At 67.4% G+C, this 57,671-nt stretch carries 51 protein-coding genes (2 of these 51 cut by a window edge); 23 read left to right on the forward strand and 28 right to left on the reverse strand.

Annotated elements, in window-relative coordinates:
- Positions 1-594: the beginning of an MFS transporter gene (locus tag QQ25_RS18640; protein ID WP_039380370.1), read on the reverse strand. 813 nt of this gene lie to the left of the window's left edge; the window shows 594 of its 1,407 coding nt (coding positions 1-594); it begins with the start codon at positions 592-594; its stop codon lies beyond the left edge, outside the window.
- 45 nt (positions 595-639) lie between these two features.
- Entirely contained in the window at positions 640-2,811 is a 2,172-nt protein-coding gene (gene uvrB, locus QQ25_RS18645; RefSeq protein WP_039380372.1) for an excinuclease ABC subunit UvrB, read from the reverse strand.
- Positions 2,812-2,892: 81 nt separating this feature from the next.
- Here uvrB and QQ25_RS18650 point away from each other — a divergent pair, with 81 nt between their 5' ends.
- Positions 2,893-3,399, forward strand: coding sequence for a ribonuclease FAU-1 family protein (locus QQ25_RS18650; protein WP_198530827.1), 507 nt, complete (start codon positions 2,893-2,895; stop codon positions 3,397-3,399).
- A gap of 11 nt (positions 3,400-3,410) precedes the next feature.
- Entirely contained in the window at positions 3,411-3,998 is a 588-nt protein-coding gene (locus tag QQ25_RS18655; RefSeq protein WP_052235914.1) for a hypothetical protein, read from the forward strand.
- A gap of 3 nt (positions 3,999-4,001) precedes the next feature.
- Here QQ25_RS18655 and QQ25_RS18660 read toward each other — a convergent pair whose 3' ends face one another.
- The 3 genes from QQ25_RS18660 to rpsA all read right to left on the reverse strand — a co-directional run bounded on the left by QQ25_RS18660 (position 4,002) and on the right by rpsA (position 7,523).
- Positions 4,002-4,736: a FadR/GntR family transcriptional regulator gene (locus QQ25_RS18660; protein WP_039321340.1), complete on the reverse strand. Its 735-nt coding sequence runs from the start codon at positions 4,734-4,736 to the stop codon at positions 4,002-4,004.
- A 105-nt stretch (positions 4,737-4,841) separates the two neighbouring features.
- Positions 4,842-6,005 (reverse strand): dephospho-CoA kinase, encoded by a 1,164-nt coding sequence (gene coaE / locus QQ25_RS18665; protein ID WP_039380374.1) that lies wholly within the window; start codon positions 6,003-6,005, stop codon positions 4,842-4,844.
- A 78-nt stretch (positions 6,006-6,083) separates the two neighbouring features.
- Positions 6,084-7,523 (reverse strand): 30S ribosomal protein S1, encoded by a 1,440-nt coding sequence (rpsA, locus tag QQ25_RS18670; RefSeq protein WP_029108909.1) that lies wholly within the window; start codon positions 7,521-7,523, stop codon positions 6,084-6,086.
- A gap of 227 nt (positions 7,524-7,750) precedes the next feature.
- Here rpsA and QQ25_RS18675 point away from each other — a divergent pair, with 227 nt between their 5' ends.
- On the forward strand, positions 7,751-8,953 hold the full coding sequence (locus QQ25_RS18675; protein ID WP_039381063.1) for a PrsW family intramembrane metalloprotease: 1,203 nt from the start codon (positions 7,751-7,753) through the stop codon (positions 8,951-8,953).
- Between the two features lie 7 nt (positions 8,954-8,960).
- On the opposite strand, the gene polA is transcribed toward QQ25_RS18675, so the two are convergent.
- The gene (gene polA / locus QQ25_RS18680; RefSeq protein ID WP_234711953.1) at positions 8,961-11,633 is read right to left on the reverse strand and encodes a DNA polymerase I; all 2,673 of its coding nucleotides are present in this window, start codon (positions 11,631-11,633) and stop codon (positions 8,961-8,963) included.
- A 973-nt stretch (positions 11,634-12,606) separates the two neighbouring features.
- Here polA and QQ25_RS30225 point away from each other — a divergent pair.
- The 3 genes from QQ25_RS30225 to QQ25_RS29785 all read left to right on the forward strand — a co-directional run bounded on the left by QQ25_RS30225 (position 12,607) and on the right by QQ25_RS29785 (position 15,016).
- On the forward strand, positions 12,607-12,834 hold the full coding sequence (locus QQ25_RS30225) for an SAV_915 family protein (protein WP_234711940.1): 228 nt from the start codon (positions 12,607-12,609) through the stop codon (positions 12,832-12,834).
- Positions 12,835-13,119: 285 nt separating this feature from the next.
- The gene (locus QQ25_RS18690; protein WP_039380378.1) at positions 13,120-14,199 is read left to right on the forward strand and encodes a hypothetical protein; all 1,080 of its coding nucleotides are present in this window, start codon (positions 13,120-13,122) and stop codon (positions 14,197-14,199) included.
- The gene (locus QQ25_RS29785; RefSeq protein ID WP_052235916.1) at positions 14,186-15,016 is read left to right on the forward strand and encodes a hypothetical protein; all 831 of its coding nucleotides are present in this window, start codon (positions 14,186-14,188) and stop codon (positions 15,014-15,016) included. The genes QQ25_RS18690 and QQ25_RS29785 overlap by 14 nt, the downstream gene beginning before the upstream one ends.
- A 23-nt stretch (positions 15,017-15,039) precedes the next feature.
- On the opposite strand, the gene QQ25_RS18700 is transcribed toward QQ25_RS29785, so the two are convergent.
- Positions 15,040-15,918, reverse strand: coding sequence for a LysR family transcriptional regulator (locus tag QQ25_RS18700; RefSeq protein ID WP_039380380.1), 879 nt, complete (start codon positions 15,916-15,918; stop codon positions 15,040-15,042).
- A gap of 70 nt (positions 15,919-15,988) precedes the next feature.
- Here QQ25_RS18700 and QQ25_RS18705 point away from each other — a divergent pair, with 70 nt between their 5' ends.
- Entirely contained in the window at positions 15,989-17,119 is a 1,131-nt protein-coding gene (locus QQ25_RS18705; protein ID WP_039380382.1) for an FAD-dependent monooxygenase, read from the forward strand.
- Positions 17,116-17,784, forward strand: coding sequence for an alpha/beta fold hydrolase (locus QQ25_RS18710; protein WP_039380383.1), 669 nt, complete (start codon positions 17,116-17,118; stop codon positions 17,782-17,784). Before QQ25_RS18705 ends, QQ25_RS18710 begins: the two co-directional genes overlap by 4 nt.
- Positions 17,785-17,798: 14 nt before the next feature.
- On the opposite strand, the gene QQ25_RS18715 is transcribed toward QQ25_RS18710, so the two are convergent.
- Together QQ25_RS18715 and QQ25_RS18720 are read right to left on the reverse strand one after the other, a co-directional pair.
- A complete protein-coding gene (locus QQ25_RS18715) occupies positions 17,799-19,238 on the reverse strand; it encodes an FAD-dependent monooxygenase (RefSeq protein ID WP_039380385.1) in 1,440 nt (479 codons plus the stop codon).
- Positions 19,235-19,804 carry a TetR/AcrR family transcriptional regulator gene (locus QQ25_RS18720; protein ID WP_039380386.1) on the reverse strand — a complete coding sequence of 190 codons (570 nt, stop codon included), beginning with the start codon at positions 19,802-19,804 and terminating at the stop codon, positions 19,235-19,237. Before QQ25_RS18720 ends, QQ25_RS18715 begins: the two co-directional genes overlap by 4 nt.
- A gap of 103 nt (positions 19,805-19,907) precedes the next feature.
- Between QQ25_RS18720 and QQ25_RS18725 the strand changes: the two genes are divergently transcribed.
- The 3 genes from QQ25_RS18725 (at position 19,908) to QQ25_RS18735 (ending at position 21,839) form a co-directional block, all read left to right on the forward strand.
- On the forward strand, positions 19,908-20,345 hold the full coding sequence (locus tag QQ25_RS18725; RefSeq protein WP_039380388.1) for a Zn-ribbon domain-containing OB-fold protein: 438 nt from the start codon (positions 19,908-19,910) through the stop codon (positions 20,343-20,345).
- Positions 20,345-21,544, forward strand: coding sequence for a lipid-transfer protein (locus tag QQ25_RS18730; protein ID WP_039380389.1), 1,200 nt, complete (start codon positions 20,345-20,347; stop codon positions 21,542-21,544). Before QQ25_RS18725 ends, QQ25_RS18730 begins: the two co-directional genes overlap by 1 nt.
- A 70-nt stretch (positions 21,545-21,614) precedes the next feature.
- Complete coding sequence (locus QQ25_RS18735; protein WP_039321359.1) at positions 21,615-21,839, forward strand: DUF167 domain-containing protein; 225 nt, start codon at positions 21,615-21,617, stop codon at positions 21,837-21,839.
- Here the strand turns inward: QQ25_RS18735 and QQ25_RS18740 are convergent.
- The 3 genes from QQ25_RS18740 to QQ25_RS18750 all read right to left on the reverse strand — a co-directional run bounded on the left by QQ25_RS18740 (position 21,817) and on the right by QQ25_RS18750 (position 27,413).
- On the reverse strand, positions 21,817-23,826 hold the full coding sequence (locus QQ25_RS18740; protein WP_039380392.1) for a DUF7064 domain-containing protein: 2,010 nt from the start codon (positions 23,824-23,826) through the stop codon (positions 21,817-21,819). The two genes, QQ25_RS18735 and QQ25_RS18740, sit on opposite strands and share 23 nt — an antisense overlap.
- A 45-nt stretch (positions 23,827-23,871) precedes the next feature.
- Complete coding sequence (locus tag QQ25_RS18745) at positions 23,872-25,809, reverse strand: primary-amine oxidase (protein WP_039380394.1); 1,938 nt, start codon at positions 25,807-25,809, stop codon at positions 23,872-23,874.
- Positions 25,810-25,874: 65 nt separating this feature from the next.
- Positions 25,875-27,413, reverse strand: a complete 1,539-nt coding sequence (locus QQ25_RS18750) for a carboxylesterase/lipase family protein (protein ID WP_039380395.1) — start codon at positions 27,411-27,413, stop codon at positions 25,875-25,877.
- Positions 27,414-27,489: 76 nt separating this feature from the next.
- Between QQ25_RS18750 and QQ25_RS18755 the strand changes: the two genes are divergently transcribed.
- Positions 27,490-28,206: a hypothetical protein gene (locus tag QQ25_RS18755; protein WP_039380397.1), complete on the forward strand. Its 717-nt coding sequence runs from the start codon at positions 27,490-27,492 to the stop codon at positions 28,204-28,206.
- Here the strand turns inward: QQ25_RS18755 and QQ25_RS18760 are convergent.
- The gene (locus QQ25_RS18760) at positions 28,203-28,544 is read right to left on the reverse strand and encodes a hypothetical protein (protein ID WP_039321368.1); all 342 of its coding nucleotides are present in this window, start codon (positions 28,542-28,544) and stop codon (positions 28,203-28,205) included. The two genes, QQ25_RS18755 and QQ25_RS18760, sit on opposite strands and share 4 nt — an antisense overlap.
- 124 nt (positions 28,545-28,668) lie before the next feature.
- Between QQ25_RS18760 and rbpA the strand changes: the two genes are divergently transcribed.
- A complete protein-coding gene (rbpA, locus tag QQ25_RS18765; protein ID WP_003880369.1) occupies positions 28,669-29,007 on the forward strand; it encodes an RNA polymerase-binding protein RbpA in 339 nt (112 codons plus the stop codon).
- A 58-nt stretch (positions 29,008-29,065) separates the two neighbouring features.
- Here the strand turns inward: rbpA and QQ25_RS18770 are convergent, their stop codons facing one another.
- Genes QQ25_RS18770 through cobN form a run of 6 tightly spaced genes read right to left on the reverse strand, consistent with a single transcriptional unit; the run spans position 29,066 to position 37,948 of the window.
- Complete coding sequence (locus QQ25_RS18770) at positions 29,066-29,851, reverse strand: polyprenol monophosphomannose synthase (RefSeq protein WP_039321370.1); 786 nt, start codon at positions 29,849-29,851, stop codon at positions 29,066-29,068.
- 9 nt (positions 29,852-29,860) lie between these two features.
- Positions 29,861-31,759 (reverse strand): apolipoprotein N-acyltransferase, encoded by a 1,899-nt coding sequence (gene lnt / locus QQ25_RS18775; protein ID WP_101906051.1) that lies wholly within the window; start codon positions 31,757-31,759, stop codon positions 29,861-29,863.
- A complete protein-coding gene (locus QQ25_RS18780; RefSeq protein ID WP_039380398.1) occupies positions 31,749-33,344 on the reverse strand; it encodes an amidohydrolase in 1,596 nt (531 codons plus the stop codon). The genes lnt and QQ25_RS18780 overlap by 11 nt, the downstream gene beginning before the upstream one ends.
- Before the next feature lie 17 nt (positions 33,345-33,361).
- On the reverse strand, positions 33,362-33,874 hold the full coding sequence (locus QQ25_RS18785; protein WP_039380400.1) for an FxsA family protein: 513 nt from the start codon (positions 33,872-33,874) through the stop codon (positions 33,362-33,364).
- A 57-nt stretch (positions 33,875-33,931) separates the two neighbouring features.
- A complete protein-coding gene (locus QQ25_RS18790; RefSeq protein WP_039380403.1) occupies positions 33,932-34,315 on the reverse strand; it encodes a PPOX class F420-dependent oxidoreductase in 384 nt (127 codons plus the stop codon).
- A 21-nt stretch (positions 34,316-34,336) separates the two neighbouring features.
- Positions 34,337-37,948: a cobaltochelatase subunit CobN gene (gene cobN, locus QQ25_RS18795; RefSeq protein WP_039381069.1), complete on the reverse strand. Its 3,612-nt coding sequence runs from the start codon at positions 37,946-37,948 to the stop codon at positions 34,337-34,339.
- A gap of 389 nt (positions 37,949-38,337) precedes the next feature.
- Between cobN and cobG the strand changes: the two genes are divergently transcribed.
- The 6 genes from cobG to QQ25_RS18825 all read left to right on the forward strand — a co-directional run bounded on the left by cobG (position 38,338) and on the right by QQ25_RS18825 (position 45,392).
- Entirely contained in the window at positions 38,338-39,510 is a 1,173-nt protein-coding gene (cobG, locus tag QQ25_RS18800; protein WP_052235976.1) for a precorrin-3B synthase, read from the forward strand.
- A gap of 9 nt (positions 39,511-39,519) precedes the next feature.
- Positions 39,520-40,146, forward strand: coding sequence for a precorrin-8X methylmutase (locus QQ25_RS18805; RefSeq protein WP_039321377.1), 627 nt, complete (start codon positions 39,520-39,522; stop codon positions 40,144-40,146).
- Positions 40,143-41,675, forward strand: coding sequence for a precorrin-2 C(20)-methyltransferase (locus QQ25_RS18810; protein ID WP_039380406.1), 1,533 nt, complete (start codon positions 40,143-40,145; stop codon positions 41,673-41,675). Before QQ25_RS18805 ends, QQ25_RS18810 begins: the two co-directional genes overlap by 4 nt.
- Before the next feature lie 53 nt (positions 41,676-41,728).
- The gene (locus tag QQ25_RS18815) at positions 41,729-43,603 is read left to right on the forward strand and encodes a hypothetical protein (RefSeq protein ID WP_039380408.1); all 1,875 of its coding nucleotides are present in this window, start codon (positions 41,729-41,731) and stop codon (positions 43,601-43,603) included.
- 86 nt (positions 43,604-43,689) lie between these two features.
- Positions 43,690-44,322 (forward strand): TetR/AcrR family transcriptional regulator, encoded by a 633-nt coding sequence (locus QQ25_RS18820; RefSeq protein ID WP_039321383.1) that lies wholly within the window; start codon positions 43,690-43,692, stop codon positions 44,320-44,322.
- On the forward strand, positions 44,319-45,392 hold the full coding sequence (locus QQ25_RS18825; protein WP_039380411.1) for a phosphotransferase family protein: 1,074 nt from the start codon (positions 44,319-44,321) through the stop codon (positions 45,390-45,392). The genes QQ25_RS18820 and QQ25_RS18825 overlap by 4 nt, the downstream gene beginning before the upstream one ends.
- A gap of 3 nt (positions 45,393-45,395) precedes the next feature.
- Here QQ25_RS18825 and QQ25_RS18830 read toward each other — a convergent pair whose 3' ends face one another.
- The 4 genes from QQ25_RS18830 to QQ25_RS18845 all read right to left on the reverse strand — a co-directional run bounded on the left by QQ25_RS18830 (position 45,396) and on the right by QQ25_RS18845 (position 48,883).
- The gene (locus QQ25_RS18830) at positions 45,396-46,121 is read right to left on the reverse strand and encodes a cobalt-precorrin-6A reductase (RefSeq protein WP_039380414.1); all 726 of its coding nucleotides are present in this window, start codon (positions 46,119-46,121) and stop codon (positions 45,396-45,398) included.
- Positions 46,121-46,876: a precorrin-4 C(11)-methyltransferase gene (gene cobM / locus QQ25_RS18835; protein WP_039380416.1), complete on the reverse strand. Its 756-nt coding sequence runs from the start codon at positions 46,874-46,876 to the stop codon at positions 46,121-46,123. The genes QQ25_RS18830 and cobM overlap by 1 nt, the downstream gene beginning before the upstream one ends.
- Entirely contained in the window at positions 46,873-48,060 is a 1,188-nt protein-coding gene (gene cbiE, locus QQ25_RS18840) for a precorrin-6y C5,15-methyltransferase (decarboxylating) subunit CbiE (RefSeq protein ID WP_101906052.1), read from the reverse strand. The genes cobM and cbiE overlap by 4 nt, the downstream gene beginning before the upstream one ends.
- Positions 48,061-48,124: 64 nt before the next feature.
- Positions 48,125-48,883 (reverse strand): decaprenylphospho-beta-D-erythro-pentofuranosid-2-ulose 2-reductase, encoded by a 759-nt coding sequence (locus tag QQ25_RS18845; protein WP_039380419.1) that lies wholly within the window; start codon positions 48,881-48,883, stop codon positions 48,125-48,127.
- Positions 48,884-48,918: 35 nt separating this feature from the next.
- Between QQ25_RS18845 and QQ25_RS18850 the strand changes: the two genes are divergently transcribed.
- Positions 48,919-49,344, forward strand: a complete 426-nt coding sequence (locus QQ25_RS18850; RefSeq protein ID WP_039321395.1) for a F420-dependent biliverdin reductase — start codon at positions 48,919-48,921, stop codon at positions 49,342-49,344.
- Between the two features lie 24 nt (positions 49,345-49,368).
- Here the strand turns inward: QQ25_RS18850 and QQ25_RS18855 are convergent, their stop codons facing one another.
- A complete protein-coding gene (locus QQ25_RS18855; RefSeq protein WP_039380421.1) occupies positions 49,369-49,986 on the reverse strand; it encodes a DUF305 domain-containing protein in 618 nt (205 codons plus the stop codon).
- Positions 49,983-51,509, reverse strand: a complete 1,527-nt coding sequence (locus QQ25_RS18860) for an LVIVD repeat-containing protein (protein WP_052235917.1) — start codon at positions 51,507-51,509, stop codon at positions 49,983-49,985. Before QQ25_RS18860 ends, QQ25_RS18855 begins: the two co-directional genes overlap by 4 nt.
- 171 nt (positions 51,510-51,680) lie before the next feature.
- Between QQ25_RS18860 and QQ25_RS18865 the strand changes: the two genes are divergently transcribed.
- Complete coding sequence (locus tag QQ25_RS18865; protein ID WP_157847832.1) at positions 51,681-52,214, forward strand: TetR/AcrR family transcriptional regulator; 534 nt, start codon at positions 51,681-51,683, stop codon at positions 52,212-52,214.
- Positions 52,215-52,220: 6 nt separating this feature from the next.
- On the opposite strand, the gene QQ25_RS18870 is transcribed toward QQ25_RS18865, so the two are convergent.
- Entirely contained in the window at positions 52,221-53,348 is a 1,128-nt protein-coding gene (locus QQ25_RS18870; RefSeq protein ID WP_039380425.1) for a M24 family metallopeptidase, read from the reverse strand.
- Positions 53,349-53,400: 52 nt separating this feature from the next.
- On the opposite strand from QQ25_RS18870, the gene QQ25_RS18875 reads away from it, so the two are divergent.
- Positions 53,401-54,276 (forward strand): hypothetical protein, encoded by an 876-nt coding sequence (locus tag QQ25_RS18875; protein WP_039380427.1) that lies wholly within the window; start codon positions 53,401-53,403, stop codon positions 54,274-54,276.
- Positions 54,273-55,256 carry a 5'-3' exonuclease gene (locus QQ25_RS18880; RefSeq protein ID WP_039380430.1) on the forward strand — a complete coding sequence of 328 codons (984 nt, stop codon included), beginning with the start codon at positions 54,273-54,275 and terminating at the stop codon, positions 55,254-55,256. The genes QQ25_RS18875 and QQ25_RS18880 overlap by 4 nt, the downstream gene beginning before the upstream one ends.
- 36 nt (positions 55,257-55,292) lie before the next feature.
- On the opposite strand, the gene QQ25_RS18885 is transcribed toward QQ25_RS18880, so the two are convergent.
- Positions 55,293-56,090 carry a DUF4333 domain-containing protein gene (locus QQ25_RS18885; RefSeq protein ID WP_039380432.1) on the reverse strand — a complete coding sequence of 266 codons (798 nt, stop codon included), beginning with the start codon at positions 56,088-56,090 and terminating at the stop codon, positions 55,293-55,295.
- A 38-nt stretch (positions 56,091-56,128) separates the two neighbouring features.
- Positions 56,129-57,671, reverse strand: partial view of a DEAD/DEAH box helicase gene (locus QQ25_RS18890; protein ID WP_039380434.1) — the 3' portion only. It continues 1,319 nt past the right edge of the window; only the last 1,543 of its 2,862 coding nucleotides appear in the window; the start codon falls outside the window, past its right edge; the stop codon is at positions 56,129-56,131.

The raw sequence follows: 57,671 nt of genomic DNA on the forward strand, positions 1-57,671 counted from the left end.
GCCCGGCAGCGCGATCGGCACCAACGCAGCCATCGCGACCGTCAGTACCACCAGCACACCGAAGGCCCAGCGCCAGTGTCCGAATTGCGCGAACAACCCACCCGTCGCGGGGCCGATCACCGTGCCGACACCCCACATCGCCGAAACCAAAGCAGATGCCTTGGTCCACAACACATTCGGCAGTGCGGTGTTGATCACGGCATAACCCAGCCCGGCCAGCAGACCGCCGGCGAACCCCTGCACTGTGCGCCCGGCGAGCAGCACCTCCATGCTCGGAGCCAACGCACATCCCAGACTTCCGGCGCCAAACACCGTGAGGCCCAAAAAGTATGCCCGCCGGGGCCCCAGCCGCAGCAGTGTCGAGTGGACCGTGGTGGCCGCGACGACCGACGCGACCAGGTACACCGTCGTCACCCACGCGTAGAACCGGTGGCCACCGATGTCGCCGACCGCACTGGGCAACAGGCTGACCGTCAGAAACTCGTTGGTGGCGTACAGCAGCACGCCGCCCGCCAGCACGGTGGACGCGCCCAGATACCGACCGCCCAGTAGTTGTCGCCAGGTCCCGCCGGCGGGCGTCACAGTGTGCGTCACATCGACGACGCTAGAAGCTGAACCGCTGTTGAGGTCAACATCGGCTCACTTCAAGCCGGCCGCGTCCATTCCGCGCAGTTCCTTCTTCAGGTCCTGGATCTCGTCGCGGATGCGCGCCGCGAGCTCGAACTGCAGATCGCGTGCGGCCGTCATCATCTGCTCAGTCAGATCCTTGATCAGATCAGCCAATTCGGCACGCGGCATGTTCGTCGTGTCGCGGCCTTCCACGATGCCGGCGCTGACCGACCGTCCCGGCTCGCCCTGGGCGCGCCGACCACGCGAGGCATTACGCCCCGAACCGCCAATCTCGACCGACTCGGTATCGTCGGCCTCGCGGTACACCTGGTCGAGGATGTCGGCGATCTTCTTCCGCAGCGGCTGCGGGTCGATGCCGTGAGCCTCGTTGTAGGCGATCTGCTTGGCCCGGCGACGTTCGGTCTCGTCGATCGCCTCACGCATCGAGTCGGTGATCTTGTCGGCGTACATGTGCACTTCGCCGGACACATTGCGGGCCGCGCGGCCGATGGTCTGGATCAGGCTGCGTGTCGAGCGCAGGAAGCCTTCCTTGTCGGCATCGAGAATCGCCACCAGCGACACCTCCGGAAGGTCCAGGCCCTCACGCAGCAGGTTGATACCGACCAGCACGTCGTACTCGCCGAGCCGCAGCTGCCGCAGCAACTCGACACGGCGCAGCGTGTCGACCTCTGAATGCAGGTACCGGACCTTGATGCCGAGCTCCAGCAGGTAGTCGGTGAGGTCCTCTGCCATCTTCTTGGTCAGCGTCGTGACCAACACGCGCTCGTCGCGCTCCGTGCGGGCCCGGATCTCCCCGATCAGGTCGTCGATCTGGCCCTTCGTGGGCTTGACCACCACCTGCGGGTCGACCAGACCGGTCGGGCGGATCACCTGCTCGACGAACTCGCCGCCGGCCTGACTGATCTCGTACGCGCCCGGGGTCGCCGACAGGTAGACCGTCTGCCCGATCCGGTCGGCGAATTCCTCCCAGGTCAGGGGCCGGTTGTCAACGGCCGAGGGCAGCCGGAAACCGAAATCCACCAGGTTGCGCTTGCGCGACATGTCCCCCTCGTACATGCCGCCGATCTGCGGCACCGTGACATGCGATTCGTCGATGACGAGCAGGAAATCCTCCGGGAAGTAATCCAGCAGGGTCGCCGGAGCCGACCCTGCGGGCCGGCCGTCGATGTGGCGTGAGTAGTTCTCGATGCCCGAGCAGAACCCGACCTGCTTCATCATCTCGACGTCGTAGTTGGTGCGCATCCGCAGCCGCTGGGCCTCCAGCAGCTTGCCCTGCCCCTCCAGCTCGGCCAGCCGCGCCTCGAGCTCGGCCTCGATGGTGGAGATCGCATGCGCCATCCGTTCCGGCCCCGCCACATAGTGGGTGGCCGGGAAGATCCGCAGCGAGTCGACCTTCCGGACGATGTCGCCGGTCAGTGGATGCAGGTAGTACAGCGCCTCGATCTCGTCGCCGAAGAACTCGATGCGCACCGCGAGCTCCTCGTAGGACGGGATGATCTCGACGGTGTCACCGCGCACCCGGAACGAGCCGCGAGTGAACGCCATGTCGTTGCGGGTGTATTGAACGTCGACCAACAGCCGCAGCAGCCCGTCGCGTGGCACCTCCTGACCGACCTCCAGCTCCACCGAACGGTCGAGGTAAGACTGCGGGGTGCCCAGGCCGTAGATGCACGACACCGAGGCCACCACGACCACATCGCGCCGGGACAGCAGGCTCGAGGTCGCCGAGTGCCGCAACCGCTCGACGTCGTCGTTGATCGAGCTGTCCTTCTCGATATAGGTGTCCGTCTGGGCGATGTACGCCTCGGGCTGGTAGTAGTCGTAGTACGAAACGAAGTACTCGACGGCGTTGTGCGGCAACATCTCCCGCAACTCATTGGCCAGCTGGGCGGCCAGCGTCTTGTTCGGCGCCATCACCAGGGTGGGCCGCTGCAGCCGCTCGATCAGCCACGCGGTGGTGGCCGACTTTCCGGTGCCGGTGGCGCCGAGCAGCACCACGTCGCGCTCGCCGGCCCTGATCCGGCGCTCCAGCTCATCGATCGCAGCCGGCTGGTCACCGGCAGGGTCATAGTCACTGACCACCTCGAACCGCGCACCGGTCCGGACCAGACCGTCTACGGCGTCGACAGCAGATCGGTACTCCGAATGCGCGAGCACGGGGTGTTCGGTCGCGAAGGCCATGCTCACCAGCGTAGAACTGCGCACCGACAACTTCCGATCGGTGCTGTTTCCGCGGCCCCCTCCCCGCGTTAGGCTTGGCCCATCCACCCGCCCAAACACGAGACATTCGACCTGGTCGCCCGCACGAACACCGATCCCAAGGGCATCGTGCGGGCGGTTGACGTCTACACGGTCGAACCCTGGGGCCTGTACATGGCCCGGCCGACGCCCGGTCGGGCGCAATTCCACTACCTGGAATCGTGGCTGCTCCCGTCCCTCGGGCTGCGAGCCAGCGTGTTCCATTTCAACCCCGGCCACGAACGCGACCAGGACTTCTACCTCGACATCGGCCAGTACACCGCCGGCCCCACCACGTGGCATTCCGAGGACCACTACCTGGACCTGGTGATCCGCAGCGGAAGGGGCGTCGAACTGTGCGATGTCGACGAGCTGCTCACCGCGGTGAGGCACGGACTGCTGAGCCCTGAGGTCGGCGAGCAGGCGGTGCAAACCGCGGCAGCCGCCATCGAGGGCCTCGCGAGCTGCGGCTATCAGCTCGATCAGTGGCTGTCCGGCAACGGAATGGCCCTCACGTGGAGAGGCGCGTAAGGTCGGGTTTTATGAGTTCAGCTAAGTACGCATGGGGAGCCCTCCCCGCGGTGGCAGGACTGCTCACCGGCGCGCTGTTGATTCCCATTCCGGCACAGGCCGATCCGGAGGCTCCGCCTCAGGTCGAACCGCTGCCCGAACAGCAACTTCACAACGTCACCTACCGGGCCCGGATCGACGGGGTGTCGCGCAACGCGACCATCGCCTACAAGATCGACGACGACAACATCAACACCGCCGACCCTTCGATGCTGCCGGGCCGGGTCTTCGAGGCCACCGGTGTGGTGTCGAATCCGGAGACCGCAGGCATGGCGGTACGTATCGACTGGCCGTACTCGGCGAACCTGCACTGCGAGATCCTGGTGGACGACCAGATCATCGCCCAGGCCGACACCTTCGTCGGCCCGCGCCTGACCCGGCCCAAGGATGATCCCAACTACGGCAGCCTGCCCTGCGGCGCCCCGCTGAGCGCCCCGGTACCGGGCAACGCCGTTGACACGCCGGCCGTCGACGCTTCGGCCGTCGACTCAGCGCCCGCCGCGCTGCCCCCCGCCGATTCCGCTGCACCGCCCGAGGCACCCACGCCACCGGCGGCCTAGCCGTCACCGTTTCAGCCAGGACTCCACCGTGTGCCGGGTGTCGTTGATGTGAGCGGCCATCTGCGCAGCCGCCAGCTCCGGATCACGGTTCTCGATCGCTTCGAGGATCGACTCGTGGTAGTCGTTGGCGTTGGGCTCCAAGCGTCCGAACATCGCCCCCACCGGTAGCCACATCCGCCGGCGGGCGTCGGCGACGGCCTCCAACAGGCGGTCGTTCTGCGCGGCCTGCGCGATGCCGAGGTGAAACGCCGAGTCGAGCGTCTGGAAGTCCGTGGTGTGCCGCGCGGACTGCTCGTTCATCCCGGTCTGCAGCGCGGACTCCATGCCTTTGAGCAGCTTGCGCAGTTCGGTCACGTCGGTGGCGCGACGGCGCTCGGCTGCCAGCCGGGTGGCCCCGGTTTCGACGATGACGCGGTAGTCGAAGGCGTCGCGGACCTCCCGCTTGTTGCGACGCAACTCCCGGCGCATCTGGGCCGGATCGTACTGCGGTGCCTGCACGGTGAACCCGCCGCCACGACCGCGTCGTACCGTGATCAACCCTTCCCGTTCCAGTACCGCGACGGCGGCGCGCACGGTGGTTCGAGACACATTGAGCATGTCGGAGAGCTCGCGCTCGGTGGGCAGCCGGTCGCCGGGCCGGAACTGGCCGAGTTCCAAGGCCCGCCGCATCTGGTCGACCACCAGCTCATGGGCGGCGATCTGGCGAACCGGAACCAATGTCGGCTTGGCTGTTGGCATGCGTCCCCCCTTCGGACGCACCAAACGCTACCGCACGGTACTGCTTGGCGGACCAAACCCTTGACCGTTGGGCCCTTGAGCGCGAAAGTGCTGCGGCCCAATGATTTAAGGCTGCCAGCCCGTTGCCTCCGCCCACTCCCGGGCGCGCCGGTAGGCGTTCAGGAACCACGGCTCCTTGGCCACCGCGTAGTCGGGTGTGGCCAAGGCGGCACGCTTGGCCGCCAGGTAATCGGCCTGGACCCCCGGGTTGGCCCGCAACCAGTCGACGAACATCAGCGCGAACCGCTGGTTGGGCCGGCCGTCCACCCGGATGTGCACGTTGGTGGGCCGACCCGGATCCGCCGAGGCGTGGAAACGCTTGTGCCACAACGCTGGATCATCACTGTGCGGGGTGTCGGTCGTGATGTCCGGCACCACGGGGTAGCCGGCCGTCAACAGCGCCTCGGCGAGGTCGTCCGCGACCGCCAGCGACTCGACCGTCACCTGCACGTCGATGACGTCCTTGGCATCCATCCCGGGCACTGCCGTCGAACCGATGTGGTCGATGCGGAGCGCGCGGTGGCCGCATGCGGTGTTGAGCCGGGCCACGATCCGGCGGGCCTGGTCTGGCCACGACGGGTCATACGGCACCACATCGGGCCGGCGGTGGGCCGGCTGCCGAATCTTGAGATTGTGCGCGAACGGCAGGATCCGCTCGTGCCAGAGGGCGCGAGCCTGTTCGACGACGGCGCCCGGGCTACCCGAGTTGTCCAGCCACACATCGGCCACGGCGCGACGCTGCTCCTCGGTGGCCTGTGCGGCGATGCGGGCGCGGGCGTCCTCCTCGGTGAAGCCGCGGTACTCGATCAGTCGCTTGACGCGTAACTCCGGATCCGCGTTCACCACGATGACCAACGGGAACATCGGCGCCATCTGGGATTCCACCAACAGCGGGATGTCCTCGACCACCACGGCATCTTCGTGCGCCGCCGAGATGAGCTCCGACCGGCGGTGCGCCACCAGCGGATGCACGATGCCGTTCAAGGTGGCGCGCTTCTCGTCGTCGCTGAAGGCGACCGCAGCCAGGGCCGGACGGTTCAACGCGCCCTCGGGCAGCAGGATCCCGTCGCCGAACGCCTCGACCAGCTTGGCCAGCCCCTCGGTTCCGGGTTCGACCACCTCACGGGCGATGACGTCGCCGTCGACGATGATGCCGCCGAGATCGCTGAATGTCGCCGACACTGTTGACTTTCCGGCGCCGATACCGCCGGTTAACCCGATACGAAGCACGCCCCACAGTCTGTCAGGGCGCCGGAACGACGAACGCCCCGACCCAAAGGGCCGGGGCGTTCGTTGTCGTACTTGCTGTTACGCGTTGCCCGCGAGCTTCTCACGCAGGGCGGCCAGCTGTGCGTCGCTGGCCAGCGTGCCACCGGTCGACTCCTCCGACCGCGAGGACCCGTTGGACACCGGACGGGCAGCTTCCTCGGCCTCGGCCGCGGCGAACTTCTCCATCTGGGTGGTGTGCATCTTGTGCCGGCGCTCGGCCTCGGCGTAGCGGGCCTCCCACTCCTCCCGCTGCTTGTCGAAGCCTTCGAGCCATTCGTTGGTCTCGGCGTCGAAGCCCTCGGGGAAGATGTAGTTGCCCTGCTCGTCGTAGCTGTCGGCCATGCCGTACTTCGACGGGTCGAACTCCTCGGTGTAGTCCTCGTTGGCCTGCTTGAGGCTCAGCGAGATCCGGCGACGCTCCAGGTCGATGTCGATGACCTTGACCATCGCGTCGTCGCCGACGGTGACCACCTGGTCCGGGACCTCGACATGGCGCTCGGACAGCTCCGAGATGTGCACCAGACCTTCGATGCCCTCCTCGACGCGGACGAACGCACCGAACGGCACCAGCTTGGTGACCTTGCCCGGCACGATCTGGCCGATCGCGTGGGTGCGGGCGAAGTGGCGCCACGGATCTTCCTGAGTCGCCTTGAGCGACAGCGAAACCCGCTCGCGATCCATGTCGACGTCGAGCACCTCGACGGTGACCTCGTCGCCCACCTGAACCACCTCGGACGGGTGATCGATGTGCTTCCAGGACAGCTCGGACACGTGGACCAGGCCGTCGACGCCGCCGAGATCGACGAACGCGCCGAAGTTGACGATCGAGGAGACGACACCCTTGCGGATGGCGCCCTTCTGCAGCTGGTTGAGGAACTCGCTGCGCACCTCGGACTGGGTCTGCTCCAGCCAGGCGCGGCGGCTCAGCACCACGTTGTTGCGGTTCTTGTCCAGCTCGATGATCTTGGCCTCGATCTCCTTGCCGATGTACGGCTGCAGATCGCGGACACGACGCATCTCGACCAGCGATGCGGGCAGGAAGCCGCGCAGGCCGATGTCGAGGATCAGGCCGCCCTTGACGACCTCGATGACGGTGCCCTTGACGGCCTCGTCCTTCTCCTTGAGTTCCTCGATGGTGCCCCAGGCACGCTCGTACTGAGCGCGCTTCTTGGACAGGATCAGGCGGCCTTCCTTGTCCTCCTTGGTGAGAACGAGGGCCTCGACCTCATCGCCCACGGAAACGACCTCGTTGGGGTCGACATCGTGCTTGATGGAGAGTTCGCGAGAAGGAATGACACCTTCGGTCTTGTAGCCGATGTCGAGCAGAACCTCATCGCGGTCCACCTTGACGATGGTCCCTTCGACGATGTCGCCATCGTTGAAGTACTTGATGGTCTTGTCGATCGCGGCGAGAAAGTCCTCAGCCGAGCCAATGTCGTTGATGGCTACTTGCGGCGAGGTGATGGAGGGACTTGGCATGTGGTGGGTTGCTCCGGACAGGTTTACTCGTAGGGACAGTTATATTGCGATAGTGCGGTCGTGCTCATCCGTGGGCCGAAAAACTGTGCACACAGATACGTAACGAGGGTACTCGACCAGGCACACGCAGGACAAACCGCCTCCCTCGGCAGACACGCCCGGGGCCCGCCGATCCGTCGGCCGAATTTGTGCCGGGAATCGAGGCGGCCCGCGGCTACGCTCTGCGGGTGGCGTACTACCCGACCCCCGGCCCGGCCCATCGGCAGTGGTTTCCGGTCACCGCTCCCATGCCCAGGCCGGTCCGCAAGGTCGGTGCCCCGCTGGCCGCGATTATCGCCTGCGGCGTCGTCACCGGGGTGTTGATACTGCTGTTCACCGCACTCAACCCGGTCGGCGCCATCATCGGCTTCACGCTGTCCAGCATCGTGATGACCGGGGCCGTATTCGCCTACCTGTGGCTGGACCGTTGGGAGCCCGAACCTCCGCGATTGCTGCTGCTGGCCTTCGGCTGGGGCGCAGCGGTGGCGATCGTCCTGTCGCTCGTGCTGAGCCTGTTCACCGATGCGCTGCTGGCACCAGGGGTCGACTCGGCCGAATCGGCGCACAGCTTCGCCTCAGTGGCGATCCGGGCACCATTCATCGAAGAGGCCGCCAAAGGCCTGTTCCTGCTGATCATGATGACCGGGCGCCGCCGCAACGAGCTCAACTCGTTGACCGACTGCCTGGTGTACGCCGGCCTGGTCGGGCTCGGTTTCGCCTGGCTGGAAGACATCATGTACATCTCGAGCGCCGATTCACTGGCCGGATCGTTGCTCACCGCGGCGATGCGGCTCATCATGGCGCCGTTCGCTCACTCACTGTTCACCACGATGACCGCGATCGGGGTCTACCTCGCGCTGCAGCGGCGCAGCGGCATCGGCAAGACGCTGTGCATCCTGGGCGGCTACCTGGGCGCGGTGTTCATGCACGGCTTGTGGAACGGCTCGTCGCTGGTGGGCGCCGGAACCTACTTCATCGTGTACGCGGTCTGGATGGTGCCGATCTTCATCGCGATGGTCGTCGTCGCCGTCACCAGCCGGCGCCGGGAACAACGCGTGGTGGCCGCCAAACTTCCTGGCATGGTCGCCGCCGGGCTGATCACGCCCAACGAGGCCACCTGGCTCGGGTCGTTGAAGACCCGCCACGCCCTCGTCAAGCACGCCACGCAGGTCGGCGGGCGCGCCGCGGGCAAGTCCGTCGCGGCGTTCGCCGCCGCGGTCGTCGAACTGGCCTTCGTCCGCGACCGTATCGACCGCGGCTTCGGCGATGCGCAGGTGTACGCGCTGCAGCAGGAAGAGGTGTATTCGGTGACGGCCGCCCGGTCCGCCGCCCCGATCCTGCATTGGCTGGCCAACTACCAGGCAGCCCCTCCGCTGCCGAAGCCCTGGTGAGCCGGCCCTAGTGCGCCGCCGCGTCCCAACTGCGGCCGTAACCGACCGAAACCTCCAACGGCACATCCAACGGATAGGCGTTGCCCATGTGCTCGCGGACCAGGGCCTCCAACGTGTCGCGCTCGCCGTGGGCGACCTCGAACAACAGCTCGTCGTGCACCTGCAGCAGCATCCGTGACTGCAGCCCGGCGTCCTTGATCGCGGCGTCGACATTGATCATCGCGACCTTGATGATGTCGGCGGCGCTGCCCTGGATCGGCGCGTTGAGCGCGGCCCGCTCCGCCGCCTCGCGCACGTTGCGGTTGCTGCTGTCCAACTCGGGCAGGTAACGGCGGCGGCCCAGCACCGTCGAGGTGAATCCGTCCTTGCGGGCCTGGTCGACCACATCGCGCAGATAGTCGCGCACCCCGCCGAACCGGTCGAAGTACTGCTCCATCTGCACCTTTGCCTCTTCGGTGGAGATCTTGAGCTGGCTGGCCAGGCCGTAGGCACTCAACCCGTAGGCCAGGCCGTACGACATCGCCTTGACCCGGCGGCGCAGTTCGGGGGTCACCTCGTCGATCGGTACCGAGAAGGCCCGCGACGCCACGAACGAATGCAGGTCCTCACCGGTGTTGAACGCTTCGATGAGCCCTGCGTCCCTGGACAGGTGCGCCATGATCCGCATCTCGATCTGGCTGTAGTCGGCGGTCATCAGCTCGGCATAGGGACCGTCAGGGCCACCTCCGACGACAAACGCGTCGCGGATGCGCCGGCCCGCCTCGGTGCGGATCGGGATGTTCTGCAGGTTCGGCTCGGTGGAGGAAAGCCGGCCGGTCGCCGCGATGGTCTGGTTGAACGTGGTGTGAATCCGCCCGTCGGAGGCCACCGCGTTGAGCAGGCCGTCGACGGTGACCTTGAGCCGCGTGGCGTCGCGGTGCGCCAGCAGATGCTGCAGGAACGGATGCCCGGTCTTGTCGAACAGTGTTTGCAGCGCGTCGGCGTCGGTGGTGTAGCCGGTCTTGGTGCGCTTGGTCTTCGGCATTTCCAGCTCGTCGAACAGCACCGCCTGCAGCTGCTTGGGCGAGCCGAGGTTGATCTGCTTGCCGATCACGGCGTAGGCGGCCTCGGCGGCGTCGCGGATCTGATCGGCGAACTCGCTCTGCAGCTCCTGCAGCTTGTCCAGGTCGACGGCGATGCCGATGGACTCCATCTCGGCGAGGGCCCGCTGCACCGGCAGCTCCATCCGGCCCAGCAGCGACGAGGAGTCGATGCGGGCCAGCTCCTCGTCCAGCGCATCGGCGAGGTCGAGGACCGCGCAGGCCCGCAGGATCAGCGTCTGCACCGCCTGCTCGTCGACGCCGTCGGAGTCATCCAACAATGAAAGTTGTTGTTGCTCAGGAGATTCAGCGCGTAGCTCGCGACGCAGGTAACGCACCGCCAGATCATCGAGGGCGAAGCTGCGCTGCCCCGGCCGCACCAGGTACGCGGCCAGCGCGGTGTCGGAGGTGACCCCACGCAGCGTCCACCCCCGCCCGGCCAGATCATGCATGGCCAGCTTGGCCTCGTGCAGCGCCTTCGGCGGACCGGGATCGGCCAGCCAGCGCGCCAGCGCATCCTCGTCCTCCGGCGTCAGCGTGGCCGTGTCGATGTAGCGCCCGTCGCCGTCGGCCGCCACGATGGCCAGCGCCGTGGCGTCGGCGTCGTATGCCAGATGTGTGCCGACCACGGCGAGACCGAACCGGCTTCCCAGGCTGTGCTCGGCAAGCCATGCAGCGAGCTCACCCGGCTCCAACGCCCGGCCCCGCACGTCGAAACCGTGCTCGACCTCGGGCTCGGAGGCGACCAACGTCTCGAACAGCCGGTCGCGCAGAACGCGGAATTCCAGATCATCGAACAACCGGTGGATCTGGTCGCGATTCCAGGGTTGCATCCGCAGGGTGTCCGGCGTCTGCGGCAGCGGCACATCGCGGACCAGATCGGTGAGCTCACGGTTGAGCACCACGCTGGACAGGTTGGCCCGCAGCGAATCACCGACCTTGCCCTTGACCTTCTCGACGTTGTCGACCAGTGCCTGTAGGGAGCCGTATTCGGCGATCCACTTGGTCGCGGTCTTCTCCCCGACCCCGGGAATGCCCGGCAGGTTGTCGCTCGGGTCGCCACGCAGCGCCGCGAAGTCCGGGTACTGCGTGGGACTCAACCCGTACTTCTCCACCACCGCGTCCGGGGTGAAGCGGGTCAGCTCACTGACCCCCTTGCGCGGGTAGAGCACCGTGACGTTGTCGGTGACCAACTGCAGCGCGTCGCGGTCGCCGGTGACCACCAGCACCCGGTAGCCGTCCCGCTCGGCCTGGGTGGCCAGCGTGGCGATGATGTCGTCGGCTTCGAAGCCGGGTTCGGCCAGCGCAGTGATACCCAGCGCGCCGAGCACCTCTTTGGTGATGTCGATCTGGCCGCGGAACTCGTCGGGGGTCGCAGACCGGCCCTCCTTGTATTCCGGGTACTTCTCTTTGCGGAAGGTCTGGCGCGAGACGTCGAACGCGGCACCCACATGGCTGGGCTGCTCGTCACGCAGCAGGTTGATCAACATCGAGGTGAACCCGTAGACAGCGTTGGTGGTCAACCCGCCCTGGGTCTTGAAATTCTCGGCGGGCAACGCGTAGAACGCCCTGAAAGCCAGCGAATTGCCGTCGAGCAGCATCAATGTGGGCTTCTCGTCGGCAGTGGCGGTCTTGGCGTCTGTTGCGGTTGGGCTCACGGCCCTAACTCTATGCAGCGGTCCTGACAATGGAACCAACGCAGGCTCCCATTTGGACAACCCAGCCCGCCACGCCCGCCCGAGCGGATCAGAATCGACTGATGTCCGCACGCAGCGCTCCGGTGGACGCCGACGGGGCACTGCCCGGCGCATGGGTCGGCTCGTATCGCGCGCCGACCCCGGGACCGTGGCACCGATCACCGCCGAGCCCTGCGCCCCCGTGTCCGGTGAGATGCCAACGACTGCAACTTGACACACGCTTCGTGAACGCCGCGCGTCCGGCTGATGTCACCGACACGGGCAGCCCTAAACGACTGCGCGTGTAGGCCGTCGCATTCGGACTCTTCAAGACCGCGGGCTATCACCGACGCTTCCGGTGGGCGTTCACCTGCAGGCCGCGCTTGCCGCCCAGGACCCGGTGTCCCCGGGCCCAGAAAGTGCCGCGCAACTGGGCATCAATAGCTTGCTAGCCTAGGTTGCTAGCCGGACGGCAGTGCGAGATGCGGGGTACCGCGTTTCAGAAGGCGGCACCTGGTTTTCAGAAGGCGGCACCTGTTGGTATCGGGGGCTTCGGCAAGGGGGATTACGGCTGATGGACTATTCGGAGCCATCGAATCGCAGTGCGGGTTCTGCCAATGCGGGCGGGAGACCTGCAGGTCATATACCGGTCGATTCACAGTCGGAAAACCGCACTCAGCATCAGTGGGAACCCGCTGTCGGCGGTACACGTGCGCAGGCAGCCCCGGTCCAGCAGTCCAAGATCCCCTCCGCCCCCCAACCCGCGCGGGACCGAGCCGAAGGGCCACCGGTTCACCATTATGTCGAGGTTGCGAACAGTGTCGGCGACAAACGATCGCAGCCCAAAGCGATTCCACGGGACTTTCCGCCTGTCGTTTATTTGCCGTGCGCTGAAGCAGTGGACGATCCAAATGATGCACGGATCGACATGCGTGAGACTCGAGACGGAAGGACGGCACTTCTTGCATATTCGGCGCTTGACCGACTGTACGAATGCTGTGGCGACGATCAGGCCTGGATCGTGGTGCCGACCGCTGTCCTCTCCAATTTGCAAAATTTGCACCCGTTTCAAATGCTGATGCTCGACATTGAAATTCCTATCCAACAACGCCGAGGGCAAAAGTGACACTCTATATAGACCCCGATGCGCTCGATAAGGTATCTCAGTCCTTGTCGGGTACCAGCGCCGACCTCGACACGGCGAGTGCCTCGGCACCGAGGTCAGTTGACGGCGGATGGGGAACACCGGCGATTCTGGGGATTCTTTCACAGCTAACCGACAACGCCGGTCAGCTTGTCGTGGCAGTCAAAGCAGTAGCGGGTGCGGTCGCTTCGGCCAGCGCCGGCTATCGCAGACAGGATGAGGCAGGCGCCGACGCGCTGAATGAAGCCATGCGGACAGGGTGAATGAGTGCCAATCGACACAAAGATTGAGGGGGATCCAAATTCCGTTCGCTCGGCAGCTGACTGGCTTCGGTCGACCCTGGCGAGCAAGGTTTCGCACACAGCGGATACAATTCATGCTGCCCGAACGACGGCAACTGCCGACTGGCAAGGTGAGGCCGGGGACGCCTTCGTTGCGCGAATGACAAGTGGCGCAATGAAGGTTGACGGGCTGGAAACAGCCATCACAAATAGTGCGCAGGCAATCGATGCCTTCGCGGCGGACCTCCAGCGCGCTCAGTCTGAAATGCAAACAGTTCGCAACACCGCAATGAGTGCCGGATTGACCGTGGATGGGTTCATCATTCAGGATGCCGCGGAAGAAGCATTAATTGATGCGTACAATGCAGCTTTCCACGCCGCAGAGGCCGCCCGAACTATGGAGAAACTCGGTGCGGATACCCTCAAGAATGCCTGGACGGACCTCAGAACAAAGTGGTTCTTTGTGGTATCCGATCTGATCAATGGTGGAGCTGGCGCGCTCATCGACGTAAATGCCTCGACAATGTTGAAACACGCCGAGTTCTTGGACGAACAAGCAGCGAGAGACCTGAACAGGGCAAAATCCGCACCTCCTGGCACTCCCGCCGCCTTGATCTACAGAGATATTGATGACGCTCGCGCCGCCGCGAACCAAGCCAAGGACGCAGTCAAGAACGCCGAGAACGTCAGGGCAAAGGGGGCTTCGATCGGCCTCAAGGTCGGTGGAGGTCTTGCGGTAGCCGGCGTCGTGTACGACATTGCCAATGGCAAAGACGTTGACCAGGCCATCGTGTCCGGCGCTGCTGGCTTCGGTGCTTCAGTCCTGGCGGGAGCTGGCGCTGGTGCGCTGATCGGCAGCGCGATTCCCATTCCCGGAGTCGGAACAGTAGGCGGCGCTCTGGTCGGCGCAACGGTCGGGATTTTTACCTCCGGCGCTGTCGATTCCCTCTATCAGAACGGCATCGGCAGCCTCGGCGATGCCATCAGCGATGGAGCCGCCGCTGTGGCCGGCACGGGGCAGGCCATTGGTGGACTTGCCAAAGGGGCGTGGGATGCAATCTTCTGAGCATCAAGACATTCCCGCAGGTTGGACGGACGCCCATGACGGTGTCAAGTTCCACCTCTCCGCCGTCGGACTGAGTGCCATATCCGCCTTTTCGTTCCTGTTCGGAATCATGATCGCCGCAGCAGGCAACGTTATTGCACTGAAATATTTTTTGCTCTTCGCACTGTTTACTGCCCTCATTGTCGCATTCGCCCTCGTGGGCCGGTATCGCCGCATGCACCTTTCGTCGGCAATCCGGACGATAGAGCGGGATGGTGTTCCGGGGACGGAAATCCGATACTCAGGCTGGCAATTCACGATTCTGGTTGCCTTGATGGGGTGCGGCACTCTGCTTTGCGCGACGGCCGCGATCGAGACATTTATCGACCAAGATGAGGGGTTTCCCGGCTTCGCCGTGGTGATCGGCGCCCTGGGTGTCGTTTTCGCGTCCTTCATCGCGGTCGTGGTTGCAGGACGCGTCCGCCGTGGCGGCGTCACACTGACGAGTCAGGGAATTATTCAGCACGGCAGGAGCTTCGAGTCGCGATTGCCCTGGTCGTCCCTGGTGTCCTTCAAGGCGGTTACCGACGGACATCCGATCATTCTGGGGATCGCCTATGCCAATGCCGATTGGAATCGGCGGTACACCACACGACTCTGGCGCATCGACCGCCTGCCGCCGGCACCGATGATCGAATTCGACTGTCGGCAGTTCGATGTCGACCCATACATCCTGTATAGCTACGTGCGGACTTACGTCGAAAACCCAGAACTGCGTGCAGAACTCGGAACCGAAGCGGCCCTCGCCCGCGCGCAGTACATGCAACCGGTTCGCTGACCTGTTATGTGGCAGCCAGCCAGTCACCTGACGCGCAGACGGCGGCGAGCCATCTCGATCAACACCCTGGCAGCCGGACTCATCGGCCCCTGCGCACGCCATGCGAACACCAACCGGCCCCGCAGCTCCGGCGTGATGGGCAACGGGTGCAGCGCAGTCCGCGCGATGGCCACCGACTCCGGCAACACCGCGACCCCGAGCCCACGCTCGGCGAGGTCGGCCAGCGCGTTCGGGGTGCTGGCCTCGAACGCGACCCGCGCCGCCACCCCGGCCGAGCGGCAGGCCCGGTCGAACTGGTGGCGGATGCCGGCGCCGCTCGGCAGGGCGATCACCGGGTGGTCCGCGAGTTCGCGCAGCGCGACGGTGCGCCGTCGCCGCCACGGATGGTCGCCTGCCACCGCTGCGACGATGCGCTGGTCGGTCACCACCTCGGCGGCCAGACCGGCTGGCAGTTCGGCGCCCACCGACACGATGGCCGCATCGAGCCGTCCCGAATCCACGCTCTCCAGCAGCGCGTCGGACTCGTCGGTGGTCAACGTGATGTCGACCAGCGGATGTGCCGCGTGGAACTCGGCGAGCAATCCCGCCATGTCGAAATCGTGGGCCGTCACGGTGCCCACCACGACCGAGCCCCGAAGCAATTCGTCGAGTTCCTCGACCGCGGTGCGGGCGGCGGTGACGGCGGCCAGCGCTGCCCGCGCGTGGGGCAACACGGCTTCACCGGCGGAGGTCAGCCGGACCGCGCGCCGGCTTCGATCGAACAGTTGCTGACCGAGTTCGCGCTCAAGGTGGCGGATCTGGGCGCTGACCGCTGGTTGCGCGACGTGCACGCGCTCAGCGGCGCGGGTGAAGTTGGCTTCTTCGGCCACCGCGACGAAGTATTCGAGCTGCCGCAATTCCATAACTGATCACAATAGTTTATGGACCAACTATGTATTGGACTTATCGTTTGGCGCAGCCGAGGCTGGAGGCATGTCCGCTAAACCTATTGTCATCGCCGGGGCCGGTATCGGCGGCCTCACCGCCGCACTCACCTTGCACGCGAACGGTTTTCCCGTCATCGTGCTGGAAGGCGCCCGCGAACTGCGTGCCCTCGGCGTGGGCATCAACCTGTTGCCACACGCCGTGCGCGAGCTGACCGAACTCGGACTCGGCGAGGCCGTTCGCGCCATCGCCGCCACCCCGGCCGTCATCGATTTCTACACCGCCGACGGCTCCCTGTTGTTCCGCGAGCCGCGCGGGATCGAGGGCGGCTACGGCTACCCGCAATGCTCGGTACACCGCGGCCGGTTGCAGATGCTGTTGCTCGAGGCGGTCCGGTCTCGCCTGGGTTCCGACGCGGTGCGCACCGACTCCGCCGTCACCGATTTCGAGGAAACCGACCGCCAGGTCCGTGTGGCGACCCGGGCCGGAGAGTTCACTGCCGAGCTATTCGTCGGAGCGGACGGAGTCCACTCGATGGTGCGCCGGCGGTTGCATCCGGGCCCCGATCCGCTGATCTGGTCGGGAGTCCGAATGTTCCGCGGCGCGAGCCACATCCGGCCGTTTCTCGACGGCCGCACGATGGCGATCGTCAAAGGCCCCGGCGGGCTCGAGCTGGTGACCTACCCGATCGGCAGTGGCCTGGTGAACTGGGTGCTGCAGGTCGCCGAGGCCGAACCCGGCCCGCTCCCCGGTGATGCCAACTGGAATGCTCCGGTCGATCCCACGGCGGTGGCCGCCCGCATGTCCGACTGGCGGCTGGACTGGTTGGACCCGGCCGAACTCGTGGCCCGGTCCGCGGCCGTGTTCGAGTACCCGATGGTCGACCGCGAGCCCTTGTCCCGCTGGGGCACTCGACGTATCACGCTGCTCGGCGACGCCGCGCACCCGATGTATCCCGTCGGCGCCAACGGCGGCTCACAGGCCATTCTCGATGCCCGCGCCCTCGCCGACGAGCTGGCCGCCGGACGCGGCGTCGCCGGCTACGAGGCCCGCCGAATCCCAGAGACCACAGCTGTGGTGCACGCCAATCGCGAGATGCATGCCGGTGATCCCCGGGATCTGGCCCAGGTCACCGCCGACTATCGACGAAACACCCGCGCGGACAGGAGTTCCCGATGACCACGTACGTTCTGGTACCCGGTGCGTGTCACGGCGGTTGGTGCTTCGACGATCTCGCCGCCGCGCTGCGCTCCGAGGGCCACCGGGTGTTGACGCCGACGCTGACCGGGGTGGCCGAGCGCTCGCACCTGGCCCACGCCGGGGTCAACCTGGAAACCCATATCGCCGACGTGATCGCGGAGATGCGCGCCCACCATGTGACCGATGCGGTACTGGCCGGACACAGCTACGGCGGCATGGTGATCACCGCCGTCGCGGATCGCCTTCCGCAGCAAGTAGATTCACTGGTATATCTGGACGCGTTCGCACCGCGAGACGGCGACTCCTGCTGGACCCTGACCAACGACGAGCAGCGCGAGTGGTACATCGGCGTTGATGCGACCGGCTACGGTGTGCCCCCGCTGCCGTTCTTCGATGACCGCGCCACGGCGCATCCACTCGCGTCGCTGATGCAGCCGATCCGGCTGAGCACCGCGCCGTCGGAGATACGCCGGACCTTCGTCTACGCGCAGCGATGGCCTACGGAATCGCCGTTCGCGCCGACCTACCAACGACTCCGGACGGACCCCGCGTGGACCACGTACTCACTCGACGGCGCCCACAACCTCATGCGCGACAACCACAACGACTTGGTGCACATCCTGCTCGAGGCGGCCGGCGGATGACGTGGCCGTCGCCGTCATCCTGAAATAGCTGCCGGAGCCTGCCCGGTCTGACGGAGCTGGTCACGGATGACGTCGGCCCGGGTGCTGATCGCGCCGACGTAACCATCGGGCCGGACCAGGACATGGGAGCCGACGGGCACGTCGTAGTCAGCGTTCGGCGCGAGGCGCACCTGCGGGATGCCGAAATCGACTGGGTCCGACCCGAATTGCAGCGCGGTCCAGTGCGGGCCGCGGAACACGTCGAACAGTCTGCGACTATCCGGCAGGAGACCGTCGGGTGCCCGGTCGCCGGCGCGCAGCGCACCGGACGGATCGGTATCGACCGCGAGCGGGCCACCGCGGTAGTTGATGTCCAACTGGTGGATGGCCGCCGGCGCAGGCGCTGTGGCACCGAACCCCTGGCGGTGCAGCAGGCCACTGAGCTGCAGCACCTCGGCGGCGACGGGCAGGCGCTCCGCCTCGTAACTGTCCAAGAGGGCCCCAGGCGCTCCGGCCGACACAGCGGCCAGTTTCCAGCCGAGGTTGTAGGCATCCTGGACCCCGGTGTTGACGCCTTGTCCCCCGGCGGGCGAATGCACGTGGGCGGCGTCCCCGGCCAACAACACGCGGCCCATCCGGAAGTGTTGTGCCATCAACAGATTCACCCGATACAGCGAGATCCACCTCAGGTCCGACAAAACGATGTCCGTTCGACCCGACCGGCGCTCCAGCACGGCTTGCATGCCTTCGAGGGTCAGAGCGGGGATCTCGTCGCCCGGTGCCATCGTCACCACCAACTGGTAATGGTCGCTGCCCGGCAGGTTCCACAGCGAGAACCGCCTCGCCTGGTCGCCGTCACGGGTCAGCAGGTGGCAGCATCGTCCGTCGAGCCCGGCGGCGCGCACGTCGCCCACCACGATGCGTTCCTCGGTGAGTGCGCCGCCAAGGAACTCAACCCCGGACATTTTGCGGACGGTGCTACGGCCGCCGTCGGCGCCGACCAGATACTCGGCGCAGACCGGACCCCGGTTGGTGTGGACCGTGACGCCGTCTGCGCCTTGATCGAAACCCGTTACCTCGGTGTCGAATTCGATGATTCCGCCCAATTCGGCGAATCGCGCGGCCAAGATCTGGTCGGTGCGCCACTGCGGAAGGAGCCACGTGTACGGATACGGCACGGCCCGGGTGGCCTCCAACTCGGGCAGTCCCAGCAGCTCGTAGATCGGTTTCTCCCACACCACGTCCGCGCCGCGGTAGAGCCGCATGGGCGGAAACGGCTCACCGGCGGCCAGTACGGCGCCGATCACGCCGAGGTCGTCGAAGACCTCCAGGGTGCGTGGCTGCAGTCCCTTGCCGCGCGAGCCGGGGAACAGCGTCGCGGCCTTGTCCAGCACCCGGCAGGGCACACCGCGGCGGGCCAATTCGATGGCCAGGGTCAGTCCGGTCGGCCCGGCACCCGCGATCACGACGGTCATCCGCGGGCACCTCCGAGCAGGACCAGCAGCACGTCGTCGATCAGCCGCACACTGAACGCCGCGTCGACGGGCAGGTCGAGGTGGATCTGTCGCAGGATCATCGCCTCGGCCACGTCGTGGATCAACTCCACATCGGTGTCGGTCGCGATGTCTCCGCGGGCAACGGCCCGTTGCAGCGCGTCGTGGAAGGGTGAGAGCTCCTCCTTGTCGAGGTGTTCGCGGAGAGCCTCGGCCAGCTGTTGGTCGTGGCGCATCAGCGTCGCCAGTTCGGCGGTCACCCGAGTCAGCGGCTCGGCCACCTCCGCGGCCAGCGCGTCCATGACCGCCAACAGATCACCGCGCAGGTGACCGGTATCGGGCACGGCCGCGTTGCGTGCCGCGTCGGCTGCGTCCAGGGCGGCGCGGACCAACTGGGCCTTGTTCGGCCACCTGCGGTAGATGGTGGCCTTGCTGGCGCTTGCCCGCGCCGCCACGGCATCGATGGTCAGCGCGGCATAGCCGCGTTCACCCAACAATTCGATCGTGGCGGCCAGTACCGCCTGCTCACGTTCCATTCCTCGGACCATGCCCCAAGCGTACGAAACCGTTTCGTACACCACAATCGATTATCGCCACCACGAAACTGCAACACGTTTCAGTTTCGTGGTCTTGATCGTTTAGGCTGGCCGCGTGCCAGCAGCATCTTCGCAACCCGCGATCGACGGATGGTTCGCCTCCGACGACGCCGGTGCCACCCACCTGATCGGCGGCAAGTGCACCCAGTGCGCCACCTACGTGTTCCCGCCGCGCGAGAACAACTGCCCCAACCCGGCCTGTGACAGCGACACCCTGGACCTGGTTCCGCTGTCCCGCCGCGGAAAAGTCTGGAGCTACACCGAGAACCGGTATCTCCCGCCCAATCCGTACCCGCAGACCGATCCGTTCGAGCCGTTCGCCATCGCCGCGGTCGAACTGGCCGACGAAGGCCTGATCGTGCTCGGCAAGGTTGTCGAAGGCACCCTCGCCGCCGATCTGAAGGTCGGCATGGAGATGGAGCTGACCACCATGACGCTCTACACCGACGACGAGGGCGTCGAGCGCACCACCCACGCCTGGAGGATCGCCTGATGAGCCCAGAACCGCTGTACATCCTCGGCGCGGGCATGCACCCGTGGGGCAAGTGGGGACGCGACTTCACCGAGTACGGCGTCGTCGCCGCCCGAGCAGCCCTGGCCGAGGCCGGTCTGGACTGGCGCCAGATCCAATTGGTCGCCGGTGCCGACACCATCCGCAACGGTTACCCGGGATTCATCGCCGGGTCGACGTTCGCCCAGAAGCTCGGCTGGAACGGCGTGCCGGTGTCGTCGAGCTACGCGGCGTGCGCGTCGGGCTCCCAGGCTCTGCAGAGCGCCCGCGCCCATATCCTGGCCGGATTCTGCGATGTCGCGCTGGTGATCGGCGCCGACACCACACCCAAGGGTGCGTTCGCCCCCGTCGGCGGCGAGCGCAAGAACGATCCCGACTGGCAGCGCTTCCACCTGCTGGGCGCGATGAACCCCGTGTACTTCGCGCTGCTGGCCCGGCGCCGGATGGACCTCTACGGGGCCACCGCCGAGGACTTCGCCCAAGTGAAGGTGAAGAACTCCCGCCACGGCCTGCAGAACCCGAATGCACGCTACCGCAAGGAATCCGCGATCGAGGACGTGCTGGCCAGCCCGGTGGTGTCCGATCCGCTGCGCCAGCTCGACATCTGCGCCACCTCTGACGGCGCGGCCGCCCTGATCGTGGCCAGCAAGTCGTTTGCCGAGAAGCACCTCGGCTCGCTCGAGGGTGTCCCTTCGGTGCGTGCGGTCTCGACCGTGACACCGCGCTACCCGCAGCATCTGCCCGAATTGCCGGATATCGCAACGGATTCCACCGCTGTGGTGGCCGCCCCGGAGCGGGTGTTCAAGGACCAGATCCTCGACGCCGCCTACGCCGAGGCCGGTATCGGGCCCGAAGACGTCGGCCTGGCCGAGGTGTACGACCTGTCCACCGCGCTGGAGCTGGACTGGTACGAGCACCTGGGCCTGTGCGCCAAGGGTGAAGGTGAGCAGCTGCTGCGTTCCGGCGCCACCACCATCGGCGGGCGCGTGCCGGTGAACCCGTCGGGCGGTCTGGCCTGCTTCGGCGAGGCCATCCCGGCCCAGGCGATCGCGCAGGTGTGCGAGTTGACCTGGCAGCTCAAGGGCCAGGCCACCGGCCGGCAGGTCGAGGGCGCCAAGGTCGGCGTGACCGCCAATCAGGGCCTGTTCGGCCACGGCTCCTCGGTGATCGTCGCGCGCTAAGCCTGGCGCCGAACCTGAACATGTTGTCGAGTTTCTCGCGAAATTTCGCACACTTCTTCAGGTTCGGCGCATGATCACCGTTGTCGTCCGCGTCAAGCCGGGCAGCCGCAAGGGTCCGCTGGTCGAGGTCGGCGACGACGGCGCGCTCACCATCTACGTTCAGGAACGTGCCGTCGACGGCAAGGCCAATGACGCCGTCACCAAACTGCTTGCCGAACATCTGGGCGTGCCGCGCAGCCGCGTGGAGTTGATCTCCGGGGCGACCGCGCGGCTCAAGCGTTTTCGGGTGAGCTGAGGTTGCGGTTCCACTCCAGCCAGCCGACACCGTCGCGCCCGTCGGCGGTACGCACCTTCGCCCAGGCACGAGGGAACTGGCTGACCCGGCCGTCCGCCGCCGCCAGCAGCACCGGGGCATGGCCCTGGATGTCGATGCTCGCCTGAATGTCGCCGGGTTGCAGCGTCAGCGTGGTCGACACCGGCAGATCGTCGGCGCCGAGAGTGTGCTCCGCGGTCACCGTCTGCAGTTCGACAAGCGGTTCACCGGCACGCTGTGAGTAGCCGATCCCGATGGGCGGCACCCCCGGGATCCGAATGTCGACGCCGTGCAGATGGGTGCCGTCGTCGAGATGGACGGCGCTCCACACCCAGTTCATCGACCACCAGTCCCGCACACCCCACGAATGGTCACGCTGGCCCGCGACGGCTTCGATGGTGTGGGTCTGATCGCCGATGATCACCGTCCCCGACACCGTGCACGGAATCTCGTAGCGTGGGGTGATCCGGTATTGGTACGGGGTTCCCGCGGTGCGCCAGGTCAGGTCCAATGTCACCGAGACGGACTCACCCGACTCGCCACGCAACAACGCCGACGGGTCGTCGAATGCCTCGCCGGTTCCGGTGGCGGTCACGCGATACACCTCGAGCGGCTCATCGGGGTGCAGGTTCAGCTCGACGCCCTCCCCCCTGACGGACGAGGGTTCGGCCGGTGGTGCGTGAAAGTCGTTGAGCGCCACGGTCGGCAACCCCGGACCGCAGAACAGCACGTTGATCCACGCGGTGTGCTGGTTGGGGATGAGCCCCAGGCGGATCCACCCGCCGAAGCCCGCGCCGGCGTCGACGAAGTCGAAGTACCAGCTCTCGTTCCACAGGTCTTCACCAGTGGGGACGTGGGCGTATTCGTCGTCGGCGGCGGGCACCAGTGGTTCTGGAACCGCCGGTGGCGCAAGGATATCGAGCGCATGGGTGTCCAGCACGTGGCTGCAGTGCCGGTCGAGCATCGTCATGAACATCTGGTCGCCGCGGTCGGTGCGCTCCACCAGCATCGAGGAGATGATCGCCATCATCACGCCGAAGAAGCTCTGCCGGCGCACGCCCTCGCGGATCTGCCCGAGCGTCAACGCCGTGTCCGGTCCGAGCGCCTGATGATAGGCGGCCAACAACTCGTCGTAGTGGGCGCGACGCTGCTCGACGGGTAGTGCACAGCCGATGAAGTAAGCAACGTCGGTGAACGCCGGCCCCTTGGTGACGGTCTGCCAGTCGACCACGGTCAGCGCCCGTTCGGCGCCCTCGTCGCCGAACAGCATGTTGTCCAACCGATAGTCCCCGTGCACCAGGCCCTGGGGCCGTTGGGGTGCGCCTTCGTCGGCGAGGTAGGTGTCGAAGCTCTCGACGAGTCGTTCGCAGACCTGCCGTTGTTCGGGCGTGATCAGATCCGCATAGCGCTCGACGAAGGCCGCGTACAGCCCCGAGATCAGGGCCTGGTTGACCGGTGCGTCGCGGTTGAGCCACTCGGCCCGGTTCAGTGCCTCGGCGCCGGCGGTCGAACCGTGCATGTGCCCCAATTCGGTGAGTGCCACGGTGGCCTGTCGGGTTGTCGCGCCACGGATCTCATCACCGACCACAGCGGGTACGGCGTCGCCCAGCAACAGGTCGAAGGCACCGGTCTGCGGATCGAAAGCGGCGTGGTAGCACGGCGCCACCGGCCCGGGAGCCAGGGCAGGTGCGATGTCGGCGTAGAACCGGACCTCGCGCTCGTAGAGACCGAGCGCGAGCCCGGTCTGTCGGCTGCTGGGGTCGGTGGCTGCCACCTTCAGCACAACTGACGCGGGCCCCTGCCCGTCATCGTCGTAGCTCAGCGAGACGCGGTAGCACTCGCTCATCTGGCCGGTTCCGATGCGCTCGAAACTGAATGCGCTGATCCGGCCGGCGCCGAGGGCGGCGGTCAGCCAGTCGCAGGTCAGATCTTCGGGGCGGTCGAGAACGGCTGTCTGAGTCGGTTGCACACAGGCAACCTAGCAGTGTTCCGCATCACACATGACAGGTGTCAACTAATGATGCGCCGCCCTGGCATGACCGTGTGCGCAGGAGTCCGGCGGAGTGGCCGCCACGTCCAGCGCCGGGTTGCGGTCGAAGAAACCGAAAGGCTTGAGCCAGAACGACACCACATCCACGGGCATCACCGGCCAGTCCTCCGGGCGGGTGATGTGATGGATGCCGAACACGTACCACAGCACCACATCGGTGTTGTCGATCGACCGATCGGCCTTGGTCCACTCACCCAACCCGGTGTCGGCCTCCGACTGGTTGACGAACTCCCCCGCCGGCCAGCGTTCGTCGGGCCGGTTCGGGGTGACCCACAACGTGTGCCCGATGACATTGGCGCGTTGCAGCACCGGGGACGACGGGTCGAACATCGCCGGGATGGCCCCGGTGGGCACCAGCTTGTACGACGGGTGCGTGCCCAGGCCGTTGACGACGTTGGGGTTGACCACCTTCCAGGCCCGCTGGGTGGCGAAGCTGACGTCCTGCTTGGCCTCCAGCTCAGTGCGCAGCGCCTGATTGCGCACCACGAGCGACAGACCGTAGGGGTTGTCCGGACTGATCGGTTCGGCGTAGGACTCGGTCATGTAGACGGTGTTGTCGGTTCCGTCGATGTCCAGGTCCAACCGGGCGATCAGGAAGTGCTGATGGAACGGCGCATACGTGCGCTCGTCGACCAGTGTGCCGTTGGGGTGCGGCTGTCCCGTCGGAACCGGTGTGGTGACCATGATCCCGGTGGCGCGGACTTCGCATTCGATGTTGCCGTCCTGGTACAGCCGCCAGTACACGAGGTATTCGTAGTTCGCGACCGTGACATGGAATGACAGGGTGAGCCTGCGCATCCGGCGTACCTCGGCACCGGCGTCGTGGTCGACGTGCTTCCACAGCACGGCGTTGTCTTCCTCATGGATGCAGATCGCATTCGCGATCGTGTACGGCTCGCCCATGCTGTTGTGCAGAACCGCGTCCAGATAACGGATCTCACCGAGGCAGTCGCACCCGAGCTCGAGTGAGGTGGTCATGAACCCCAGACCCCACTCCCCGATGTCGAAGGCGGTGCGCCGATAGTGATCGACCGACGAGTCCCGGTACGGAACCACCATCTCGGCGAACGACATCCGGTGTGCCACCGAACGGTTCACCTCGCCGTCGCGGTAGCGCACCGTGTGCAGGGTCATGCCCTCGCGGTGGTTGAAGCCGATCCGCAAGGACCAGTTCTGCCACTGCAGCAGGTTGCCGTCCAAGGTGAACGACGGGCCTTCGGGCTGGGTGATGTTCAGCGGCTTGAGCGGCTCGCGGTGCGACGCGGCCCGGATGCGCTCTGGGATGTGGCGCGGTACGTATTCACCCATGACACTTGGCATCTCGGAGCTGCCGTCATCTTCGACCCGCAGCACCTCCATCGTGTTGATGTCGATGACGCAGTGCAGACCGCTGACCGGGTGGGCGTAGGGGTTGGCGCCGGGGGCCTGCTTGTACCAGGTGTCGGACCAGCCGATCCGGCGGTCGCGGTATTCCGGTGGCGCGACCGCGTCACCATAGGTCCAGGTGTCCATGAACACGTTGTCCAGGTCGGTGATGCCGCGTTTGGCGAGCGCGGCGATCACGTCGGGATTCCGGCGCAACACCTGGTCGCATTCGACGAACTCGTCGACGGTGAAGTTGGCCTGCACACCCGGGATGTGGTCGAAAGACTCGACCCGGTCGTCGGTCAGCGACACCACACCCTTGTAGGTGGCATTCGCAGACCGATCCAGACAGATGACGGCGGCCCGGCGAACGGGCGTCGCGCCGCCGCCGTCGAAGGCGGCCAGCTCGGCCTTGGTCGGTTCGACGAGTTCGACCGAGGCAACGCGCCAGCCCTCCCCGACCCCATGCTCACGCCGCAATATCGCTGCCACCGCGCGAAACTCGTCGGCGGACAGCGGATCCAGGGGATAGTCCACGTCAAATACGCAACCACATCTGGTCGATTCCCTGCAGCGAATCGACCAGAGTGCCGGCGGTGAACTCAGCGCTCGGCGAGGGTGAACCCTTCCCATGCCTTGCGCCGGACCGCCCGCGGGTCGTACTCGACGCGTGGACGGCGATCGAACACGAACACCGCCCGGTCGTGGCTGTCGTAGGCCGGCCAGCCGGGCCCCGGCTCTCCGGTCCGGGTGAACTCACGCCAGCGTCTCTGGACGTCACGGCTGACCCGCCGGGCCGAACCGCGGTCACCGACCGCGGTCAGCAGTGCGCCGTATGTCGTGTGGTACGTGTCGAACACCGCCAGCAGTTCCATCGCGTGTGTCGCGCCGAGACCCGCCCAGTGCAGGGTCCGCGGCGCATAGTCGTAGCGGTACACATAGGTCGGTGCGTGCCGGCTGTGCGCCTCGGCGATCTGCCAGGTGGCCGACGCGAAGGCGAAGTCCCCACCGAGCCGCACGCAGGCCGCACTGCTCGGATAGTCGGGATAGGCCGCCACGATCCGGCGGCGCTCCTCGGGATCGGTGCGGGCGAACAACTTTTCGATCATCGGCTCGTTGGTCGGCAGCAGCTGCAGGAACCGGGTGAACAGCCGCCCCTCGTCGGCGTTGTTGCCGACGATCAGCGGGACCCGATGCGCGGTGCCTTCGGACATCGCCGTGACCGGATCGACCGGCAGGTAGTCGGTACCGAAGGTCGGCCCGACCGGAAACGCGCCCGGCATGTCCGTCTGGCCGCGCATGATCTGCTTTTCCAAGGCCCGGCCCAGCTCCGCGGGACGCGCGGACATCAGCGCGGCGGCCGCCGATCCCCCACCGGGACTGACTAATTCGGCGAGCTGACCTGCGATGGTGGCGGCGGCATCCGCAGAGCTGACCATCCCGCTGGCCGGGCTCTCGGAGATCACCCGGGCGAACAGCCCTTCGGCATCGGGCACCGCGAGCAGGGTCGCGACCGCGTGCGCACCGGCACTCTCACCGAAGATCGTCACGTTGTCGGGATCCCCGCCGAACACGGCGATGTTGTCGCGGACCCAGCGCAGCGCCAACACCAGATCGCGCAGGAACAGGTTGTCGTCGATCGGATGCTCCGGCGTCGCCAGCGACGAGAGCTCGACGCACCCCAGCATCCCGAGCCGGTAGTTGACCGAGACGAACACACAGCCGCGACGGGCCAGCGCGGCCCCGTCATAGATGGGCGTGGCCGAGCTGCCGAGGATGTAGCCGCCGCCGTGCACGAAAAACATCACCGGCAGCGGACCGGCATCGTCTTTCTTTGCTCCTTGGGCCCGCGGCTCAGGCTTTTCCGGCGCCACCACGTTGAGCGTCAGGCAGTCTTCGCTCGTCGGCTGGTGCTTACCGAGGCCGACGAGCGTGTAGCGATTCTGCTGGGGCGCGCAGTAACCGAACCCGTGGCAGTAGCGCACGCCGGGCCACGGCTCGGCCGACTCGGGCGCCCGCAAGCGCAGTTTTCCCACCGGCGGCTTGGCGTAAGGGATGGAGCGCCAACGATGTACGCCGTCGCGGGTGAATCCCTCGACGATGCCGGTGCTGATCTTTGCCCGGACTGTCCGCTCGTGCATGAACCGACCGTATCGAATTACCGCGGTGAGGGCGGAGAGGCGGTGGGCGTGGCACGCGACCGCTAGCCTTGCGGGTATGCGCACCGTTGTGACTGTTGGGGCTGCTGTGCTTTTGGCGGCGCTCGTGTCGTCCTGTTCGTCGGGAGGGGGGCACGAGTCGCAGCCGAGCTCACAGCCCCGGATGTCGATGCCCGCCGGCGCTCCGCACACCAAGGCCACCACACCCACCACGACAACGACCTCGCCGCTGCCCACCACGGCTCCGGCACCCGGCACTCCCATGAACCGGGTGATCAAGTGGGTCGAGGCGGGCACCCCGGCAGATCCGTCCGGATTCCACACCGCCACGCGCGAAGGGCAATCCACCAATCTCGGCGAGGACGTCGCATTCGTCGCACCGTCGGGCACCGCCCGCTGCGCCACCGACAAGATCCTCGAAGGCCAATTGGCGTGCCTGATCAAGGCCGAGGGTCTGCCCTCGAAGCCGGCCGATGTCGAGGGCCAGTGGATTCCGGGCTGGGTGGATTTCGCCGGCGAAACCGTGGATATCGGCTCGCTGCATGGAGATCCGGGCCGGTTCGGCTACGGTGACGGCGCCGAGCTGAGCGAGGGCAAGTCACTGGCGTTCGGCGATTACCGGTGCCGCGCCGATGCCACCTCTCTGGTGTGCGTCAACTACGCACACCAGTCCGCTGTGCTGCTGAACTCCTCGGGCGTCGAACCGCTGGGGTGTCTCAAACCGGTCCCGCCGCCGGTGGGCGTCGGGCGCCAGCTCAGCTGCCCGCCCGACTAGCGCCAGCCGTCGGCCGCCTTCGCGGCTTCCATCAGCGCCGCGCACAACTGCCGCAGCTCGTCCACGCCCGCACCCTCGTCCACCGCGATCGCGACGTCCTCGGCGGCACACCTGACCTGATACACCCGGTCGGACAGCTGGGCCGCCTCTTCGGCGCTGAGCACCACCGAATCCGGGGCGAGCGAGGTGCCCTTCACCATGGCGCGTTGCTCGTAGGCGCGCTGCCGGCACGATTGCCTGCAATACTGTCGCCGCCGGCCCATCTGCGCATCGGCGACCTCTCGTCCGCACCACCGACACGGCTGGGGGCGGTCGCGTCTGCGGTTCCCGATCGCCATGGCTCACGACTGTAGACTGCCGGTCGCCTCGGCCCGCGTATCATCAATGGTCGAGTCGGGAACTTGGCAACGCCGTGCAGCGTTGATACATCCGGACCAAAACGCCAAATAAGGAGTGTTGACGATGGCTGATCGCGTCCTGAGAGGCAGTCGCCTCGGAGCCGTGAGCTACGAGACGGACCGCAACCATGACCTCGCGCCGCGTCAAGTGGCGCGTTACCGTACCGAGAACGGCGAAGAGTTCGACGTCCCGTTCGCCGACGACGCCGAGATCCCCGGCACCTGGCTGTGCCGTAACGGGCTTGAGGGCACCCTGATCGAGGGTGACGTGCCCGAGCCCAAGAAGGTGAAGCCCCCGCGTACCCACTGGGACATGCTGCTCGAGCGTCGTTCCGTCGAGGAACTCGAGGAGCTGCTCAAGGAGCGCCTCGATCTCATCAAGACCAAGCGTCGCGGCAGCTGAGCCGCACAAAAAACCGCGATATGCCCTTGGTGGGCATATCGCGGTTTTTTGTTTCCGGTTAGCGCACCACGCCCCGGGCACGGTCCAAGCGCCCACGGACACCCCACTCCGCGACCTTGAACATCGCCTCGCGGATGTTGGAGCCACTCATCTTGGAGACCCCGAGTTCACGTTCGGTGAACGTGATGGGCACCTCGACGACCTTGAACCCATTGTTGATCGCACGCCAGGTCAGGTCGATCTGGAAGCAGTAGCCCTTGGAATCGACCGCGGACAGGTCGATCTTCTCCAGCACCTCACGCCGGTAGGCCCGGTACCCGGCGGTGATGTCGTGGATACCGACACCCAGAAGAAGCCGAGAGTAGGTGTTGGCGGTTTTGGACAGCACGAGCCGGCGCACCGGCCAGTTGCGCACCGTGCCGCCGGAGACGTACCGCGAACCGATGGCCAGATCCGCCCCGGCGTCGACCGCATCGAGCAGGCGGTTCAGTTCCTCTGGTGCGTGGCTGCCGTCCGCGTCCATCTCGACCAGAACCGAGTACCCGCGGCCCAGCCCCCAGGCGAAACCTGCCAGGTAGGCCGCTCCCAGCCCGGCTTTGCTGGTGCGGTGCATCACGTGCACGCGATCCGGGTCGGCCAAGGCCAGCTCGTCGGCCAACTGGCCGGTGCCGTCGGGGCTGCCGTCGTCGACGACGAGGATGTGCACCTCGGGGCGGGCGCGATGGACACGCCCGACGATCAGCGGCAGGTTCTCCCGCTCGTTGTAGGTGGGAATGATCACCAGGGTGCGCTGACTCGGGCGTTCACCGTCCTGGGGGCGCGCTCCGTCACCAGGGACTGTCATGTGGCTCCTTCATCGTCGCGGGCCTTCGCCGGTGCGACGCCTCAACATTCTTTGCACGAACCCTCCATTGTGCAGTATGGAAACGACCACTGCCGCACCAACTGCTCCCAGACCGACCGTGACCATCACCACTTGCAAGGTCGGCGCCCACTCGGTGGCCGGCGTCAGATCCGTCTTCAACCTGACCTGGCTGTCCAGATACGCGGGCTGAAACCACTCGGTGCGGGCCAGCTCACGCCCGTCCGGGGCGATCACCGCACTGATGCCGGTAGTCCCGGCGACCACCAGATACCGGTCGTGCTCGACGGCCCGGAGTTTGCCGAATGCCAACTGCTGGGCACTCATGTTCTCGTCGAACGTCGCGTTGTTGGTCGGCACCGTCAGCACCTGGGCACCGCTGAGCACCGATTCACGCGAGGCCCGGTCGAAGATCACCTCCCAGCAGGTGGTGACCCCGATCGGCACTCCGGCCGCGTGCACCACACCGTTGCCCTCCCCCGGCACGAAGTAACCCGCCCGGTCCGCGTACGACGACAAATGCTTGAAGAAGCTGCGCCACGGCAGGTACTCGCCGAACGGCTGCACGATCTTCTTGTCGTGCCGCTCGCCGGGCCCGTGTTCGGGATCCCAGACGATCACGGTGTTGGTGGCCACCGGATTGTCCGCGGTATATCCGTCGGCCTTGGTGACGGCGCCCACCAGGATCGGTGCACCGACCGCGTCGGCGGCCGCGGTGATCTGTGCCGCGGCGTCGGCATTGGCCAACGGATCGATGTCAGAGGCGTTCTCGGGCCAGACCACGAACATGGGCTGGGGCGCCCGGCCGGCCCGGACATCGCCGGCGAGCACCTGCGTCTGCCTCACGTGGTTGTCGAGCACCGCACGGCGCTGCGCATTGAATTCCAGACCCAGCCTCGGCACATTGCCCTGCACGGCGGCCACGGTGACCGTCTGCTCGTCACCCGCGCCGGTAGCGGAATGCCGGACCTGAGGCCACAGCAGTGCGGTGGCCAGCAGCACCACCGTGATGCACAACCCCGGCAGCATGACCGCGGGCGCCGGGAAACCCGGCTTGTGTCCGTGGTGCCACCACTGCACGATCTCGAGGGCCAGCAGCGTCAGACTGAAGCCGACGAGTACCACCGCGAACGACAGCAGCGGCGCGCCTCCCCAGCGCGCGATCGCCAGCAGCGGCCCATTGGTCTGACCGAATCCGAGTACTCCCCAAGGGAATCCGCCGAACGGCACAGTGGATTTCAGCCATTCCTGGGTGACCCACAGCGCGGCGAACCACAACGGCCAGCCCGGCAATCGTCTGACCACGACCGCCGCCAGGCCGAAGAGCCCGCAGAACAGCGCCTCCATTGCCGACAGCGCCAGCCATGGCACGGGGCCGACCAGACCGCTGATCCACGGCAGCAGGGGAATGTAGAACGCGAGGCCGAAGAGGAATCCGTAACCGAAGCCACCGGCGCGGGTGGTGGATTCGAGGGTGAGCACCCACCCGATCAGCGCGACCCCGACGAAGGCTGCCCACCACCATCCGGTCGGCGGATAGCTCAGGCACAACGCGAGTCCGCCGCCGACCGCGGCGCTCAACTGTGCCCAACGCCGCGCCGCAGCCCGCCCGAATCGCGACGCCCGGACGGTTACCACGGACCAACGATCCGGCGTCCCCGCAGCGGTGAGTCGGTACTCGAGCTCCTCGGGCTCCTCGTCGGGATCGATGTCGGCCACGGGATCTCCGGTGGCGCCCTCGTCCAGTTCGCCGAAGGCCTCGTCGTCGAGCTCGTCCAGTTCGGCGAGCTCGTCTTCCTCGATGGCGGGTATCACTTCGGTGGACTCGTTGGGACCCGGCCGGAGCGGCCGTCGCCGGCCCGATCGGTCTTTGGGACGGTCACTGTCCATGGATGACGACACCCCGGTGAACGGTCTGACGGCAACGCGGCAGCTCCGCATCAACGGTCAGTCGCGGCAGCGCGGGCACCCGTGATCGAGGATCGGTCGACCAACGCTGGACGGCGTTCGCCGGCGCGCTGACCTCCAGGTCATCGGCCTCCCACACCGCGTAACTGGCCGGCGCCCCAGGCGCGAGCGTGCCGGTGACTCCGTCGCGTACCCCACCGGCCCGCCAGCCGCCGCGGGTCGTCGCAGCGAACGCGGCACGTGGCGAGATGGCGCTGCCCGCGCTGCGGTGCGAGACCGCCGCCCGCACAGTCTGCCAGGGATTCATGCTGGTGACCGGAGTGTCGGAGCCGAAGGCGAGGGGCACGCCTTCGGATGCTAACAGCGCGAACGGGTTGAGCCGGGCAACTCGATCAAGCCCGAGACGTTGGGCGTACATGCCTTGCGTACCGCCCCACAGCGCGTCGAAGTTGGGCTGCATGCTGGCCATCACGCCCCATGCGCCCAACTGGGCGGCTTGCTCGGGGCTGACCATTTCCAGATGTTCCAGACGATGGCCGCAGCGGGCCAGCGCCGGGCCGCCCAGCCGCTGTGCGACGGAGGCGAATCCGTCGACCACGGCGTGCACCGCGGCATCGCCGATCACGTGGAACCCCGCCGGGATGCCTGCCTCGGTACAGGCCTGCACATGCCGGGTGATGACCTCGACGTCCAGGTAGCAATTGCCACAGGTGTCCGGCGCGTCGTGATACGGCTGGTGCAGCCACGCGGTGCGCGAGCCGAGGGCGCCGTCGACGAACAGGTCTCCGGCCAGGCCGCGGGCGCCGGTCTCGGCGATCAGTTGACGGGCATGCTCGGCGTCACGGGCCGGCTCACCCCAGTAGCCGATCACCTCGACGCCGTGCTCCAGCGCACGCAACTCCTGCCAGTCGAGCAGGCCGCCGATCTGTGGGCCCGCGCATTCGTGGACCGCGACGATGCCCATCCCGGCGGCATGGTCGAGTGCCGCGACGCGGGCGTCGTGCCGTTGCTGCGGGGTCAGCTGCTCACGCGCGGCCGCGCGCACCAGGTGATGCGCATCGGCCGTCAACGGACGCTGCGGGTCGAAGCCCGCGGCCTCGGCCAGGCCCGGAGCCAGCCGGCGCAGTGCTGTGGTGGTGACGGCGGAATGCACGTCCACCCGGGCCAGGTACGCGGGCCGATCCCCCAGCACGGCATCGAGATCCGCGGTGCTCGGAGCCGTCCGCTCCGGCCAGCCCGACTCGTCCCAACCGTGTCCCCACACCGGCCCGTCCGGATGCCGACCCGCATATTCGCCGACCAACCGCAGGCAGTGTTGCAGCGAGGTGGCCCCGCGGAGATCCAGGCCGTCCAGATTCAGACCGGTGGCCGTCAGGTGGACGTGACTGTCGACGAACGCCGGAGCGACGAAGCCGCCGTCGAGATCGACGATGTCGGCATCGGGGAACTGCGACCGGCCGATCTCGTCGGTACCCAGCCACGCCACAACGCCGCCGCGCACTGCGAAAGCGGTCGCGTCGGGATGGCTGGGGCTGTGGATGCGCCCGTTGATCAGGAGTGTGGTCAAGCTGTTTCGGCTGGCTGCTAGGCCTTCGGAGGCAGGCGGTACGGGTCGACTTCGGTTACGTCGATGAACTCGTCGACGTCGATTACTTCGCCGTCAATGTAGTCGCCGGTCCCGTGTCGATAACCGGCGGTCCCGGTGGGCGCACCGAAACCGGGGGGCGCCGCGGCGATAAGGGGCATCCGCCGGGTGATCAGTCCGGTGAGCACCGGGCGCGCAGCGGCCCGGGTGGGCGGCAGCAGTAACAATGCGCCGACGACCGAGCTGGCCAGACCGGGAATCACCACCAACACGGTGCCCAACGCCACCAGCAGACTGTCGGACACCGCACCCCGGGTATCGGACACACCGCCCGACAGGCCCGTGCGCAGACGACGGATCTGCCGATTGAGCTGTGAACCCGCCAACACCAGCCCGACCACGAACGATGCCAGCAGCAACAGCACGGTGTAGCCGAATCCGATGGTCGCCACCAAGGCGACCGTCACCCCCACCTCTACGAGGAGGTAGATCAGAAACAGCCGCTTTGCCATGCCTGTACAACGTGCCCGACGCCCCGCAGGTTCCGGGGCGGCTGTTTCCGCCGGCTGTCAGCCCGCGGCCCGCAGTTCCAGCCCGACGTTCTTCTCCATTCCGCCGCGCAGCTTGGAGAAGAAGTTGAAGGTCTTGCCGATCAGGCCGTAGCGCTTGCCGATGCCGTCATAGATGGCGCCGTTGTGCGAAGGGTCGAGGACGGCGGCGGTTGCCTCGACCGCCTCACTCTTGGGATTGCCCCGCATATCGCATTTCGCCACCGTCACCCGCGGGGTGTTGCGAATCCGCTTGACCTTCCACGAATCGGCCTCGGTGATCACCAGCATCCGATCACCGTCGGGCACCGCCCAGATCGCGGTCGGCTTGGGGCGGCCGTCCTTGGTGAACGTGGTCAGCAGAACGTAGTTGGCCTTGGCGACATCGGCGAAGGTGAGAGGCATGGATTAAATCTACTGCCCCGGCTAACCTTCCAGCTCCCCCTCGGTCTCCAGCAGCACCTGGCGCAACCCGTCGAGGGTCGCCTGCTCGGGTGCGGCCCACATACCGCGGCCCGCGGCTTCCAGAAGCCGTTCGGCCATGCCGTGCAGTGCCCACGGATTCGATTCGGACATGAACTTGCGGTTCTCGTCGTCGAGCACGTATTCGGCCGAGAGCCGCTCGTACATCCAGTCGGCCATCACATGCGCGGTGGCGTCGTAGCCGAACAGGTAGTCCACGGTGGCCGCCATCTCGAAGGCGCCCTTGTAGCCGTGCCTGCGCATCGCGGTGATCCAGCGCGGGTTCACCACGCGGGCGCGGAAGACCCGATTGGTCTCCTCCGACAGCGTGCGGGTGCGAACGGCGTCGGGCCGCGTGTTGTCGCCGATGTAGGCCGCAGGAGCCTGCCCGGTGAGTGCCCGCACGGTGGCCACCATGCCGCCGTGGTACTGGAAATAGTCGTCGGAATCGGCGATGTCGTGTTCGCGGGTGTCGGTGTTCTTGGCGGCCACCGCGATTCGCCGGTATGCCCGGTTCATGTCGTCGGAGGCCGGCGCGCCGTCGAGTCCGCGGCCGTAGGCAAATCCGCCCCATGCGGTGTACACCTCGGCCAGGTCTGCGTCGTCGCGCCAGTTGCGGCTGTCGATCAGCTGCAGCAGGCCCGCGCCGTAGGTTCCCGGCTTGGACCCGAAAATCCTTGTGGTGGCGCGCCTTTGGTCACCATGGTCGGCCAGGTCGGCCTGCGAGTGGGCACGCACGTAGTTGTCCTCGGCCGGCTCGTCGAGGCCGGCCACCAACGCCACCGCGTCGTCGAGCATGGTGACCACGTGTGGGAAGGCGTCGCGGAAGAACCCGGAGATGCGCACCGTGACATCGATCCGGGGCCGGCCGAGTTCGGCCAGGTCGATCGACTCAAGGCTCACCACGCGGCGGGAGGCGTCATCCCAGACCGGGCGCACACCCAGCAGGGCGAGCACCTCGGCGATGTCGTCGCCTGCGGTGCGCATGGCTGATGTGCCCCACACGGACAGGCCCACCGACTGGGGCCAGCGGCCGTAATCGGCGCGATAGCGCTCCAACAGTGAATCCGCCATCGCCACACCGGTTTCCCAGGCCAACCGCGACGGCACCGCCTTGGGGTCCACCGAGTAGAAGTTGCGGCCGGTGGGCAGCACGTTGACCAGGCCACGCAACGGCGATCCCGACGGGCCGGATTCGATGAAGCCGCCGTCCAGCGCGCGCAGCACCTGGTCGATCTCACACTCGGTGCCGGCCAGCCTCGGCACCACCTCGGTGGCGGCGAACCGCAGGATGCGGGCCACCTCCGGATTGTCGGTGATCCGGTCGACAGTGGCTGGGTCCCAGCCGCTGTCCTGCAGGGCAGCGATCAGCGCCCGGGCCCCGGCCTCGGCCGCATCGACGGCGGCACGCTCGTCACTGCCGTCCTCGATCAGACCGAGCGCCTGTCGCAGGCCCGGCACTGTCTGCTTGCCCCCGAACAGCTGGCGGGCGCGAAGAATGGCGAGCACCAGGTCGAGTTCGCCTGCGCCGGTGGGCTTCTGGCCCAAAACGTGCAAGCCGTCACGGATCTGAACATCCTTGATCTCGCACAGCCAGCCGTCGACGTGCAGCAGCATGTCGTCGAACGAGTCCTCGTCCGGACGGTCCTCCAGCCCCAGGTCGTGGTCCATCTTCGCGGCCCGCATCAACGTCCAGATCTGCTGGCGGATCGCCGGCAGCTTGCCCGGATCCAGGGCCGAGACGTTGGCGTGCTCATCGAGAAGCTGCTCGAGTTTGGCGATGTCGCCGTAGGTTTCGGCACGCGCCATCGGCGGGATGAGGTGATCGATGAGCGTGGCATGCGCACGGCGTTTGGCCTGGGTGCCCTCCCCTGGGTCATTGACCAGGAACGGATAGATCAGCGGCAGATCGCCGAGGGCGGCGTCGGTGCCGCACCCCGCGCTCATGCCCAGGGTCTTGCCGGGTAGCCATTCCAGGTTGCCGTGCTTACCTAGGTGCACGACGGCATCGGCCCGGAAGGATTCCGGGAACGACGCATCCAGCCACCGGTAGGCGGCCAGGTAGTGATGGCTCGGCGGCAGGTCGGGGTCGTGATAGATGGCCACCGGGTTCTCGCCGAAACCGCGGGGCGGCTGCACCATCAGCACCACGTTGCCGGCCTGGATGGCCGCAATGACGATCTCGCCGTCCGGATCGCGGCTGCGGTCGACGAAGAGCTCGCCCGGCGGCGGTCCCCAGTGCTCGACGACGGCGTCGGCGAGTTCAGCGGGCAGCGTGGCGAACCATTGCCGGTAGTCCTTGGCCGGCACTCGAATCGGATTGGCCGCCAGCGCCTCGTCGGTCAGCCAGTCCGGGTCCTGCCCGCCATGCTCGATCATGGCGTGGATCAGGGCGTCCCCGTCGCCGGCATCCAGGCCGGGAATCTCCCCGACGCCGTACCCGGCGTCGCGCATCGCCTGCAGCAGCGCAACCGCGCTGGCCGGGGTGTCCAAGCCGACCGCATTACCGATCCGGGCATGCTTGGTGGGATAGGCCGAAAACACCAGGGCCACACGCTTTTCAGCGGGCGGAATGGCACGCAACCGGGCATGGCGCACCGCCAGACCTGCCACCCGCGCACAGCGCTCCGGGTCGGCGATGTAGGAGATCAGGCCCTCCGAGTCGATCTCCTTGAAGGAGAACGGCACCGTGATGATGCGCCCGTCGAATTCGGGGACGGCAACCTGGGTGGCGACGTCCAGCGGCGACATCCCGTCGTCACCGGCAGCCCAGTCGGACCTCGAGCTGGTCAGGCACAGCCCTTGCAGGATCGGAATGTCAAGTGCGGCAAGGTGAGCGACGTTCCATGAATCATCGTTGCCGCCAGCCCCGACCGCGGCCGGCGTGGCGCCACCGGCGGCGAGCACGGTGGTGACCAGCGCGTCGGCGCCGCCGAGCAGCTCGAGGAGTTCGGGTTCGGCGGTACGCAGAGAGGCGCAGAAGACCGGTAGCGCCCGCCCGCCGGCGTCCTCGATGGCCGAACACAACGACTCGACGTAGCCGGTGTTCCCGGCGAGTTGCTGGGCGCGGTAGTAGAGCACCGCGACGGTCGGCCCGTCGGTGACGGCGGCGGGCCGCTCCAGGATTCCCCACGTCGGGGTGTTCACCGGGGCGGCGAAGCCGAAGCCGGTCATCAGCAGCGTGTCGGACAGGAAGGAATGCAGATTCCTCAGGTTCTCCAGACCGCCCTGCGCCAGGTAGATGTGCGTTTGCAGGGCGGCTCCCTGCGGAGCGGTCGAGCATCGCATCAATTCGGCGTCGGGTGACTGCTCGCCGCTGACCACAACCGTCGGTAGGCCGCTGGCCACCACGGTGTCGATGCCGTCCTGCCAGGCCCGGTAGCCGCCGAGGATCCGGATCACCGCGATGTCGGCGCCGTCGAGAAGCTCTTCAAGTTCACCGGTGACCAGCCGTGACGGGTTGGCCCAGCGGTACCGTGCTCCACTGGCGCGGGCAGCGATGAGATCGGTGTCCGAGGTCGACAGCAGCAGGACGATGGGCGCAACGGCGTCGCCGGCGACGGCCGGATCGGTCACGGTCGACACTTCGGGCACTTCAGGGGGGTGGGACACCCCCCATTCGTACCGCACCGGCTACTCGATCGGGGTAGCCGGTGCGGCAGAGGTGGTCAGGGTCAGGGCTGGGTCTCACCGAAGCGGTCGTGCCACGACTGCCGGTACGGCGAGCCCGCCGTCGCGACGAGCACCAGTACGAATGCGGCGAATGCGCCAAAGGCAAGCATGGGTCGCTCCTTTCGTCAGAGCTTTGGTCGAGCTGTTCAGCTTCCCGGTACCGGCGGTCCCGGGAACCCTCGTAAACGGTACGTCCGGACGCGGCGAAAATCGCCGATCTGTAAGCGACCGAACAGGTTTCCACACCTGTGACTGATGTCACAGCACAGGTCGAAAGTAAGATGGCGATCGATATGCCCAGGACCCGCGACCAGGACGCCTGCCCCGGTGCACTGACGGCGCACCAGGCCGCCGACGGCGCCCTGGTGCGGATCCGGTTGCCCGGCGGGGTGATCACCGCGGCCCAGATGACGGCGCTGGCCGAAGCGGCGGAGCAGTTCGGTTCTCCCGCAATGGAACTGACGTCTCGAGGCAACATCCAGATCCGAGCGGTGACCGATACCGGCGCAGCCGCCTCGGCGCTCGCCGAGGCGGGCCTGCTGCCGTCGGCGACACATGAGCGGGCCCGCAACATCGTGGCCTCGCCGTTGTCCGGGCGCGCCGGCGGCGTCGTCGATATCCGCCCGTTGGTCACCGAGCTGGACCGCGCCATCCAGGCCGATCCGGCGCTGGCCGGGTTACCCGGCAGGTTCTGGTTCAGCCTGGACGACGGCCGGGGCGACGTATCCGGGATCGACGCCGATGCCGGGGTGCATGCTCTCGATGACGGCACCTGGGCGCTGTTGCTGGCCGGACGTGACACCGGGGTGCGGCTGGACGCCGCTGATGTGGTGCAGACCTTGACCCAGATAGCCAGGCGATTCGTCGAAATCCGTGGAAAGTCTTGGCGGATAACCGAACTCGCCGACCACACTCGCCTGCTGGATGGCCTGGCCGTCAGCGCCCCCGCCGGAGCCACCTGGCCACCGACCATGAAGCCGCCGGTCGGCTGGATCGAGCAGCGGGACTCCCGGGTCGCCCTCGGCGCCGCGCTGCCGCTGGGGATCCTGCAGGCCCGGGCGGCGCACTTCCTCGCCGCGATCGAGACCCCGCTGGTGATCACCCCGTGGCGCTCGCTGCTGGTGTGCGATGTCCCCGAGGGCACAGCAGACACGGCCTTACGCGTGCTGGCGCCGCTCGGTCTGGTGTTCGACGAGAATTCACCGTGGCTGGGCATCAGCGCCTGCACCGGCAGCCCCGGATGCGCCAAATCGGCCGCCGATGTGCGTGCCGACGCCACCCGAGCGGTGGACGACCCGTCTGAAGTCCACCGCCATTTCGTGGGCTGTGAGCGAGCCTGCGGCAGCCCGCCCGTCGGGGAGGTACTGATCGCCACCGCGGACGGGTACCGGCCGTCCGCCCGCGCACGCGAGGAGCAAAAGGACAGCAGCGCACGCGAGGAGCAGATAGGTTTGCCGCCCCCGTAGGGTGTTCGCGTGCTCGACTACATCCGTGACGCCGCCGAGATCTACCGGCAGTCGTTCGCGACGATCCGCGCCGAGGCGAACCTGTCGCGCTTCCCCGACGATGTGGCACGGGTGGTCGTCCGGCTCATCCACACCTGCGGCCAGGTGGATGTCGCCGATCACGTCTCCTACACCGACGACGTCGTGACCAGGGCGCATGTCGCGCTCGCCGCGGGAGCCCCGGTGTTGTGCGACTCCTCGATGGTCGCGGCCGGGATCACCCGGTCACGGTTGCCCGCCGACAACGAGGTCGTCTCGCTGGTGGCCGATCCCCGCGCTCCGGAGTTGGCGGCGAAGCTGGGATTCACCCGCTCGGCGGCAGCGGTCGACCTGTGGGCCGACCGGCTCGGCGGCGCGGTGGTGGCGATCGGCAACGCGCCGACGGCGCTGTTCCGGCTGCTGGAACTGCTCGACGAAGGCGCCCCCGTCCCCGCGGCCGTGCTGGGCGGACCGGTCGGATTCGTCGGCTCGGCACAGTCCAAGGACGAACTGATCGAGCGCCCGCGGGGCATGTCCTATCTGGTGGTGACCGGCCGGCGCGGGGGCAGCGCGATGGCCGCTGCCGCCGTCAATGCGATTGCGAGTGAGCGCGAGTGAGCACCGAGACGACAAAAGGCACCCTCTACGGCGTCGGTCTGGGCCCCGGTGACCCGGAGCTGGTCACCGTCAAGGCGGCCCGGCTGATCGGTTCAGCCGACGTGGTGGCCTATCACAGCGCCAAGCACGGTCGCAGCATCGCCCGCGGTATCGCCGAGCCCTATCTGCGTGAAGGCCAGCTCGAGGAACACCTGGTCTACCCCGTCACCACGGAAACCACGGAGCATCCCGGCGGTTACGTCGGCGCGATGGAGGACTTCTACGCCGCGGCCGCCGAGCGCATCGCCGCGCACTTGGACGCGGGCCGCGATGTGGCCCTGCTGGCCGAGGGCGATCCACTGTTCTACAGCTCGTACATGCACATGCACACCCGGTTGACCGAGCGGTTCGATGCCGTCATCGTTCCCGGGGTCACGTCGGTGAGCGCGGCCTCGGCCGCCACGGGCACCCCGCTGGTGCAGGGCGACGACGTGCTGACCATCCTGCCCGGCACGCTGCCCGTCGCCGAACTGGAGCGCCGCCTGGCCGACACCGACGCAGCGGTCGTGCTCAAGTTGGGCCGCTCTTACAGCCGGGTGCGGGAAGCCCTGGAGTCGACCGGACGGCTGGACGAGGCGTATTACGTCGAGCGGGCCAGCACCGACCGGCAGCGGGTGTCGCCGGCTCGCGACGTCGGCGAAGCGGCCGGTGACTCCGGCGCCGACGTCAAGGTGCCCTACTTCTCCCTGGCGATGGTCCCCGGCCGGTCGCGGTCCACCGCGTCGAACGGCAGTGTGGTGGTCGTCGGCCTCGGGCCGGGCGACTCGGATTGGATGACTCCCCAGAGCCGCCGCGAGCTGGCCGCCGCCACCGACCTGATCGGCTACGGCCCATACCTCGATCGTGTCGGAGCCCGCGCCGGGCAGCACCATCACCCCAGCGACAACACCGACGAACCGGCCCGCGCACAGCTGGCCTGCAAGCTGGCCCAGGAAGGCCGGACGGTGGCCGTGGTGTCCTCCGGCGATCCCGGCGTGTTCGCGATGGCCACCGCCGTGCTCGAAGAGGCCAAGCAGTGGCCCGGCGTCGAGGTACGGGTGATCCCGGCGATGACGGCGGCGCAGGCGGTCGCCAGCCGGGTGGGCGCCCCGCTCGGGCACGACTATGCGGTGATCTCACTGTCGGACCGGCTCAAGCCGTGGGACGTGATCGCCGAGCGACTCACTGCCGCGGCCAAGGCCGATCTGGCGCTGGCGATCTACAACCCAGCGTCGGCGACCCGGACCTGGCAAGTGGGCGCCATGCGCGAACTGCTGCTCGAGTACCGGGATCCGAGTACGCCGGTGGTCGTCGCGCGGGCGGTCTCGGGTGCGCAGCCCGGACCGGGCGAGCGGGTCACCGTGGTCCGGCTGGCCGATCTGGACCCGGCCCAGGTTGACATGCGCACCATGCTGATCATCGGCTCGTCGCAGACGCAGTGGTACGCCGGTTCGGCCGCCGGCGACAGCACCGAGGACCGGGTCTTCACCCCGCGGCACTACCCGGGCTGAGCTGTCCGCCGGACTGCGCCACCAGATTTCGCGGTGCCGCTAGGGTCGCCCCTATGAGCACACCCCCTCGTGTGGACCGACTCGTCATGTACAAGCACGGAGTGGCTTCCGTCAGCCGCACCGGGGCCGTCGACGGTGACTTCGAGTTGACGTTCCGCCGGGACGACATGAAGGACGTGCTCAAGTCCCTGACGGTCGAGATCACCAGTGGGCAGGCGTCGGTGGGTACGGTCGCGTTCGACAGCCCGACCGACCCACGCACGGAATTGGCCGACCGCAACCTGCTGCTGGAACCGGGCGGCGCACTGACCGGACTCATCGAGGCTCTGCGTGGCCGCGTTGTCGAGATCCGCTGCGGCGATCGACATCATCGCGGGGAGGTCATCGGGGTCGACGACTCCGGCGAGAACCGTCGACTGCTGGTTCTACGTACCGAGGCCGGTGCCGTGAGCCTCGTCGACCTCGCCGAAGCCGATCAGATGGATCTGATCGAAGACCACTCCCGTGCCGACCTGGCGTACCTGATCGACCGGTCCAGGGCCGCGACCGCCGGCCAGGACTGCCGGGTGACCGTGCAGACGCGGGGAAGCGCCGAGCAGGCACGCGTGTCCTACATCGTCCCGGCGCCCATGTGGCGGGTGTCGTACCGGTTGGTTCGTGACGGTGACTCATTGGTATTGGCGGCCATGGGCATCGTGCACAATCCGATCGACGAGGACCTCACCGATGTCGCGCTGACATTGACTACGGGACAACCGATTTCGTTCGACATCGATCTGTATCACGGCAGGACGGTGCGGCGGGCCGTGGTCGAGGAACCCGAACGGGTGACCATGGCCAAGGCGGCACGATATGGCGTCATGCCCGCGCCGGCCGCGATGATGGACACAGATGGCGCTTTCGCCGACTACGAGGACTCGGTGTCCGATGTCGAGACCGCCGAGAGCGGTGAGTATTTCGAATACCGGTTGACGGCTCCGGTGTCGCTGAAGCGCGGCGGCGCCGCCATGGTCCCGTTGGCGGTGTCCCCGGTCGACGGTGTCCGACGCGAGCTGGTGTGGCGGGACGGCCCACCCGCCCCCGACATCGTGCTGGAGTTCAGCAACACCACCGGTGTGGTGCTCGAGGACGGGCCGGCTGTCATCTACGAACGGGACGGCCACGGGCAGGACGCCTACGCCGGGGAGGCCATGGTCCCCTTCACCGCGAGGGACGCGAAAGTCCGCCTGCCGTTCGCAAAAGATCTTTCCGTGCGGTGCCGCAGTACGAGCGACACCCGCACGGTGACGGCCCGGGTGCGTCTGGCCGACGACGCCGTGGTCGAGGAGCAGCGCGTCGAACGACGCCACACGCTGCGCGTCGAGAACGACCACGACGACGCCGTCGACGTCATCTTCGAGCTCCGCCGGTTCCAGGGACACCGGATCGCCCCGCTGAACGGCGTCGCCGACACCGAGGAGGACGGGAGTTGGCACCGGATCCGGGTGTCGGTACCCGGGCACCAGACCGTCGAGGCGGCGGTCGCGGAGACCTGGCCGACCTACACCGAGATCGCCTACCGGGAGCTGTCTTCGCGTCAGCTGGAGCAGTGGCTGGCCGGCCGGTCGCTGGATGCCTCCACCATCGATGAGCTCTCCCATGTGCTGCAGCGCTGGGAGCACGCCGACCGTCTCGATGCCGAGCGCGAACGCGTCGAAGCCGACCGCGGCGAGCATTACGCCGCGCAGGGCCGGATCGCCGAACAGCTGACCGTCCTCGGCACCGACGGCGCCGAGGGTGACCTGCGGCGCCGCCAGGTCGAGCAGCTCGAGCAGCTTCAGGACCGCATCAACGAACTCGACGCGCAGGTCCATGGGCTCCGCGCGGACGCCGACGCCGACCGCACGGCCGCCTCCGACGAGTTGCAGCGGCTCATCGGCGCAGTCTAGGAGCGATCTGACTTGAGTCGACGATCATTGACGGCTGTCAGAATCGCGATTAGTGTCCAGCGTCACGTCCTGGAGATGGGAGCCCCGTGACACAGCACGGCGCAGGCGTACGGTCGCCGGTCGACCGCCGTCAACCGCAACGCAGCGACCAGCGACGCGCAGCCATCCTTGAGGCACTCGACGAACACCTGAAGCTGACCGGCTTCGATGCGCTCAACATCGCCGAAGTGGCCCGGCAGGCCGGGCTGGGCCGCTCGGCCTTCTACTTCTATTTCGAGAACAAGGCCGCCGCTGTGGCCGCGTTGCTCGAGCCGATGCACGACGCGTTGTTCGCCGCCAACAAGATCCTTGCCGACACCAGCCGGCCGCCCCGTGACCGTGTCCACGACACCCTCGAGGCTGTGCTGCAGTCCGCCGAGGATCACCGCTATCTGATGCAGGCCATGTTGGAGGCCCGCGGATCCAGCTCAGCGGTGCGCGAGCTGTGGGACGACGCGCGTGAGTCCTTTGTCCCCACCGTCTCAGCGGTGATCACGGCCGAGCGCACCGCCGGCCGCGCTCCCGACGGCGTCGACCCCGTCGTGCTGGCGAACCTGCTCATGGAATTCAACGATCGACTGCTGGAACGGTTCATCGTCGGTGGGCCACTGTCGAGACAACAACTGCTGGAAGGTGCGGAGGCAATGTGGATGGGCTCGATTTTCGGGAAAGTACAGTGACCGCGGCAGGGTCGCTACCCAAGTCCATTCCGAGCCGGCCCGCCGAGGTGACCGCCGCATGGTTGTCGGGCGTGCTCGGCGCCGAGGTGGATTCGGTGCAGACCGCACCGATCGGAACGGGTCAGACCGGGGCGACCTACCGAGTGTCGGTCACCTACCGCGACGACGCCGGCCTGCCGGCCACGTTCGCGGTCAAGCTGCCCTCACAGGACGAAACCGTGCGTGACCGCGTCGCCATCGGCTATCGCTCAGAACACGCCTTCTACACCAACGTGGCCGATCACGTCCAGATCCCGGTCCCACGCTGCCATCATTGTGAAATCGCCGGTGAGGGAACCGATTTCGTGCTCCTGCTGGCCGACATGGCACCGGCCGAACAGGGTGATCAGATCGCCGGGTGCTCACCGGACGAAGCTACCCTGGCCGTGCTGGCCCTTGCCGATCTGCATGGGCCGACCTGGGCCGACCCGCAATGGGCCAACTTCCCCGGTATCGCGATGCCCAAGCCGGAACCCGACTCGGCCAAGGGATTCGGCGACGTCGCCAAGATGGCGGCCGACATCACCCTGGACAAACTCGGCGACCGGCTCAGCGCCGAAGACCGGGCCACCATGACCGCGGCGATGTCGGTGGTCACCCCGTGGCTGCTGGCCGAGCCCGACCGGTTCGCCATCCTCCACGGCGACTACCGGCTGGACAACATGCTGTTCGATCCCGACCGCACGCGGATCACCGTGGTGGACTGGCAGACACTCGGCTCCGGCCTGCCGGCCCGCGACCTGTCGTACTTCACCGCGACCAGCCTGGACCCCGCTGTCCGAGCCTCCGCCGAGGCCGATCTCGTCACCGCCTACCACGAGCGGCTGCTGTCCCACGGCGTCACCGCATATGACCGCGAAACCTGTTGGCAGGATTACCGTTTGGGCATGCTGCAGGCGCCGCTGATCACGGTTCTGGGAACCGCGTTCGCCAATTCGACCGAGCGTGGCGACGACATGATGGTGGTGATGGCCCAGCGCGGCTGCCAGGCGATCCGGGACCTCGACACACTCGAGCTGATCAGCGCCTGATCCTCAGGCTCCTCCGCGAACCCAGGCAGCCGCCTCCTCGACCGTGGCCACCGGGTGCACTCCCTGCGGCAGTGGCGGGCGGTCCACCATCACCACCGGCACGCCGGCGGTCTCGGCCGCGCGTAGCTTGGGCTCGGTCATCGCACCACCGCTGTTCTTGGTCACCAGCGCATCGATGCGGTGCTCGCGCAGCAGCGCCAACTCTCCGTCGTAGTCATACGGACCGCGCGACAGCAGCAACTGATGATCGGCGGGGAGGGTGTCGGGGTCGGGCGCGGTGACAGCCCGGATCAGGAACCAGGCGTCGACCGTTTTGAAGGCCGCTGTCCCGGACCGTCCGGTGGTCAGAAATATTCGCGAATAGCCCTTCCCAGCCACGGTTTCGGCCGCTTCCCGGTCGGAGCCCACCACGATCGCGGTTCCCGGAGCCCAGGCCGGCCGGGCCAGCACCAGATGGGGCAGCTGAAGTTCGGCGCACACCTGCGCCGCGTGGGCGGTGATGGTGGCCGCGAACGGATGGGTCGCGTCGACCACCGCATCGACGCGTTCGTCGATCAGCCATTGCCGCATACCGTCAACACCGCCGAACCCGCCGATGCGGACCGGACCGACCGGTAGCGCTGGATCCGGCACCCGCCCGGCCAGCGAGCTGATCACCTCGACCTCGGGGTGCAGGCGTGCGGCGAGGGCACGGGCCTCCCCCGTGCCGCCGAGCAGCAGGACTTTCATCAGTGGGTGGCTCCGCGTCGCCGATCCGACGAGTACAGGTAGCTGTCGGAAAACCCCTCGGCGGCAAGCACGTCACCGACAACGATCACCGCGGTTTTGGTGACCGCAGCAGCATGCATCTTCGCGGCGATGTCGGCCAGCGTGCCACGCAACACGATCTCCTGCGGCCAGCTGGCGAATGCCACCACGGCGCAGGGGGTTTCGGGGCGGTAGCCGCCATCGATGAGCTGCGGCACGATGTTGTCGATCTGCGCCGCGGCCAGGTGCAGCACCAACGTCGCTCCCGGCGCCGACAAGGTGCGCAGGTCCTCGCCCTCCGGCATCGCGGTGGACAGGGTGGCCACCCGGCTCAGGGTGACGGTCTGCGCCACGCCCGGCACGGTGAGCTCGCGGCCCAGCGCGGCGGCCACGGCAGCGAATGCCGGTACGCCGGGGACGATCTCGTAGCGGACGCCGAGCTCATCCAGCCTGCGGCACTGTTCGGCCAGCGCACTGTAGATCGACGGATCACCGGAATGCAGCCGTGCCACATCCAGGCCTGCCCTGTCCGCAGCCACCAGCTCGTCGATGATCTGGTCCAGGTTCAGTGGCCCGGTGTCGACCACCCTCGCGTCCGATGGGCACAACGCCAACAGGTCGTCGGGCATGATCGAGCCGGCGTACAGACATACCGGGCAGCTGCCGAGCAGTCGCGCGCCGCGCACGGTGATGAGATCGGCAGCGCCCGGTCCGGCGCCGATGAAGTACACCGTCATCGCTTGACCACCGCCCACTGGGTGACCGGCAGCGCGGGACGCCAGCCGGTGAATCCGCCGATCGCACCGCCCTGGTAGTGCTGATAACGCCGCAACTCGCCGCCTTCCTTCGAATACCATTGCGCCACAACCGCTTCTGATTCCAGCGTGACCGCGTTGACCACCAGCCGCCCACCCGAGAGCAGGCGTTCGAAGCACGCCTGCAGCAATCCCGGCTGCGTGACGCCGCCACCGATGAAGATGACGTCGGGCACGGGCGCACCGTCGAGTGACTCGGGGGCGCCGCCGCGCACCTCCACCCGCACCCCGAACGCCGTCACGTTGCCCGAGATCCGGTCGCGACGCTGCGCGTCACGTTCGAATGCCACCGCCGCGCAGCCCGGTGCGCTGCGCGACCATTCGATCGCGATACTGCCCGAACCCGAACCGACATCCCACAACAGTTCCCCAGGCCGCGGACCCAGCACCGCCAGGGTGACCGCGCGGATGGACTGCTTGGTGAGCTGCCCGTCGTTGGCGAACATCTCGTCGGGCAGGGCCTGGGCCCGGCGATCATCGGGCCGGTAGGCCACCGCCACCACGTTGAGATCGTCGACATCGACCGGGCCGGCCGTGGCCCAGTCCCGCGCGGTGCCATCGTGGCGGCGCTCCCCCGGCCCGCCCAGCTGCTCCAGCACGGTCAATTCCGAATCACCCCGGCCGGATTCGCTGAGCAGCCGAGCCAGCGTCACCGGCGTCTGCGCGTCGCGGGACAGCACGATCGCCCGGCCGCCCCGGCGCACCGCGGTGTGCGGCGCGGCGGTGACCAGGCTGATCACCTCGGTGTCGGCCACCGTCCAGCCCATCCGTGCGCACGCCAGCGTCACACTCGACACGTGCGGCAGAACCCGCACCCGCTGCGTGCCGAACAACCGGATCAGCGTCGCGCCGATCCCGTGCAACAGCGGATCGCCGCTGGCCACCACATGCACATCACCGTGCAGCTCATCGAACAGCGCCGGCAGGGCCGGCAGCATCGGCGACGGCCACTCGCGCCGGTCCGAGGTCACGCTGTCGTCGAGCAGTTCGAGCTGGCGCGACGACCCGTACACCACGGTGGCGCTCGCCAACTCGTCCCGCGAGGTCTGCGACAACCCCGCCATCCCGTCGGCTCCGATGCCGACCACCGTGATCGTCCCGGCCACTAGCGGGGTCTTCTCTCTTCGCGCAAGCGGCTCATCTGCCCTCTGTTCTTCGCGCAAGCGCTCATCACCGCGGCAACCTGCGCCAGATCGGCCGCGGCACAAACCGCGTCACAAAGATCATCGGTCGGATCACCCACGGCACCCATACCGCACGCTTGCCCCGGGCCAGCGCCTTGGCGGTGGCGTCGGCCACCTGAGCCGGCGTGCTCGAGAACGGCGCAGGCTCCATGCCCTCGGTCATCCGGCCGATCACGAATCCGGGCCGGACGATCAGCAGTTGCACGCCGGTTCCGTGCAGGGCGTCGGTCAGGCCGGAGGCGAACGAGTCGAGGCCGGCCTTGGCCGACCCGTAGACATAGTTGGCGCGGCGGGCCCGGGCTCCGGCGATCGAGGAGAACACCACAAGGCGGCCCCGGCCCGCCGCCCGCATGCGCCGCGCCAGCACCGTGAGCAGGCTGACCTGGGCGACGTAGTCGGTGTGCACGACGGCCGCGGCATGAGCCGGATCGGCCTCGGCCCGGTCCTGGTCCCCCAGCACCCCGAATGCCAGTACCGCGGTGCCGATCGGTCCATGGGCGGTTTCGATCGCCTCGACGACACCGGTGTGGGCGGCGACGTCGTCGGCGTCGAACTCGCACGTGTGCACCGCGGCGGCCCCGGCTGCCCGCACCGCCGCGACCTGCTCGTCGAGTTGGTCGGCGCGACGTGCGGCCAGCACGACTACCGCCCCGGCCGCGAGCCGCACCGCGAGTTCGACACCGATCTCGCTGCGGCCCCCGAAAATCACCACGACACGGGGATCCGTGCCAGCCGTGTCATCCATGGCAGCGATTATGTCCTGCGCTAGCGTGGACCCCGATGGCTACATCTCGTGGCAAGGCAACCACCAGGCTCACCAGCGAGGCGCTGGCGTTCCTGACCGAGCGGCATCTGGCAATGCTGACCACACTGCGCTCGGACAACTCACCGCACGTCGTGGCGGTGGGTTTCACGTTCGATCCCAAGACGCACATCGCCCGGGTCATCACCAACGGCGGCTCGCAGAAGGCAGTCAACGCGCACGAGCGCGGGATCGCCGTGCTCAGCCAGGTCGACGGCGCCCGTTGGTTGTCGTTGGAGGGAAAGTCCACGGTGCGCAGCGAGGCCGATGCGGTTCGCGATGCCGAGCTGCGCTACGCCCAGCGCTACCGCACGCCGCGGGTGAATCCGCGTCGCGTGGTCATCGAGGTGCACATCGAACGCGTGCTGGGCTCCGCCGAACTCCTCGACCGCAGCGAGGGTTAGCCCGGCCCATCCGTCGGCACCGCCTCACCGGACGCCGCGATGCCCGTCCAGCATCAATGTCATGAGCTGGATCTCTTCGGTCTGCTCGGTGACCATGATGCTCGCGGCCCGGCGAACGGTGTCGTTGCCGGTGCGCTGAAATGCGTAGCTGGCCATGGCGATTCCGCCCTGATGATGGCGTGTCATCAGCGTCAGGAATTGCGTCTCGTTGTCGGGGCCGGTGCTGCGCTGCAGGCGGGCGAGTTCGTCGGGTGTGGCCGTGCCGGGCATTGCCACCGCGTGATCGTGGTGGGCGCTGCCGTGGTCCGTCATCCAAGTCATCGGCTGGGTCGACGATGGGGCGGCTCCGGCCAGTTGAAGCCAGCCGGTCATCTGTCCGATCTCGACGAGCTGGGTGAAGCGGATCTGTTCGGCGAGCGCTGTGACCTCTGGTGAAGCGTCAGCAGCCAGCATGTCGGCCATCGTGACCGCCTGTTGGTGGTGTGCGGTCATGTCTTGGGCGAATCCGATTTCCAGCGCCGAAAGGACTTGGGGGCGGGGGTGGTCGCGGTCGATCACCGCGGCACACAGGGCGGCGCCGAGCGCGGCGGCGATGACCGCCGTGGCGACGGCACGCAAAACGCGGCGGCCTTTCATCGTCATCGCGGCGGGTATACCGACGGGTCGAGGCGCAGTGTCATGAAGCCGTTGTCCGAGCAGGTTACGTAGAGCAGGTTGCCCCGGAATTCCGGTGGGGACATGCACCAGTCCGCCGAGAGGTCGAGGCCGATGATCCGCCCGTCGCGGACGATGTCATCCCCGTTGATCTGACCGCTGAGGATGGCGTGGGCCACGGCGATGGCGCTGCTGGCCGGCGGCACCACGATGCCGCCGAAGCGCACATGCTGGGAGTTCGGCAGTTGGTCGTTCTTGCCGGTCTGGGCGGGCGGGTTGAAGTAGGCGATTTCACGCATGTTGTCCGGATCGCGCACGTCGAACACCCGGATCCCGGATTGCGCCCACCCACACGCCAACGCTTGGGGGTCTTGCCTGCGATCGACGGTGCAGTAGTGGGATTCGTAACCGAAGGCTCCGCTGCTGGAGGCACTGGCGGCCCATCGGTCGAGATTCTGCGGCAGGTTGATGTCGAGTTTGACGGTGGTGCGCAGCTTCAGATCGGCGAAATCGGAGGCATCGAAGAGTTTGACGCCGCCGGACCCGAACTCGTCGACGTTGAACAGGTGCGGCACTGCGCCGTAGGTGACGTAGATGCTGTGTTGGCTGATCAAACCGTCGTGCCAGTGTTTGTACCCGCGGCTGGGCAGCAGTTGGTGCATGGTCGTACCCGGGGCTGCCCGGTCCTGTACGGCGGTGGTGTCCAGCACGTTCAAACCTGCGGCGGTGGACATGAACATGGTGTCGCCGTCGGGGGTGAAGTCCATGCCGTGGCTGGCGAAACCCGCAGGCGCACTCCACACCACGGTGGGGTCGGCCGGATCGGAGACATCGACGGCGCTGGCCCAAATCTGGCCGGAGGCCCAATAGGTGTTGCCGTCGGGTGAGAACCCGCCTTCGTGGGTGAGCATCGGAATCCGTACCCCGGGCAGTGATCCGCGGCCCTCGTTGAGCAGCCGGGGGTGAGCGCAGTCAGTCGCGACGTCGTAGATGGAGATGTATCCGAGCCCGAACAGAAACGGCACCCCGGTGCCCGCCAGTAGACCGCGGGTTTCGTTGACCTTCAACGATTCCCACGTGCCGTTGACCATGGCCGGTTGATCGAGCATCACTGTGGGGCGGGGATGGGCCGGATCGGAGACATCGAGCACCTGAACCCCGTCGGTGTGCGGGAAGGTCGATCCGATGTAGACGCAGTTCTTGTACGACGCGCTGGTCCAACCGGCACCGGGTCCCTGGTACTGGCCCACCAGGTCGATGTTGCAGTTGTAACCGAGTGTGCTGCGTCGGGAGTCACGATCTCCGACGGGCACCTCACCCTGCAGACCGGTCTCGACACGATCGCCCGGGCGGCAGGACGCCGTCGCCACCGCGGTTGACCAGATGTCGTTGTTCGGGTCGAAACCCGGGGGAAGGCCTGCCCAGGCCGGCGAGGCGGCGCAGATGAGGACCGTCAGCAGAGTGGCGCAGACCGCGGCCCAGCGCATACAGGACCCGTCGTTGTCCCCCATCGCCGCAACCTAACATCCTCTAAGGAATTAGAGGAATACTCAGAGAGGAATTCGCTCCGCTCATCCGTCGGTCGGCTGGTAGCTGGAGGTTAGGATTACGCCATCAGCGCACCTCGTAAGTACAACCCGACCAAGCGGCGCGCCGACCTGGCCGACGCCGCCATCGAGCTGTTGAGTACCGAAGGCGCACGGGGGCTCACCCATCCCAGGGTGGACAAGCAGGCAGGTTTGCCGGCAGGAACGACGTCGTATTACTTCCGTACCCGCAAACTCCTGCTGCACGGCGTCGCGGAACGTCTGACCGAGCTCGACCTCGGCGACCTGTCGATGATGGACGAGCGCAGCGATCGATTCGAGCGCCAATACGCCGGCACCTTGGGCCTCGCGCGGCTGGTGATGCTCTCAGGTACCGAGCCCTACCTGACCCGCACCCGGGCGCGCTTCGAGCTGATCCTGCATGCCCACCGGGACCCTGACCTGGCGGCCATCGTGTCGACCTACGGCGCCCAGTTCTACAGTCGCGCTCGCGAAGTCATCGCCCGCTGGTACGACGATCCCACCGTGCCGGCCGCACAGATCGAGGAAAGTGCCGTCGTGGTCCTCACCTTCATCAGCGGCATCATGACCAGCTTCATCCACGGCAGCCCCGTCATCACCGATGCCCACCATCTGGACCAGCTGATACGCCACCTGCTGGCGCGTTAGCGCTGCCTAGCTCACCGGGACCACGACCAGGTCGTGCGGCTGGTTGTTGACCGACACCGCGCCGTCCTCGGTGACCACGACGATGTCCTCGATCCGGGCACCCCAGTGCCCCGGGAAGTACACCCCGGGCTCGACGCTGAATGCCATCCCGACCTCCAGAGGCAGATCGTTGCCGGCCACGATGTAGGGCTCCTCGTGCACCGACAGCCCGATGCCGTGGCCGGTGCGGTGCACGAATGCCTCGGTCAGCCCCTCGGCCGCCAGCACGTCGCGCGCCGCCGCGTCGATCTGCTCAGCGGTCACGCCGGGGCGCACGGCCGCCACGGCGGCCTGCTGGGCGCGCTGCAACACCGCGTAACGGCGCGCCACCTCCGGATCCGGCTCACCGATGCTGTAGGTGCGGGTGGAGTCGGAGTTGTAGCCGGGCTCGTACGGGCCTCCGATGTCGACGACGACGATGTCACCGGCGCTCAACTCACGGTCGGAGCATTCGTGATGTGGGTCCGCACCGTTGGGGCCGGAGCCGACGATGATGAAGGCCACCTCTGAATGCCCTTCGGCGACAATGGCTTCGGCGATGTCAGCGGCCACGTCGGCCTCGGTCCGGCCAGGCACCAGGAACTCGGGCACCCGGGCGTGCACGCGGTCGATCGCCGCACCCGCCTTGCGCAGCGCGTCGATCTCGGCGGGATCCTTGATCATCCGCAGCCGGCGCAGCACATCGGTAGCCAGGACCGGCACTACGCCGAGCAGATCGGCCAGCGGCAGCAGATGCAGGGCCGGCATGGAATCCGTGACCGCCACAGCACTGCCCGGGCCGCCGAGCGCATCGGCGACCATCTGATACGGGTTCTGGCCGTCCACCCAATCGCGAACCGTCACACCGAGTTCGGTGACCGCCGACTCGCGCAGCGCCGCCAATTCCAGGCGCGGCACCACGATCGTCGGATCCCCCGAGGCTGGGAGCACCAGCGCCGTCAGCCGCTCGAAGGTCTGCGCCCGCGAGCCGACCAGATACCGCAGGTCATAGCCCGGGGTGATGACCAGACCGGTCAATCCTGCATCCGCCGCGGCGGATGCCGCCGCGGAAAGCCGTTGGGCGTAGACATCGGTGCTGAATCGGCTGACGCTCATGGCGTCGAGGCTAGTCCGTACCTCACCGACGCCACCGGCTACTGTCGCTGGAATGTTGCGTGACATCCGTGATCTCACCGACGATCCCGAGGCGTACGCCGCTGAGCTGCGCAGGCGCTGGGGCGGCCTGCTTAGTTATCGCTACCTCGGGCGCTCGTATGCCTCGATGGACCTGGGCCCGGTCGACGACACGGTCACGTTGCGTCGCGACATGCGTAACCCTGCGGGCGGATTGCTGCTTGCGGTACTGGGCATCTCCTCCCCCGACAGCGGCGGCGTGAGCGATCTGGAGGCGGTGCCCAACCCGGTCATCCATTCTTGTCAGGTACTGGACCCGGCCGTGGACGTGGCCCGCATCCGGGTCGATACCGAGGTACTCAAACAGGGCAGGCAACTGGCCTACAGCCGCTCGGTCATCGTCGACGCCGACAATCCGGACCGGGTCATCGCATTGACCGAGGGGCAGGGCATCTCGATCGGCACACCACCGGAGGGCCTGGACAAGATGCCCGTCGACCCGATCGACATCGTCGACGGGCCGGACCTGCCGCCGCTGTGGCAGGTGTTCGGTGGCGCCAAGCGTGACAGCGGACCTTGGGCCGGGCACTGGGCACTTCCGGAGCTGGCCGTCGAGGTCGCCTCACCGGATGCCGCCCTCCACATCGGCCCGCAGTTCGTGATCCTGGAGACGGCCGCGATGGATGTAGCGGCCGCTGCCGCAAATAGCGATGCGCTGCAAGGGCTTTCGTCTCACGTGATGTTCCTGGCGCGCGGCAAGGCGGGCCCGTTCCGGGTCGACACCCAGGTACTGTCCAGCAGTCAGGGCAAGGGCGCAGGCAGCGTAGCTGTCAGGGCCACCCTGCATGACGAGGGTGCCGGCGGCAAAGCCGTCACCGCGGCCTCATATGTTTTCGGGAGGATCCAGTGAGCGACCCGGTTCTGCTGCTCGACGGCGCCAGCATGTGGTTCCGGTCGTATTTCGGTGTGCCGTCGTCGATCAAGGCGCCCGACGGCCGGCCCGTGAATGCGGTGCGCGGTTTTCTGGATTCGATCGCCACGCTGGTCACCCGGGAGCGGCCGCGCCGGCTCGTGGTGTGCCGCGACGACGACTGGCGGCCACAGTGGCGGGTCGATCTGGTGCCGTCGTACAAGGCGCACCGGGTCGCTCGGCCGGAGGCCGACATCGGGCTGCGGCCGCCTCCTGATGGAACCCTCTACGTCGAAGAGGTTCCCGACGACCTCACCCCGCAGGTCGACATGATCATCGAATTGCTCGACGCCTTCGGCATCGCCATGGCCGGTGCCCCCGGATTCGAAGCCGACGACGTGCTCGGCACGCTGGCGACACGTGAACAGCGGGATCCCGTCGTGGTGGTCAGCGGAGACCGGGACCTGCTCCAACTGGTGCGCGACGAGCCCGGCGCAGGCGTGCGCGTGCTCTACATCGGTCGGGGGCTGGCCAAGGCGACGAAGTTCGGCCCGGAGGAAGTCGCAGACCTGTACGGGGTGCCCATTGACCGCGCCGGGCCGGCGTATGCGGAACTGGCTCTGCTGCGCGGTGATCCCTCTGATGGGCTGCCCGGCGTCGCCGGGATCGGCGAGAAGACGGCCGCGGCGTTGCTGGCCCGATTCGGCTCACTCCAGGGCATCAAGGCCGCCATCGAGGACCCGAAATCCTCACTGTCCAAAGCACATCGGGCCAAGTTGCTGGCCGCGGCCGACTATCTGGCGGCGGCCGAACCGGTGGTGCGCGTGGCCACCGACGCCGCGGTGACCATGACCACGGCGACAGACGAGCTGCCGCTGGTGGCCGGCGACCCCGCCCGGGTCGCCGAACTGGCGGCGGCGTACGGGGTGACGTCCTCGATCAGCCGATTGCAGTCGGCCCTCGACCGACTGCCCGGCTGACCTCGAACCTCCGCGAGCCGACCAGCGGCGGCCCGACTACTTGGGCCGACCGACCTCGTAGGTGCCCTTGTCGTCCTTGAACGTCACTGTCACCTTGCGCTTGGTGCCGTCGATGGTGACTTCACAGTCGAAGGTCGAATCCTTCTTGACCGTCGGGTTCTCACCGTCGTTGCACTTGACGCCGGTGACCTTGGTGGCGCCATAGCCGTTGGTCTTGTCGGTCAGGATCTGCTCGACGCCGCTCTGGGCCTTGTCGATGTCGAGCTTGGTCGTCATCGCCCATCCGGGCAGCCAGAACGCCGTGACGGCGAGCACTGCCAGCAAGAGCACCACGAGGCCGCCGACGATCCCGCCGATGGTCGCCAGCGAACGCTTGGAGCTCGCCTCGGCACCGGGCACACCGTACTGGCCGAACTGGCCCGGTGCGCCGTACTGGCCCGGCTGACCATACGGTCCCGGCTGACCGTACTGCGGGGCCTGGCCCGGCTGCCCGTACTGGGGCTGTTGCCCGTAACCCGGCACCTGCTGCCCGTACTGCGGCGGCTGGCCGGGAGGCGGGTAGGCCTGCTGACCGTACTGCTCCGGGCCGGGGTACTGCGGCTGTTGCGGCTGCGAGTAATCCGGCTGCTGGACGCCTTGAGAAGGCTGCTGGTACGGCGGGTACTGCTGCGGCGTATATGCCGGCGGCTGCCAGGCCGGAGCGTGGGCCGTGGGGTCGTCGGAAGCGGGGGTCGGCGGCTGCCACGCTTCAGCACCCGGCGCCTGGTCCCCCCCGGGCTCAGGCTGCTGACCGGGCCACTGCTGTCCCTGGTCAGATCCCTGCGGTCCGCTCATGGTTCTCCTTGATCCTGTTCGGTATCGCCTGCCACACACTACCCTGCATCAACAGCAACAACACCGCGCCGAACGTCGTTGACGGCGCGTTTCGCGGTATTGCGCAGGGCAGGCGTTGGAGCGGCATTGCGCACCTGGTCGAGCAAATCGAGCACCTGGCGGCACCACCGGACGAAATCGCCCGCCGACAGTGCTGAACCCGTACTCCCGACATCGGAGGCCGCGAGTGCGGCCGCCAGATCACCGGTGGTGGCCCATCGGTAGACGGCGGTGACGAATCCCTCGTCGGGTTCGCGGCTCGGCGCCAGCCGGTGCCGCTGCTCGTCGCCACGCAGATCCGCCGACAACCGCCGGGTCTGGGCCAATGCCCGGCGCAGGCCGGCGGTGGGAATGTCGATGCCCACCGCGCCGCCGGCGGTGTCCCCGCGCGATTCGAACAGCACGGCCGAGAGCACGCCGGCCAGTTCCGCGGGCTGCAAACCGTCCCACAGCCCCGCGCGCAGACATTCGGCCACCAGCAGATCACTCTCGCTGTAGATGCGGGCCAACAGCCGGCCGGCATCGGTGACCTTGAGATCCGGGGCGCGCTCGGGCTGGGTGTCGTCTTCGATGAAGCCGCGCTCACTGAGCAGTGCCACGATCCTGTCGAAGGTGCGGGCCAGCGAGTTCGTCGCCGCATTCACCTTCTGCTGGATCTGGGCGTTCTCCCGTTCGATGCGCAGATAGCGTTCGGCGATCCTGGCCTTGGCCTCGCGGTCCGGGAGTTGATGCGCCGGGTGGTGCCGCAGTTGGTCACGCAGCCCGGCCAATTCGGGATCGACGTCACGTTCGGGCGCCGGGGCGCGCCGGCTCGACCGCACCGAGGGCAACGACAGGTCGGCCGCGGCCGAGCGCAACGCCGACGCCAGGTCCCGGCGCACACGCGGCTGCCGGTGCTCGACCCGCTTGGGCAGCGTCATCGCACCCAGCGGCGCCGATGCACCCGAGTAGTCCGCCGACGAAATGCGGCCGGCCCAACGATGTTCGGTCAACACCAGCGGACGCGGGTCGTCGCTGTCGCGTTCTGCGGGCTCCAGCACCACCGCAAGCCCACCACGGCGCCCGTGGGTGATGGTGATGATGTCGCCGCGCCGCAACTCGGCCAGCGCATCGGTGGCGGCCCGGCGCCGTTGCAGTCGCGACGCCCTCGACTGCGCGCGTTCACGTTCACCGATCTTGGTCCGCAGCCGGACGTAGTCGAGGATGGGCGCGTCGTCGGTACCGGATGACTCCTCGCGCAAGCGCTCGTCAGCGCCGAATGGCTCCTCGCGCGAGCGCTCGTCAGTGCCGAGTTCGGCCGCCAACTCCGCCAGCATCCGTTCTCCGCGCGCGATGCCGCGCACCAGGCCGACCACCGATCGGTCGGCCTGGTACTGGGCGAACGAGCGCTCCAGCAGTTTGTGCGCCTGCTCGGGCCCCATCTGCTGCACCAGGTTGATGGTCATGTTGTAGCTCGGCGCGAACGAGCTGCGCAGCGGGAAGGTGCGGGTCGAGGCCAGACCGGCGACCTCGGCGGGTTCGGCGTTGCTGTCGTCGGGCCGC

It is taken from the genome of Mycolicibacterium setense, from assembly GCF_000805385.1.
Taxonomy (GTDB): domain Bacteria; phylum Actinomycetota; class Actinomycetes; order Mycobacteriales; family Mycobacteriaceae; genus Mycobacterium; species Mycobacterium setense.

Bases quoted from the DNA above. Each gene is read 5' to 3' on its own strand.
- QQ25_RS18710 (WP_039380383.1), top strand. From the start codon at position 17,116: ATGACCACGTACGTTCTGGTACCCGGTGCGTGTCACGGCGGTTGGTGC.
- cobG (WP_052235976.1), top strand. From the start codon at position 38,338: ATGCCCAGGACCCGCGACCAGGACGCCTGCCCCGGTGCACTGACGGCG.
- QQ25_RS18790 (WP_039380403.1), bottom strand. From the start codon at position 34,315: ATGCCTCTCACCTTCGCCGATGTCGCCAAGGCCAACTACGTTCTGCTG.
- QQ25_RS18815 (WP_039380408.1), top strand. From the start codon at position 41,729: ATGAGCACACCCCCTCGTGTGGACCGACTCGTCATGTACAAGCACGGA.
- QQ25_RS18850 (WP_039321395.1), top strand. From the start codon at position 48,919: ATGGCTACATCTCGTGGCAAGGCAACCACCAGGCTCACCAGCGAGGCG.
- QQ25_RS18870 (WP_039380425.1), bottom strand. From the start codon at position 53,348: ATGAGCGTCAGCCGATTCAGCACCGATGTCTACGCCCAACGGCTTTCC.
- QQ25_RS18660 (WP_039321340.1), bottom strand. From the start codon at position 4,736: ATGCCAACAGCCAAGCCGACATTGGTTCCGGTTCGCCAGATCGCCGCC.
- QQ25_RS18885 (WP_039380432.1), bottom strand. From the start codon at position 56,090: ATGAGCGGACCGCAGGGATCTGACCAGGGACAGCAGTGGCCCGGTCAG.
- rbpA (WP_003880369.1), top strand. From the start codon at position 28,669: ATGGCTGATCGCGTCCTGAGAGGCAGTCGCCTCGGAGCCGTGAGCTAC.
- QQ25_RS18770 (WP_039321370.1), bottom strand. From the start codon at position 29,851: ATGACAGTCCCTGGTGACGGAGCGCGCCCCCAGGACGGTGAACGCCCG.
- QQ25_RS18720 (WP_039380386.1), bottom strand. From the start codon at position 19,804: ATGGTCCGAGGAATGGAACGTGAGCAGGCGGTACTGGCCGCCACGATC.
- lnt (WP_101906051.1), bottom strand. From the start codon at position 31,759: ATGGACAGTGACCGTCCCAAAGACCGATCGGGCCGGCGACGGCCGCTC.
- QQ25_RS18715 (WP_039380385.1), bottom strand. From the start codon at position 19,238: ATGACCGTCGTGATCGCGGGTGCCGGGCCGACCGGACTGACCCTGGCC.
- QQ25_RS18755 (WP_039380397.1), top strand. From the start codon at position 27,490: ATGCGCACCGTTGTGACTGTTGGGGCTGCTGTGCTTTTGGCGGCGCTC.
- QQ25_RS18830 (WP_039380414.1), bottom strand. From the start codon at position 46,121: ATGAAAGTCCTGCTGCTCGGCGGCACGGGGGAGGCCCGTGCCCTCGCC.
- QQ25_RS18750 (WP_039380395.1), bottom strand. From the start codon at position 27,413: ATGCACGAGCGGACAGTCCGGGCAAAGATCAGCACCGGCATCGTCGAG.
- QQ25_RS18705 (WP_039380382.1), top strand. From the start codon at position 15,989: ATGTCCGCTAAACCTATTGTCATCGCCGGGGCCGGTATCGGCGGCCTC.
- polA (WP_234711953.1), bottom strand. From the start codon at position 11,633: ATGCTGCTCGACGGCAATTCGCTGGCTTTCAGGGCGTTCTACGCGTTG.
- QQ25_RS18700 (WP_039380380.1), bottom strand. From the start codon at position 15,918: ATGGAATTGCGGCAGCTCGAATACTTCGTCGCGGTGGCCGAAGAAGCC.
- QQ25_RS18785 (WP_039380400.1), bottom strand. From the start codon at position 33,874: ATGGCAAAGCGGCTGTTTCTGATCTACCTCCTCGTAGAGGTGGGGGTG.
- cobM (WP_039380416.1), bottom strand. From the start codon at position 46,876: ATGACGGTGTACTTCATCGGCGCCGGACCGGGCGCTGCCGATCTCATC.
- QQ25_RS18860 (WP_052235917.1), bottom strand. From the start codon at position 51,509: ATGGGGGACAACGACGGGTCCTGTATGCGCTGGGCCGCGGTCTGCGCC.
- QQ25_RS18855 (WP_039380421.1), bottom strand. From the start codon at position 49,986: ATGACGATGAAAGGCCGCCGCGTTTTGCGTGCCGTCGCCACGGCGGTC.
- QQ25_RS18655 (WP_052235914.1), top strand. From the start codon at position 3,411: ATGAGTTCAGCTAAGTACGCATGGGGAGCCCTCCCCGCGGTGGCAGGA.
- QQ25_RS29785 (WP_052235916.1), top strand. From the start codon at position 14,186: ATGCAATCTTCTGAGCATCAAGACATTCCCGCAGGTTGGACGGACGCC.
- QQ25_RS18730 (WP_039380389.1), top strand. From the start codon at position 20,345: ATGAGCCCAGAACCGCTGTACATCCTCGGCGCGGGCATGCACCCGTGG.
- QQ25_RS18735 (WP_039321359.1), top strand. From the start codon at position 21,615: ATGATCACCGTTGTCGTCCGCGTCAAGCCGGGCAGCCGCAAGGGTCCG.
- QQ25_RS18760 (WP_039321368.1), bottom strand. From the start codon at position 28,544: ATGGCGATCGGGAACCGCAGACGCGACCGCCCCCAGCCGTGTCGGTGG.
- uvrB (WP_039380372.1), bottom strand. From the start codon at position 2,811: ATGGCCTTCGCGACCGAACACCCCGTGCTCGCGCATTCGGAGTACCGA.
- QQ25_RS18845 (WP_039380419.1), bottom strand. From the start codon at position 48,883: ATGGATGACACGGCTGGCACGGATCCCCGTGTCGTGGTGATTTTCGGG.
- QQ25_RS18875 (WP_039380427.1), top strand. From the start codon at position 53,401: ATGTTGCGTGACATCCGTGATCTCACCGACGATCCCGAGGCGTACGCC.
- rpsA (WP_029108909.1), bottom strand. From the start codon at position 7,523: ATGCCAAGTCCCTCCATCACCTCGCCGCAAGTAGCCATCAACGACATT.